Genomic DNA, 56,098 nt, shown 5'->3' on the forward strand with positions numbered 1-56,098 from the left:
ACCGCGACGCTTTGGCTTGTGCTGGCAAAGCCTTTCTAGCCCATGGCCCGAACCGCTCGATCACCTCGAAGATGCCCATGACCGAACGATCCCAAGCCCCGTCTTCTTCTGGATCAGACCTTGTCCAGATCGACCCCGACAGCATGCTCGTAGACCAGCCGGCCGCCGAGATAAGCCGCGAGGGAAATCAGCACGGCAGTGATCGCCGAGAGGTAGAGCGCCCACAGCTGCATGCTCTGGGCGTCATTCTGGTAGCGCAGCAGCCAGTTCAGCGAAGCCAGCGACAGCATCATCACGGCGAGGATCGCATGGCACCAGGCCGTAATCTTCTGCCTGATCTCGCGCACGGTCACCAGGTCGATCAGTCCGAAGATGCTGGCGACCCAGCCTCCCAGCGCGCCCACACCGGACAACCACAAGCCGGCACGCCACCAGAAGTCATCCAGCGTCCAGAGGTGCGCAAGATCGACCGGCAGCAAGCCAGTCAGCGCGGCGACTGGAAAGTGGATAAGCATCGGGTGCAACGGGTGGCCGGCTATCGCAGCGCGACTGTGGATGGAATCTCTGTATCGGGCCATTTGGCGCTCCGGCAGCTTTTTTCTGGAGTTAGCCGCCCCGCAAGACGAGCCGGCGACCTTTTGAAATGGACCACGCTGGCGCTGGCAGTTCCTTTATTGAGTGGCTGCGGCGGTCCGCTGTCCTCGCTCAACCCAGCCAGTCCCATGGCGCGCCAGATATCTCACGTCTGGTGGGGGATGTTTGCGTTCGCCACGCTGGTGCTGGTGGCTGTCAGCGCGATATGGATCTACGCGCTGGCACGCAAGCCGCGGGAAACCAGCGAGGAAAAGGCTCTCAAGATCAACCGCCGCTGGGTCATTGGCGGCGGCATCGTGCTACCGAGCGTGAGCATCGTTGTTCTGCTGATCTTCGGCATCCCCACCGGGCGCAGCATGATGCCCTTGCCAGTCCAGGGTCAGCCGCCGTTGAAGATTGAGGTCACCGGTCACCAATGGTGGTGGGAGGTGCACTACCCCGATAGCGGTGTCACCACGGCGAACCAGCTGATCATACCGGCGGGACGGCTGATAGACGTAAACGTTACCAGCGCCGATGTTATCCATTCGTTCTGGATTCCGAGACTCGGCGGAAAAATGGACATGATCCCTGGACGCACCAACGTCATCCGCTTGCAAGCAGGCCATACCGGCATCTTTCACGGTCAGTGCTCGGAGTTCTGCGGCTTGCAGCATGCCCATATGAAACTGCATGTCGAAGCGTTGGACGAAGCCGGTTTCGATGAGTGGATCGCCGCCCGGGAGAGCTTCAGCATCGAGCAACGGGCGCCGGGCGACGCTGGCCGGGTGTTCGATGAACGCTGCGGTCAGTGCCACCGTGTCGCCGGTATCAGTAATGGCAATCGGGCGCCTGACCTCACGGACCTTGCGACACGGCCAAGCCTCGGCGCCGGCGTGATCGACAACGACCATGACGGGCTACGGCGGTGGCTAGGCGAACACAAGACGCTCAAATTCGGCAACGGGATGCCCGCGCACGACGACGTTCCGCCGCAAACACTTGATCAGATTGCCGACTGGCTGGAGACGCTCGCTCCATGACTCAACTCGACCACAGCAGCAAGCCCAGCACGGACCCGGATCAGCTGCACGACCAGTTCAACGATGTCTGGGGCAATCCGCGCGGCTGGCGCGCGCTGACCATTGTCAACCACACCACCATTGGCCTGCGCTTTCTGGTCACAGGGGCCGTGTTCTTTTTGATCGGCGGGCTGATGGCGATGCTCATCCGCACCCAGCTGGCTCTGCCCGGTTATGTTCTGATGGAGCCGGAAGTCTACAACCAGGTCTTCACCATGCACGGCTCGGTGATGATGTTCCTGTTCGCCGTGCCGATGATGGAAGGCCTGGCGGTCTACCTGATCCCGAAGATGATCGGCGCGCGAGATTTGATCTTTCCGCGCCTCTCGTCACTTGGCTATTTCTGCTACCTGTTCGGCGGCATCATCCTGTTGTCCAGCGTGTTCCTCGGCGTTGCGCCCAAGGCCGGCTGGTTTATGTACACGCCGCTATCGAGTTCGGCGCATATGCCGGGCGTGAACTCGGACTTTTGGCTCCTTGGCATCACCTTCGTGGAGATCTCCGCGGTCAGTGCCGGCGTCGAACTGGTGGTCTCGATCCTGCGCACACGTACCAGTGGCATGGCGCTGCACAAGATGCCGCTGTACGCCTGGTACATCCTGGTCATGGCGCTGATGATCGTGTTCGGCTTCCCGCCGCTGATCCTGGGCAGCATTCTGCTGGAGCTGGAGCGCGCTGCCAGCATGCCCTTTTTCGATCCAGCCAAGGGCGGCGATCCGGTGCTCTGGCAGCACCTGTTCTGGCTGTTCGGCCATCCGGAGGTGTACATCATCTTCCTGCCCGGGGCAGGTATCGTCTCGACCTTGTTACCGGTGTTTTGCCAGCGGCCGCTAGTGGGGTATCGCTGGGTGGTGCTCGGCGTACTGACCACCGGATTCCTCAGTTTCGGGCTGTGGGTACACCACATGTTCACCGTCGGCATTCCGGCATTGGCGCTGGGGTTCTTCTCCGCGGCGAGCATGCTCGTGGCAATACCCACTGGCGTGCAGATCTTTGCCTGGATCGCGACGTTATGGCTGGGTAAACCGGTCTATCACGTGCCGATGCTCTGGCTGGTGGGCTTCCTGATCGTATTCGTCTGTGGCGGCCTGACCGGGGTGATGGTGGCGCTAGTGCCCTTCGACTGGCAGGTGCATGACACCCACTTCATCGTCGCGCACATGCATTACGTACTGGTCGGCGGGATGTTCTTTCCGCTGATGGCCGGACTTTACTACTGGCTGCCGCACTTTTCCGGCCGTATGCCCTCGGTGCGCCTGGGTCGCTGGGGCTTCTGGCTGGTGTTCATCGGTTTCAACACGACGTTCCTGATCATGCACTGGACCGGCCTGATCGGCATGCCGCGACGGGTCTACACCTACGACACCGGTCTGGGTTGGGACCTGCCCAACCTGATCTCCTCAATTGGCAGCTTCATCATGGCCATCGGCATCGGCACCATTTTGCTGGATATCGTGCTGCACTTCCGCTTCGGCCAACCGGCAAAAACCAACCCCTGGAATGCCGACACGCTGGAATGGGCCACGAGCCTGCCGCCGAGCCCGTACAACTTTGTCAGCTTGCCGGACGTCACCGACCGTCATCCGCTGTGGACGGACCCGGACCTGCCCAACAGCATTGCCCGCGCCGAGCACTCGCTGAAGGCCATCGACCATGGCCGGCGTGAAACCTGGGGCTCGGACCCACTGAGCGGCAAGGTCCGTGAAATCATTCATCTGCCTGGCAACAGCTGGTGGCCGTTCGTGGCTTCGGTGTTTCTGGCGGTGCTCTGCCTGAGCCTGCTGAACAAGTTCTACTGGGTCGCGTTGATTGCGACCGTTGCCACTTTGATCACGCTTTTTCGCTGGTCTTGGGAAAACGGTGCGCACCCCGCGGCCGCGCCGGATGCACAGACGCAACCCGGAGAACCCCCTCTGCACTCGCGGACGTTCGACGGTCCCGGACTCTGGGGGATGGGTGTCACCCTGCTGGCCAACGGCACACTTTACTTATCTCTGCTGTTCGGCTGGTTCTACCTGTGGACAGTCTCACCCGAATGGATGGTGCCGGAGCATTCCGACCTGAACGGCTGGCTGATGCTCACAAGTGCCGTGCTGCTGACGATCGGGACGATGTGGATGCGACTCGTGCCTGGCCGGTTGCGTCGGGGAAGCGGCGGACAGTTGATGCTCAACCTCGGCGCCATCACGGCGATCGGTGCCGTACAGTGGGCACTGTTGTTGTGGCTGCTGATGACGGCAAACCTGAAAGTGACCGAGACAGCGCACGATGCGGTGGTCTTCGTGATTCTTGCCTATAGCCTGATTCATTGCGGGCTGGCGACGATCCTCACCCTGTTGCAGACCTTACGCGTGAAGTATGGCTACGTCGGCGACAAGGCGCCCTATGAGGTGGTGGTCGTCGAGCAGCTCTGGTACTACAACCTCGGCGTGATATGGAGCGCGTACGCCGCGATTGTCCTGTTCCCGAATGCGTGGGGAGGTGCCTGATGAAGTACAACCGCACGTCCGTCTTTCATCCCATTCAGATTCCGTTTGGGCTGACCATCTGGAGCCTCTGGTTTGCGGCCATGTACGGATCGCACGCGGTGGTCTGCGGCATCGCACCACCGGACCCCAGCCAGGGGGTATTCAACTGGCTGAATGCAAGCTTCGGCCTGTTCACGGTGCTGGTGATAGTTTTGCTGCTTTGGCTAGGGCGCCGGACCTGGAAGCTGGCACACGAACCCAACGATCTCAATGATCGGCAGGTTTTCGTGCTCAAGGTGTCGTCCGGGATTCACTTCATCGCCGCCTTGTCGACGGTATTCGTCGGCATGCAACTGGTGTTTTTGCCTCCGTGCATCTGAACGAAGCACCTAGTTTGCGCAGCGTTCAGTCGAGCTTCTTGCGTATCCAGTACAAATAGGTGCCTTCTTCGGCCTGCTGATCGACCAGCTCGTGGCCCAAAAAAACGCAGAACTTGGGAATGTCGCGCTGAGTCGATGGGTCGGTCGCGATGACTTTCAGGACTTCGCCAGCGGGCAGGTCGCGCACCTTGTTGTGCAGCATCATCACCGGTTCAGGGCAGTTGAGGCCGCTGGCATCGAGCAGCGCATTGGCAGGCAGTTCGGTAGTTCGAAACATCAGGGGCTCCACAAAAACAGGACGACATTGTCGCGCAAAAAGCAGGCGGCGAGGGTTCACAACCGACGCAGATGGCAAGTCACTTCCTCGCGGTCGTGGTAAAGCTGCTTGCAGCCGATGCTCGCCTTCACTCCTCGTTCGGCAAGCCCGTCGGCGATGCGTTCCAGCAGTCGTTTCACCTCGGCATAGCGTTGCTTCATTGGCAGTTTCAGGTTGACCACCGCTTCGCGGCACAAACCTTCGCCGATCCATGTTTCGAGCAGCGCAGCATTCTTGGCGGGTTTCTCGACGATGTCGCAGACCATCCAGTTCACCGGGCGCTTGGGGCGGAAGGCAAAACCGTCGGCACGATAATGACCGACCAGACCGGAGTCGAGCAGCTCCTCATTCATCGGTCCGTTGTCGACCGCCATCACTTCAATTTCACGATTGACCAGCTGCCACGTCCAGCCGCCAGGCGACGCGCCGAGGTCGACGGCCGTCATGCCTGGAGCCAGGCGCTCGTCCCACTGTTCGCGTGGGATGAAGTGGTGCCACGCCTCTTCGAGCTTCAAGGTCGAGCGACTCGGCGCTTGCCGAGGGAATTTCAGCCGGGGAATGCCCATAGGCCACATCGCGCTGTTCTTTGCCTCAGCAATTCCGGCGAACACCTCGCGACCACTCTTGAAGGTAAGCAACAGACGGGGCCCCTGCCCGCCCTCCTTCAGTTTTCCAGCCTTTTCCAACGCCTTGCGAAGAGGCGCCTCGAACTTGCGGCAGAAGTTTGAAAGCTCTTTGCCATCGTTGGTATCCAGCACTTCCAGCCATAGGCTGCTGAATACCGGCATGGATTTCAGGTGATCGAGCAGTACACCGATCCGATCAGTTTCCGGAAGTGTCAGCCATTCGCCACGCGCCCACTGCCGTGGAAATATAAGCCGCGCGAAACGGGCGCCGCTCATCAAGCGCTCCGGCCCTACTGCGTCGTTGCAGATGAACTCGGCACAGGCACTGTCGGTTTTCGCCTTGGCGTAGCCGGCCACATCGAGACGAGCGGCCTGGTCGCTGATCTCGGCGCACACTTCGTTTTCAAAACCGGGGCGGCAATGCAGCAGCAATGTATTCATCTACGAACCCTATAAGCGGCGCAAAGCGCATCGGCGCAAGCGCCCCCTACGACAAAAGCCGAACATGATAGCCGAGTGGGGAACCACGGGCTTGCAGGTTCGGTCCAGTGAACAGTCGCGGGAGTTGATCTACCGCGACACCCAGCGCATCTGAGCGGCTGCGGACAAGCTGTCCGCGGCGAGCCTCCGCACTTTCGCCATGTCTCTTGGCGGCCAGTTTGTGGCGAACTATTACGCCAGAGGCTAGGTTCTAAAGGATACTCCCGACTCAATCAGCCCGGCCGTGCGGGCAAAAAGGAGAGACGAATGCCATCCCTGGACAGCCTGAATTGCCGTCGCAGTCTCGACGTGAACGGCAAGACCTACCACTACTACAGCCTCCCGGAAGCTGCAAAACAGCTGGGCGACATCAGCCGCCTGCCCACCTCGCTGAAGGTACTGCTGGAAAACCTGTTGCGCTGGGAAGATGGCACAACTGTTCGCGCCGATGACTTCAACTCGTTGGCCGTTTGGCTCAAGACCCATACCTCCGAACGCGAGATCCAGTATCGCCCCGCGCGGGTATTGATGCAGGACTTCACTGGCGTACCTGCGGTTGTCGATCTGACAGCCATGCGTGACGCAGTCTCCCGTGCCGGCGCCGACCCACAGCGGATCAACCCGTTGTCACCGGTGGATCTGGTGATCGACCACTCGGTGATGGTGGACCGTTTCGGCACGGACAAGGCCTTCGAGCAGAACGTTGACATTGAAATGCAGCGCAACGGCGAGCGCTACGAGTTCCTGCGCTGGGGGCAGCAAGCATTCGATAACTTCCGCGTGGTGCCGCCGGGCACCGGCATCTGTCATCAGGTCAACCTGGAATATCTGGGACAGGTCGTCTGGACCAAGGAAGAGAACGGCGAAACCATTGCTTACCCTGACACGCTGGTGGGCACCGACTCGCATACCACGATGATCAACGGCCTCGGCGTGCTGGGCTGGGGTGTCGGCGGCATCGAAGCGGAGGCCGCAATGCTCGGCCAACCGGTCTCGATGCTGATTCCGGAAGTGATCGGCATGCGCCTGACCGGCAAGCTCAACGAAGGTGTGACGGCCACCGACCTGGTGCTGACCGTAACGCAGATTCTGCGTAAGCACGGTGTAGTGGGTAAGTTCGTCGAGTTCTTCGGGCCGGGGCTGGATCAGCTACCACTCGCCGATCGCGCCACAATCGGCAACATGGCGCCGGAATATGGCGCGACCTGCGGCTTCTTCCCGGTCGACCAGGTCACCATCGATTACCTGCGACTGACCGGTCGTGACGAAGACCGCATCGCGCTGGTCGAGGCCTATTGCAAGGCGCAAGGCATGTGGCGCGACACTAATTCTCCGGACCCGATCTTCACCGCCACGCTGGAGCTGGACCTGGCCGAGGTCAAACCCTCACTGGCCGGCCCCAAGCGCCCTCAGGACAGGGTTTCGCTCGAAGATATCGGCGCCAACTTCGATCTACTGCTTGAAACCAGCGGCAAGACCCAGCAAGCCGCAAGCTCGGTCCCGGTCGCCGGCGAAAACTTCAACCTCAAGCACGGCGCGGTGGTGATCGCAGCGATCACGTCCTGCACCAACACCTCCAACCCGAACGTGCTGATGGCAGCGGGCCTTGTAGCGAAAAAGGCGCTTGAGCGCGGTCTCAAGCGTGCGCCCTGGGTGAAGTCGTCCTTAGCGCCGGGTTCCAAGGTCGTCACCGATTATCTGGAACGCGCCGGTCTGAATACCTACCTCGATCAGCTCGGCTTCAATCTCGTCGGCTATGGTTGCACCACCTGCATTGGTAACTCCGGACCGCTGCCAGAGGCGATCGGCCAGGCGATTACCGATAACGATCTTGTGGTGTCGTCAGTGCTGTCCGGAAACCGGAACTTTGAAGGCCGTGTGCATCCGCTGGTCAAGGCCAACTGGCTGGCATCACCGCCGCTGGTGGTGGCATTCGCGCTGGCCGGCACCACCCGAATCAACATGGAAAAAGATCCGCTGGGCTATGACGAGCAAAACCAGCCCGTTTACCTCAGGGACATCTGGCCGACCAGTGCAGAAGTGAACGAGGCGGTCAGCAAGATCGACGGACAAATGTTCCGCACCCGCTACGCCGATGTATTCAGCGGCGATGAGCATTGGCAGTCCATTGCGGTTACCGCCGGCGACACCTACAAATGGAACAACAATTCCAGCTATGTGCAGAATCCGCCATTCTTCGAGGACATCGGGCAGCCCCTGACGCCACAGAAAGATGTCGAGAACGCTCGAATCCTCGCGCTGTTTGGCGACTCCATCACCACCGATCACATCTCCCCGGCCGGGAACATCAAGGCCAGCTCCCCCGCGGGCGTGTACTTGCAGGAACTGGGCGTAAAACCGGAGGACTTCAATTCCTACGGCTCACGCCGGGGTAACCACGAGGTCATGATGCGCGGCACCTTTGCCAACATCCGCATCAAGAACGAGATGCTCGGCGGCGAGGAAGGCGGCGACACCTTGTATCAGCCAAGCGGCGAGCGGATGTCAATTTATGACGCGGCGATGCGCTACCAGGCTGAGGGCGTGCCACTTGTCGTCATCGCAGGCAAGGAATACGGCACTGGCTCCAGCCGTGATTGGGCCGCCAAGGGTACCAACCTACTGGGCGTGAAGGCGGTGATCGCCGAAAGCTTCGAGCGTATCCACCGCTCAAACCTGATCGGCATGGGCGTTCTGGCGCTGCAGTTCGTGGGTGATCAGAACCGGCAGTCGCTGGGGCTGACCGGTAGCGAGAAGCTGTCGATCCGCGGCCTGAGCGCCGACATCAAGCCACGCCAGCTGCTGACAGTCGACGTAGAACGAGCCGGCGGTGGGTGCGACAGCTTTCAGGTGCTCTGCCGCATCGACACCCTCAACGAGGTTGAGTACTTCAAAGCCGGCGGCATCCTGCATTACGTGCTTCGCCAGTTGATCGAGGGCTGATAAAAAGAAACAGACGTCTGCTTCTAAGAGGCCCGCTGCAGCACATCTGCAGCGGGCTTTTTTGTGCTGCCACTTATCTGTTGACGCTTAAGTCTTTGGAAAATGAGCCGTTACGATGCCAAGAACAACGGTCGCGAATTTGGCGTCAAACTGCCATCACTCCGAGCCGCAGGAATTGCGGCCTGACCGAACACAACAAAGTGGCTGTGACCACCCCGATTGCCAGGCGTACTCAATGCGAAACAACCAGCCCGTTACTCAACGTGAATATGCGTTTCCCGATCAGCAAAGGTTGATTTCGACCACTGACCTGACCGGCAAGATTACTTATTGCAACGATATCTTTGCGGAGGTCAGCGGCTTTGAACGCAGTGAGTTGATCGGCGCGCCACATAACCTGATTCGCCATCCTGACGTCCCGTCGGCGGTGTTCGGCCATATGTGGGCCACACTCAAGGATGGCAAGCCCTGGATGGGCATCGTCAAGAACCGCCGCAACAACGGCGACCATTATTGGGTCAACGCTTACGTCACGCCGGTGCTGGATATTCAGCGCAAGGTCATCGGGTATGAATCGGTCCGCACCAAGCCAACCCGTGAACAAGTCCGGCGTGCCGAAGCGCTCTATGCTCGGCTCAACGCCGGGAAAAGTGGCGTCCCCCAACGCGAAAAATGGTTGCCGATCGCAATCGATTGGCTGCCCTTTATCATCATCAGTCAGATTGGTTTCATGATCGGCTCGCGGTTTGACCACGGCTGGGGCTTCGTGCTTGCCGCTTTGCTATCAGTACCCCTGGGCCTGATCGGGCGCCACTGGCAGATGCGCGGAATCCACCGATTGCTGCGCCTGGCCGAGCAGTCCACCAGTGATCCGCTAATCGCCAAGATGTATACCGACAGTCAGGGCGCCGAGGCGCAGTTGGAAATGGCGATGCTCAGCGAGCATGCACGCCTTAAGACCTGCCTGACCCGCCTGCAAGACAGCGCTGTGCAACTGCAGCAGCAGGCCAAGCGAGCGGACGAGTTGGCGCATAGTTGCTCCGATGGACTGTCTCGCCAGCATCACGAAACCGAGCAGGTCGCCGCCGCGATTACGCAGATGGCCGCGACGACGCAAGAGGTTGCCAGCAACGTAGCCCTGACGGCAGAAGCTACCGAACAAGCCAATCAGCTTACGGCGCAGGGCCAGAAGATCGGCTCCGATACCCGCAAAGCCATCGAACTGCTAGCCGAAGCCGTCACTGAAACCGGTGAGGCCGTATCTGCGCTGGCGCAGAACAGCAACGAAATCGGCTCCGTGGTCGATGTCATCAAGAGCATCGCCGATCAGACCAACCTGCTTGCACTGAATGCCGCCATCGAAGCGGCGCGGGCTGGTGAAAGCGGCCGTGGCTTTGCTGTGGTTGCGGATGAAGTACGTCAGCTGGCCCAACGTACCTCAGCGTCGACCGGGCAGATCCATCAGCTGATCGAAAAACTGCAACATCAGGCGCGCCAAGCCGTTGCGACGACGGAACAAGGACGTAGCCAGGCCAATCAGGGTGTCGAGCGGGTAATCGATGCCGATAAGGCGCTGGTGGGAATCAGCGAGGCGGTGAGTCGCATCATCGATATGACGACGCAGATCGCATCCGCTACCGAACAGCAAAGCGCTGTCGCTGACGAGATCAGCCAGAACGTCGGCAACATCGCCCGGCTGGCCGACCAGACCTCCGGAGACGCCCAGAGCTCGGCATTGCTCTCAGAAGACCTGGCAGCCACTGCGCAGTCACAATACACGCTGGTGGAGCGTTTCAACCGATAACTGCAACGAGCACCCGCCACTGCGCCATCGGACATCGCATGCCTACAGGCTTGCTGTGGTGGGCGTTAGGCTGCCACCGAAGCAAGGACAACCGAGGAATGCCGCGATGGCATCAGCGGCACTGTCCAGATGCTGTTCGTGTGTCAGGCCGGACCGCTTCAGCGGTTTGAGATCGTGGTCCGCCGCGGCCAGCCAATCAAGGCGAATCGCTGGCGACAATGCGTAGCCAGCGACTGTAGCGCGGTTACCCAGCGCATCGCGTTCGCCCTGAATGACCAAGGTCGGCGTTCGCAGCTCAGCCAGGTGCGCCACCCGCGGCTTTTCCGGCTTGCCCATGGCATGAAACGGATAGCCCAGGCATACCAGCGCATCAGCTGCGAGCTCGTCAGCCAGCAAGCTCGCCATCCGGCCGCCCATCGACTTGCCGCCGATCGCCAATTGCCCTGCGGTTTGCTGTCGCACTGCTCGATAAACCGCACGCCATTGCTGTAGCAGCTGCGCCTGAGGATTGGGCGGCCGTTTGCGCTCGTCGATGCGCCTGCTGGCCATATAGGCAAACTCGAAACGAAAAACCGCCACGCCCCGTGCGACCAGCCGTTCAGTCATTTGCTGCATGAACCAACTGTCCATCGGTGCACCTGCTCCATGCGCCAGGATGAGGCTTGCGCAAACCGCTCCCTGTGGCTGATCTCGCCGAGTGAGTGGAATTTCGTCGCTCAGCGAGTATTGACCGGCGTCAATACCGGCCATTTGCCCAGTGCTCATTCTTCCCTCCGCTTTCTGTTGAAAGCCATCTCTCTTACCGCGACAAAAAAACACGCTCATTACCGTGGATGGAAGCCCATACATGAACACAGCAACCAGTACCGCCTATGACTACAAGGTGGTCCGCCAATTTGCCATCATGACGGTGGTGTGGGGAATCGTCGGGATGGGGCTCGGCGTTTTCATCGCAGCCCAATTGGCCTGGCCTTTCCTTAACTTTGACCTCCCGTGGACCAGCTTCGGTCGTCTGCGCCCATTGCACACCAACGCAGTGGTCTTCGCTTTCGGCGGCTGCGCATTGTTTGCGACCTCCTACTACTCGGTCCAGCGCACCTGCCAAACCACCCTGTTCGCGCCGAAGCTGGCCGCGTTCACGTTCTGGGGCTGGCAGCTGGTCATCCTGCTGGCGGCGACCTCCCTGCCGCTGGGCTTCACCAGCTCAAAGGAATATGCCGAGCTGGAATGGCCGATCGATATCCTGATCACCATCGTCTGGGTGGCTTATGCGGTCGTTTTCTTCGGCACGCTGGCCACGCGCAAGGTCAAGCACATCTACGTCGGTAACTGGTTCTTCGGCGGCTTCATTCTGACCGTAGCGATCCTGCATATCGTCAACAACCTGGAAATTCCGGTCACGGCGACGAAGTCGTACTCGTTGTACGCCGGTGCGACCGACGCCATGGTGCAGTGGTGGTATGGCCACAACGCCGTGGGCTTCTTCCTCACCGCCGGCTTCCTCGGGATCATGTACTACTTCGTGCCGAAACAGGCCGAGCGTCCGGTGTATTCCTATCGCCTGTCGATCGTTCATTTCTGGGCGCTGATCACCGTCTACATCTGGGCCGGCCCGCACCACCTGCACTACACCGCGCTGCCGGATTGGGCGCAGAGCCTGGGCATGGTGATGTCGCTGATTCTGTTGGCTCCAAGCTGGGGCGGCATGATCAACGGCATGATGACACTGTCCGGGGCGTGGCATAAGTTGCGCAGCGATCCGATCCTGCGCTTCCTGGTGGTTTCGCTCGCGTTCTACGGCATGTCGACCTTTGAAGGTCCGATGATGGCGATCAAGACCGTCAACGCGCTCTCGCACTACACCGATTGGACCATCGGACACGTCCATGCGGGTGCTCTCGGCTGGGTAGCCATGGTCTCCATCGGCGCGCTCTATCACCTGATCCCGAAAGTCTTCGGCCGCGCGCAGATGCACAGCATCGGCCTGATCAACGCGCACTTCTGGCTCGCCACTATTGGCACCGTGCTCTACATCGCCTCGATGTGGGTCAACGGTATCGCTCAGGGCCTCATGTGGCGTGCGATCAACGAAGACGGCACCCTCACCTACTCCTTCGTCGAAGCGCTTGAAGCCAGCCATCCGGGCTTTGTGGTTCGCATGATCGGTGGTGCGATCTTCTTCGCCGGCATGTTGCTGATGGCCTACAACACCTGGCGCACCGTGCAGGCCTCCAAGCCGGCCGAATACGCAGCCGCCGCGCAGATCGCCTGAGGAGCTGACTGATGAAGAAGCACGAAATACTCGAAAAGAACGTCGGCCTGCTGACTCTGTTCATGATTCTCGCAGTGAGCATCGGCGGTCTGACCCAAATCGTTCCGCTGTTCTTTCAGGACGTGGTCAACGAGCCGGTTGAAGGCATGAAGCCTTACACCGCGCTGCAGCTAGAAGGCCGTGACATCTACATTCGTGAAGGCTGCGTCGGCTGCCACTCGCAGATGATCCGTCCGTTCCGTGCCGAAACCGAGCGCTATGGACACTACTCAGTAGCGGGTGAAAGCGTGTACGACCATCCGTTCCTGTGGGGCTCCAAGCGTACCGGTCCGGACCTGGCGCGCGTTGGCGGCCGTTACTCGGACGACTGGCACCGTGCGCACCTCTACAACCCGCGCAACGTTGTGCCTGAGTCGAAGATGCCGTCCTACCCATGGCTGGTCGAGGACACGCTTAAGGGCCAGGACACCGCCACGAAGATGAAAGCGCTGCGCACCGTCGGCGTGCCCTACAGCGACGAGGACATCGCCGCGGCGCAAGACGCAGTCAAAGGCAAGACCGAGATGGACGCTCTGGTGGCCTATCTGCAGGTGCTCGGCACGGCGCTTCAGAGCAAGCGCTGATCGACAGCACGCTATCGAGAACGACGCGCTGCAGGGCAGCCGTCAGGGAACCAACATCGCGGGCAGCTCGAGCGTTCGGGCGGCCCAGGAGTAACAGATGAACGCTTTCTGGAGTGGATACATCGCCCTGCTCACGCTGGGCACCATTGTCGCTCTGTTCTGGCTGATCTTCGCCACCCGCAAGGGCGAATCTGCAGGCACGACCGACAAGACCATGGGACATTCCTTCGACGGTATCGAGGAATACGACAATCCGCTGCCTCGGTGGTGGTTCATGCTGTTCATCGGCACGCTGGTGTTCGGCATTTTCTATCTGGTGCTGTATCCAGGCCTGGGTAACTGGAAAGGCGTGATGCCGGGCTATGACGATGGCTGGACGCAGGACAAGCAGTGGCAGCGTGAAGTTGATCAGGCTGACGCGAAATTCGGTCCTATCTTCGCCAAATATTCGGCGATGAGCGTGGCGCAAGTCGCGCAGGACGAGCGGGCGCTGAAGATCGGCGGTCGCCTGTTCGCCAACTACTGCTCCGTTTGCCACGGATCGGACGCCAAGGGCGCGGTCGGTTTCCCGAATCTGGCGGACAGTGAATGGCGCTGGGGCGGAGATGCCGAAACCATCAAGACGTCCATCCTTCATGGCCGCGTTGCAGCGATGCCAGCCTGGGGCCAGGTCATCGGCGAAGCAGGCGTGAAGAACGTTGCTGCCTATGTCCGTAACGATCTGGCTGGCCTACCGCTACCCGAAGGGACTGAGGCGGACACGGCGGCCGGTGGTCAGGTGTATGCGCAAACCTGCTCGGTCTGTCATGGGGCGAGCGGTGAAGGCATGCCGGCGATGGGTGCACCGAAGCTGACCAGTTCAGCTGGCTGGATCTACGGCTCCTCTCTACCTCAGCTGCAGCAGACCATCCGTCACGGCCGCAACGGGCAGATGCCTGCACAGGAGCAGTACCTGGGCAATGACAAAGTGCACCTCCTGGCGGCCTACGTTTATAGCCTTTCGCAGCAGCCAGAACGCGTGGCCAAGCAGTAAGGCCCTACAGGGCGATACACCGTATCACCCTGTCTCCGATCAATTTTATGGTGGCTGCGACGCTCTGTCGCAGACCGCCCGACCGACCTCCATTTGCTCCCCCCTCCAGCTGCTCTAATATTGCTTGCTACTCGCCGAAGTCGCGCGGAACTAGCAGGCGAAGCCCTCGATTCAACACATCGGCATGGTGTGTTAAACGACCCTGCAAAAAGCATGGAAAACGCTTGAAATCAGGGTCTGAACGACATGAGACGGCCTGGGCCTTGATTGCATTGCCCCCCTCCTTTCTCCATACTTGCCGCCGTTTTTGCCCCCTTGAAATGCCATTAGCGTGGAAGCCTTGCATGAGCACAGCAATAAGTGAGACTGCATATAACTATAAGGTGGTTCGCCAATTCGCCATCATGACGGTGGTGTGGGGAATTATCGGAATGGGTCTGGGAGTATTCATCGCCGCACAGCTCGTGTGGCCTGAACTTAACTTCGACCTGCCCTGGACCAGCTTTGGTCGTTTGCGCCCACTGCACACCAACGCGGTGATTTTCGCGTTCGGCGGCTGTGCGCTGATGGCTACGTCCTTCTACGTTGTTCAGCGGACCTCGCAGGCACGCCTGTTTTCCGATGGCCTCGCCGCGTTCACCTTCTGGGGTTGGCAGGCAGTCCTGGTTCTGGCTGTGATCACACTGCCGCAGGGCTTCACCAGCTCCAAGGAATACGCCGAGCTGGAATGGCCGATCGATATCCTGATTACGCTCGTATGGGTCAGCTACGCAGTGGTGTTCTTCGGCACCATCATGAAGCGTAAGGCTGCGCATATTTATGTCGGCAACTGGTTCTTTGGCGGCTTCATTCTGGTGACGGCGATGCTGCACATCGTCAACAACCTTGAAGTGCCGGTAACCTGGTTCAAGTCGTACTCGATCTACTCGGGTGCGACCGACGCGATGGTGCAGTGGTGGTATGGCCACAACGCCGTGGGCTTCTTCCTGACCACCGGCTTCCTCGGGATGATGTATTACTTCGTACCCAAGCAGGCTGGCCGGCCGGTTTACTCTTACCGTCTCTCCATTGTGCATTTCTGGGCATTGATCACCCTCTATATCTGGGCCGGCCCGCACCATTTGCACTACACGGCACTGCCGGAGTGGGCACAAAGCCTGGGCATGGTCATGTCCATTATCCTGCTGGCGCCAAGCTGGGGCGGCATGATCAACGGCATGATGACCCTTTCGGGGGCCTGGCATAAGCTGCGCACCGACCCGATCCTGCGCTTCCTGGTGGTATCCCTGGCGTTCTATGGCATGTCGACCTTCGAAGGTCCGATGATGGCGATCAAGACCGTTAACGCGCTCTCCCACTACACCGACTGGACCATCGGCCACGTGCATGCCGGCGCCCTCGGCTGGGTAGCGATGATCACCATCGGCTCCATGTACCACCTGATCCCGAAGGTTTTTGCTCGCGAGCAGATGCACAGCATCGGTCTGATCAACGCTCACTTCTGGCTCGCGACTATCGGCACCGTGCTCTACATCGCCTCGATGTGGGTCAACGGCATCACCCAGGGTCTGATGTGGCGTGCAATCAACGAAGACGGCACGCTCACCTACTCCTTCGTCGAGGCGCTGGAGGCCAGCCACCCGGGCTTCATCGTCCGTTGGCTCGGTGGTGTGTTCTTCCTGACCGGCATGTTGCTGATGGCTTACAACACCTGGCGCACTGTGCGTGCCGCCAAGGCGGCTGAGTTCGAAGCCGCCGCGCAGATCGCCTGAGGGAACGTATAAATGAAGAATCACGAAATACTCGAAAAGAACGTCGGCCTGCTGACGCTGTTCATGATCCTGGCGGTGAGCATCGGTGGTCTGACCCAGATCGTTCCGCTGTTCTTCCAGGACGTGGTCAATGAGCCTGTGGAAGGCATGAAGCCTTACACCGCGCTGCAGCTGGAAGGCCGCGACATCTACATCCGCGAAGGGTGCGTCGGTTGTCATTCGCAGATGATCCGTCCGTTCCGCGCTGAAACCGAGCGCTACGGCCACTACTCCGTTGCGGGTGAAAGCGTCTACGACCACCCCTTCCTGTGGGGCTCAAAGCGTACCGGTCCGGATCTGGCCCGCGTCGGCGGCCGTTACTCCGATGACTGGCACCGTGCGCACCTCTACAACCCGCGCAACGTAGTCCCGGAATCGAAAATGCCGTCCTACCCTTGGCTGGTCGAGCATAGCCTCGACGGCAAGGACACCGCCGACAAGATGGTTGCACTGCGCAGCGTTGGCGTGCCTTACACCGAAGAAGACATCGCCGGTGCCAAGGATGCGGTCAAGGGCAAATCCGAAATGGATGCCCTCGTCGCCTATTTGCAAGTACTTGGCACCGCACTCACCAACAAACGGTAACGCACCATGGATATCGGGACTCTTCGCGGCCTGGGCACCATTCTTGTTTTCGTCGCATTTATTGGCGTCGTGCTCTGGGCTTATAGCAGCAAGCGCAAGAAAAGCTTCGACGAAGCAGCGAATCTGCCTTTCGCAGACGAGCCCGACGCCAAGAAGCGTGATGAAGAAGCTTCCAGGAGTAAGAAATAAATGACCTCGTTTTGGAGTTGGTACATCACCCTGCTGAGCCTGGGGACCATTGCCGCCCTGGTCTGGCTGCTGCTCGCAACTCGCAAGGGACAACGCCACGACAGCACCGAAGAAACCGTCGGCCATTCGTATGACGGTATCGAGGAATACGACAACCCGCTTCCGCGCTGGTGGTTCATGCTGTTCGTTGCCACTGTGATCTTTGCCCTTGGCTATCTCGTGCTGTACCCCGGCCTGGGCAACTGGAAAGGCGTGATGCCAGGTTACGAAGGCGGCTGGACGCAGGTGAAGGAATGGCAGCGCGAAATGGACAAGGCTAGTGAGCAGTATGGTCCGCTCTATGCCAAGTTCGCGGCGTTGCCCGTTGAGCAGGTTGCTCAGGATCCGCAAGCGCTGAAAATGGGTGGCCGCCTGTTCGCCTCCAACTGCTCGGTTTGCCATGGTTCGGATGCCAAGGGTGCTTACGGCTTCCCTAACCTGACCGACGACGACTGGCTATGGGGCGGCGCGCCTGAAACCATCAAAACCACCATCATGGGAGGCCGGCAGGCAGCCATGCCCGCATGGCGTGACGTGATTGGCGAAGACGGCATTCGCAATGTAGCCGGCTACGTTCGCAGCCTGTCCGGCCGCGATACCCCAGAGGGTATCAACGTCGACATTGAGCAGGGTCAAAAAATCTTCGCAGCCAACTGTGTAGCTTGTCATGGGCCTGCAGGCAAAGGCACTCAGGCGATGGGCGCCCCTGATCTGACCGACAACGTCTGGCTGTACGGCTCGAGTTTTGGACAGATTCAGCAGACCCTGCGCTACGGTCGGAATGGCCGGATGCCTGCCCAGGAACACATTCTTGGCAACGATAAGGTGCACCTGCTGGCAGCGTATGTGTATAGCCTCTCGCAAAAGTCGGAGGACTGATTCATCAGGCCTGGCGCGACTCAAGGTCGCACCTTTGTCCGACTGACGGGGCGTACCATTCGCAGCAGGTAAGCAAAAGATCCCGGCCGACATGTATCGGCCGGGACACTCACCCTCCGCCGTGGTACGCATTTGATGACTGAGCAGATCCCCGTCCGCAACGTAACACCTCCCGCCAAGCCCGACGCATCGGGCGACCTCTACGCCGCGCGCGAAAAGATCTACACCCGAGCCTTCAGCGGCTTGTTTCGCAACTTGCGACTCGTAGGTGGCGCACTGCTTTTCGTGCTTTACTTCGGCACCGTGTGGCTGACCTGGAACGGGCGGCAAGCGGTCTGGTGGGACTTGCCAGAGCGCAAGTTCTACATCTTCGGCGCCACCTTCTGGCCGCAAGACTTCATCCTGCTTTCTGCACTGTTGATCATTTGCGCATTCGGCCTGTTCTTCATCACCGTTTTCGCCGGTCGCGTCTGGTGTGGCTATACCTGTCCCCAGAGCGTGTTTACCTGGGTCTTCATGTGGGCTGAGAAGGTCACAGAGGGTGACCGGAACCAGCGCATGAAGCTCGACAAGGCGCCCATGAGTGCCAACAAGTTCTTGCGCAAGGCAGCCAAGCACTCAATCTGGCTGGCAGTTTCTCTAGCGATCGGTATTACTTTTGTCGGCTACTTCACACCGATCAGGGACCTGGTACCTGATCTCGTGACCCTTCAGGTAGGCGGCTGGGCGTTGTTCTGGGTGGGATTCTTCACCCTTGCGACTTACGGCAACGCGGGCTACTTGCGCGAGCAGGTATGCATCTACATGTGCCCGTACGCTCGTTTTCAGAGCGTGATGTTCGACAAGGACACCCTAATCGTCTCCTACGATCCACGCCGCGGCGAACGTCGTGGTCCGCGGAAAAAGGATGCCGACTACAAAGCGATGGGCCTGGGAGACTGCATCGACTGCACCATGTGCGTGCAGGTATGCCCCACCGGCATCGACATCCGCGACGGACTGCAGATTGAATGTATCGGGTGCGCCGCCTGCATTGACGCCTGCGACACCATCATGGACAAGATGAACTATCCCCGCGGGCTGATCAGCTACACCACCGAGCACAACCTGTCCGGACAAAAAACCCATCTGGTGCGGCCGCGCCTGATTGGCTATGCCGTTGCGCTGACGGCGATGATGGGCGTGTTCGCCTATGCCGTCTCGGACCGCGCGCTAGTTAAGCTCGACGTACTCAAGGACCGCGTGCTCTACCGAGAGAATGAGCAAGGGCGGATTGAAAACGTTTATACCCTCAAGGTAATGAACAAGGCCCAAACTGAGCAGACCTTCATCATTGAGGCCGTTGGCCTTGAAGGCTTGCAATACGAAGGACGCAACCAGATTCGTGCCGAAGCAGGTGAGCTGGTCACCGTTCCAGTGGAACTCTCAGTTGCGCCAGAGCAGCTACCTTCGAGCACCAACGAAATCATCTTCCACGTCAGGTCGGCGGATGATTCCTCAATCAAAGATGAAGCTGATAGCCGTTTCATCGGCCCAAGCATTCGCTAAACAGGTAGTACATGAGCAATTCCGACCACGAAAGCACACGTTGGTACACGCAGTTCTGGGCCTGGTTCGTGATCGGCATCCTGCTGATGTCGGTCATCCTCGGTACCTCGATGCTGACGATCGCGATTCGCAATGCCGACACCCTCGTCTCCGACAACTATTACGACGCCGGTAAGGGCATAAACCAGTCACTGGAACGCGAAAACCTCGCCGAGCGCCTGCAAATGCAGGCGCAACTCAACCTCAACGACGAACGTGGACTCGCCGAGGTCCAGCTGAGCGGTGCGAGCCAACCACAACAAGTAATACTCAACCTGCTCTCCCCTACGCAGCCAGAACGCGATCGTCGTATCGTTCTTCAGCCTCAGGGCGATGGTTTCTATCAGGGACAGATGCAGGAGCCCGTCACGGGAAGGCGTTTCGTCGAGCTGCTTGGCCGTGAGGGCGATCAGGAGTGGCGATTGTTCGAAGAAAAGGACATCGCTAGCGGTCAGCCTATCAACCTGAGCTATTGATCGGACGATGGCAAGCCCCGTTCCTTGCTACCACTGCGGGCTGCCGGTTCCTGCTGGCAGTGCTTACCACGCCCGCGTGCTGAACGAGCAGCGGGCGCTGTGCTGTCCGGGTTGTCAGGCGGTCGCGGAGGCAATCGTCCTGGGCGGCCTGGAAAGCTACTATTCGCATCGCAGCGATGCTTCAATCAATCCTGACACGCTTCCGCAAGCGCTCACCGAAGAGCTGGAACTCTACGATCGCAGAGATGTGCAAGCGCCATTTGTACGTCATGAAGGTGAGTTAGCCGACACTTCTCTGATGATCGAAGGCATCAGTTGTGCTGCTTGCGGCTGGCTGATCGAGAAACACCTGCGCCGGCTGGACGCGGTTTCCGAGGCCAGCCTGAACTTATCGAACCACCGCCTGCGGGTCCGCTGGAATGATGCCTCGCTGCCGCTGAGCGAACTGCTCGCAGAGCTTCGTCGCGTCGGTTACGCGGCCCACCCGTACCAAGCGGACCAGGCTGCGGAACGGCTTGCTCAAGAGAACCGCCGCAGTATGCGCCAGCTGGGCGTAGCCGGCTTGCTCTGGATGCAGGTGATGATGGCAACGATGGCGACGTGGCCCGAGTTCAACATCGACCTCTCACCCGGTATGGCCAGCATCCTTCGCTGGACTGCTCTGCTGCTGACCACGCCGATCGTTTTCTATTGCTGCACTGACTTCTTCAAAGGTGCGCTGCGTGACCTACGCACTCGTCATCTGACCATGGACGTTTCTGTTTCGCTGGCGATCGGTGGCGCCTATGTTGCCGGCATATGGTCGACAGTCACCGGCCAGGGCGAGCTGTATTTCGATGCCGTCGGCATGTTCGCCTTGTTTCTTCTGGCTGGGCGTTTTCTCGAGCGCCGTGCGCGGGAGCGAACCGCCGCGGCGACCGCACAGTTGGTCAATCTGCTACCGGCTTCCTGCCTGAAATTGGCCGAGGACGGCCGGACTTCACGAATTCTGCTTCGAGAGTTGCAGCTCGGCGATCAGGTGCTGATTCAACCCGGCGCGCTGATTCCAGCCGATGGTCGCATCCTCAGTGGACAGTCAAGCGTTGACGAATCGGTTCTCACCGGAGAATACCTGCCGCAGGCTCGGATCGTTGGCGACACCGTCACTGCCGGTACTCTCAACGTAGAAGGCGCCTTGGTCATCGAGGTTCAAGCGCTGGGCGACAACACTCGGCTTTCCGCGATTGTCGGCCTGCTCGAGCGTGCCCAGTCCGACAAGCCGCGCCTGGCCGAGCTGGCCGACCGTGTTTCGCAGTGGTTCCTGGTGATCGTACTGCTGACTTCCGCTGTGGTTGGCATCGTCTGGTGGCAGATCGACCCGCAGCGCGCATTCTGGATCGTTCTTGCCCTGCTGGTAGCCACCTGTCCCTGCGCGTTGTCCTTGGCTACACCGACGGCTTTGACCACAGCCACAGGCACGCTGCACAAACTGGGCCTGCTGCTTACGCGGGGGCATGTACTGGAGGGCCTCAATCACATCGACACGGTGATTTTCGACAAGACCGGAACCCTGACCGAAGGTCGTCTGACGCTGAGCGAGGTTCGACCACTGGCGGAGCTGGATGCCGATGCCTGCCTGGAGCTGGCCGCCGCCCTGGAAAGCCGCTCCGAGCACCCGATAGCCAGAGCATTCGGTCGCGCGCCTCAAGCAGCCGATGCCGTCAGCAGCTTTCCCGGCCTTGGCCTCCAAGGATCGGTTGGGGAGCGTATTCTGCGTATCGGTCAACCCGATTTCGTCGCGACTGGCTATGCCGGCGCGGCGCCGGAGATACCCGGTAATGAGGGCCAATGGTTGCTGTTAGGCGACACTCAAGGGCCTCTGGCGTGGCTGGTGCTTAACGACCGCCTGCGCGATGACGCGCCGGCTTTGCTTCAGGCGTGCAAATCCCGTGGCTGGAATACGGTCCTGTTGTCGGGCGACAGCTCGCCAATGTTAGGCGAGATCGCTCTACAGCTTGGCATCAAGGATGCGCACGCTGGCATGACCCCAATCGACAAGCTCACTCACCTGCAGCATCTGCAAGCCAAAGGCCATCGCGTGCTGATGCTTGGCGACGGCGTCAACGATGCGCCGGTCCTCGCGGCCGCCGACATCAGCGTGGCCATGGGTTCAGCGACCGATCTTGCCAAGACCAGCGCTGACGCCGTTCTGCTCAGCAATCGTCTCGACAGTTTGGTGCAGGCATTCAGCGTGGCGCGCCGCAGCCGCTATATCATCATTGAGAACCTGACCTGGGCGAGCCTGTACAACGGCTTGATCCTGCCGTTTGCTGCGATCGGCTGGGTAACACCGCTATGGGCCGCACTGGGCATGTCTGCCAGCTCGCTGCTGGTGGTGCTCAATGCATTGCGGCTGAGCCGAGTGCCTGATCAGCAGCAACCCGCCAGTCTGCCCTGACTGGCGGTCTTCTCCGACTGGCGTAGCATAGACAGCGCGCCTACCCAGGCTTGCCGTTACCCACCACTTCTGGAGGCTCTTTTGGCCGCACTTTACATCCTGATTCCGGTCGCCGTGGTTCTGGTCGCGTTGGCCATCTGGGTCTTTTTCTGGGCTGTCGACAGTGGCCAGTACGATGACCTGGACGGCCCGGCCCACAGCATTCTTTTCGACGAAGAAGACCCCAAGCACAGGGCAGGCATTGCGCAGGCAGACAAAAGTCGCCACCCAGGAAAATCCGAAGGTGAATGAGCTGTTGCCTCTGCTGGTATCGGCGTTGGTGCTCGGCCTGCTTGGCGGAGGTCACTGCCTGGGTATGTGTGGTGGTTTGATGGGCGCGCTGACCATGGCTATTCCGGCTGAACAACGTGGCAAACGCCTGCGCCTGCTCGTGGCTTATAACCTGGGACGGGTCCTCAGCTATGCCAGTGCTGGATTGCTCATCGGCCTGGCCGGCTGGGCCGTTGCTAACAGCCCTGCCGCCATCGCGTTGCGGATTGCCGCCGCGCTTCTGCTGATCAGCATGGGTTTGTATCTGGCGGGCTGGTGGGCGGGTCTGACGCGTGTCGAAGCGATCGGAAGAGGGCTGTGGCGGCACATCCAACCGTTCGCAAGCAGGCTGATGCCCGTCAAGAGCGTGCCACGAGCGCTGCTGCTTGGCGCTTTATGGGGTTGGCTGCCGTGTGGCTTGGTCTACAGCACGTTGCTGTGGGCGGCCAGTCAGGGCGATGCACTGGACAGCGCCCTGCTGATGTTCGCGTTCGGTATCGGTACCTGGCCGGTGCTTCTGGCGACCGGCCTGGCCGCCGAACGAATTACCGCAGTGCTTCGTAAACGCGGCGTGCGAATGGTCGGCGGTGTCACGGTAATCCTCTTCGGCCTTTGGACTCTTCCAGGTCCTCATCAGCAATGGCTGATGGGTCATGACCATGCAGGCACTGCATCCGCGCAGCAAGCGCCCGCTCACATTCATCATTGAAACGTCACTGACCGGGAGCCAGCCGAAGTGCTGGCATGCCGCACCGCGCCTAGCATCGCCGAGATTTGGCTCAGGGCTCTTTCGGCAGCTGACGCTTGTGCGCCGACTTGTCGTACGTGTCGATAATGATGCGAGCCGCCTCGTCTGGAACCGTGCGACCTTGCAGAAAGGCGTCGATATTCTGATAGCTCACACCATGAGCATCTTCGTCCGGCTTGCCAGGTGACAGCTCTTCAAGATCGGCAGTAGGGATTTTCTTCACCAGCTGCTCAGGTGCCCCTAACGCAGCAGCTAACTCACGGACCTGATGCTTGACCAAGCCGGCCAGCGGCGTCAGGTCGCAAGCCCCGTCGCCAAACTTGGTAAAGAACCCCATAACCGCTTCGGCGGCATGGTCGGTTCCGATCACCAGCCCCTGCCGCGCGTTTGCAATGGTGTATTGCACGACCATGCGCATCCGCGCCTTGGTGTTGCCGATCACGAAATCACGCTTCTCCGGCGTCAAGTCTTCAAGCGCCTCGGTCGCTCGCGTCAAGCCCTGCACCGCGGCGCCGATGTTGACCGTGTGGCACTCGTCCGGATTGATCGAATCGACCGCAAGCTGCGCTTCGTCTTCGTCATGCTGAACTTGATAGGGCAACCGGACCGCAATGAATCGGTAGTCGTCGCCCTCCCCGGCTTGGCGCATACCTTCGACTGCGCGCTGCGCGAGCAACCCGGCGGCGGTCGAATCGACTCCTCCGCTAATTCCCAGCACCAGTGTCTTGAGTCCGGACTCGCGCAGGCAGTTTTGAATGAAAGCGATTCGCCGGTCGATCTCGGCCTGTATCGCTGCCGGCCCATCAAAAGGGGCGCAAACGTTAAGTGCAGCAGCGATTTCTTGCTGACGATGATGCATGGGTTTTTCCTTGCAATGGATAGGTTAGAAAATGGCAGTAGCTAATCCGACCATAATTCAGCCAATAAATCTCCTCTGCGTACCGTCGGCCCCGGACTCGGTGGCAGGGTCTGGACTCGCTTGATACAGGTCAAGTCTATGCAATGTCACCCGCCCTAGAATCCTGGCACCGCAGTCAACCCGAGACCGTAAGATGCTCGACGCCATTCGTTGGGATGCCGACCTGATTCATCGTTACGATCAGGATGGGCCGCGCTATACCCTCTATCCGACGCCCTATCAGTTCAACAGCAACGTGGGTTCGTTCGATCTGCTGCATGCGCTACGGGGCAGCCGTCAAGCGGCCAGACCACTGTCTCTGTACGTTCACCTGCCATTCTGTACAGACGTCTGCTATCACTGCCAGCGCAATAAGGTCATCTGCAAAGACCGCGGGCGTGCGCTGCCATACCTGGCACTCTTGGAAAAGGAAATCGAGCTGATCGGCTGCCACCTCAGCCAGAATCAGGTGGTAGAGCAACTACATTTCGGTGGCGGCACGCCGACCTTTCTCGGGCATACCGAGCTACGTGGCTTAATGAGTCATTTGCGTAAGCGCTTCAACCTGCAGAACGACGATCAAGGCGATTTCAGCATCGATATCGACCCGCGCGAAGCGGACTGGCCGACAATGGGCCTGTTGCGTGAGCTTGGCTTCAACCGCATCAGCATAGGCATGCCGGACCTGGACCCGGATGTGCAGCACGCAATCAACCGCAGGCAGACGCTACAACAGACCCAGACGGTTATCGAGGCTGCACGAACCCTGCAGTTCCGTTCGATACAGATCGATCTGACCTACGGATTACCACGGCAAACCCCCGAACGCTTTGCAAACACGATCGCCACTGTGATTGCGCTGCAGCCGGAGCGTGTGTCGGTTTCCGGCTATACACATCAACCCGAACGGTACATGGCGCAGCGCAAGATCAACGCGGCAGAGCTACCAACCCGAGCGGGCAAGCTTGCGATGCTGCAGCACAGCGTGGAGCAGCTGACGCGCGCCGGCTATCGCTATATCGGTATGGATCTTTTCGCCCTGCCTGACGATGAGCTCGCTATTGCCCAGGAAGACGGGGCTCTTCAACGCAGCTTTCATGGCTATACGACTCATGGGCATTGCGACCTGGTTGGCCTCGGCGTTTCAGCGATCAGCCAGATCGGCGATATGTACTGCCAGAACAACAACGACATCACCCTCTACCAACAGTCACTGGGACAAGGCCAGCTCGCCACTATCCGTGGTCTGCGATGCAACCAGGACGATCAGATCCGACGCTACACCATCCAAGCGCTGCTCTGCGATTCGGAACTACGTTTCGACGAGATCGAAAGCATTTTCGGGGTCAGCTTCAAGACCTATTTCCAGCAAACCTGGCCCGCTCTCGAGCAGATGGCTGCCGATGGGTTGATTCAGCTGAACGCGGACGCGATGACTATTTTGCCGGTCGGACGGCTGCTCGCTTATGCGGTGTGTATGCAGTTCGACCACTGCTTGCCGCCCCGCCCCGCCTCGCGATTTCCTCAAGCTATGTGAGTGACCGCTCGAGCCGAAGCCCCCAACTGCGACCCTTGGACCAATTGGCCTAAGGTGCCTGCCTGAGTTAATCTTGCGCATCGTACGGTTTTTCAGGATCTCGCAATGTCCGAGCTCATCAAGGTTCGCAAGCAGCCGCAGGCTAATTGCAAAGATTGCAGCCTCTCCGGCCTCTGCCTGCCGCTTTCGTTGAACATGCAGGACATGCAATCGCTGGACGATATCGTCAAGCGCGGACGCCCCTTGAAGAAAGGCGAGACCCTGTTCCGCCAGGGTGATGCGTTCAGTTCCGTATTCGCCATCCGCTCCGGTGCTCTGCGCACCTTTAGCGTCACGGATGCCGGCGAGGAGCAGATCACCGGCTTCCACCTGCCGAGCGAGCTGGTGGGCCTGTCAGGTATGGACACCGAAACCTACCCGGTATCAGCCCAGGCGCTTGAGACCACCTCAGTATGTGAAATTCCCTTCGACCGCCTCGATGAGCTCAGCGTGCTGCTGCCACAGCTGCGCCGTCAGCTGATGCGCATCATGAGCCGCGAGATCCGCGATGATCAGCAGATGATGATGTTGCTGTCGAAAAAGACCGCCGACGAGCGGATAGCAACCTTCCTCATCAACCTGTCGGCCCGATTCAGTGCGCGCGGCTTCTCGGCTAATCAGTTCCGGCTGCCCATGTCACGTAACGAGATCGGCAACTATCTGGGTCTTGCGGTCGAAACCGTCTCGCGGGTATTCACGCGCTGCCAGGCGAGTGGCCTGCTGGAAGCCGAGGGTAAGGAGGTGCGGATCCTCGATTCCATTCGCTTGTGCGCCCTGGCGGGCGGAAACATGGACGCCTAACGGAGCTCGCATGATTTTCGACGAATTCTCGATCAAGACCTTAATCCGACCGGTTCCGGATTTTCCGAAAGCTGGCGTGATCTTCCGCGACATCACTCCGCTACTACAGTCGCCGAAAGCACTTCGCATGGTGGCTGACAGCCTGATACAGCGTTATGTCGAAAGCGGTTTCAGCCATGTCGGTGCGCTGGACGCCCGCGGTTTCATCATCGGCTCGATCATCGCCTATGAACTGAATCGACCGCTAATTCTGTTCCGCAAGAAAGGCAAGCTTCCAGCCGATGTGTTGGCCGCGTCTTATAGCACCGAGTACGGTGAGGCCTACCTCGAAGTGCACGCGGACAGCCTCTGCGAAGGCGATTCGGTATTGTTGCTGGATGATCTGATTGCCACCGGCGGTACGCTGGTCGCAGCGGCTCAACTGGTTCGCCGCATGGGCGCGCAGATTCATGAGGCCGCTGCGATTATCGACCTTCCTGAACTCGGAGGTTCACGCAAGTTGCAGGACATGGGCATTCCTACCTTCACACTGACTGCATTCGAACTGAACGAGCGCTAGAGTTGAGCGCCAGACGGGGCTCGGCCGTGCGCTGCGGAGCGCTGCTCTGCCTCCTCGCGTTCTGTTCAGCGTCTTTTGCATTCGACCGCAAAGCGCTGCTTGATGAGGCGAACCTGTTGGTGTTTCCGCGGGAGCGGCAACTGCCTGCCGTCGAACTCGTTGATGAACAAGGCCAGACTTTTACCACTGATGCATTACGTGATCGCTGGCATCTGTTGTTTTTCGGGTTCATTGCGTGCCCGGATGTCTGTCCAACAACGCTGAGCGACATGCGCCGTCTACTTAGTCAGCTACCACCCGCGGTGCGTGACCAGCTGCAAGTCGTCTTGATCACCGCGGACCCTGCACGCGACACGCCTGAGGCGCTGCGCACCTACCTGAGTTATTACCGGTCAGGCTTCAAAGGGTTGACTGGCGAACTCCCAGCGTTGCAGGAAATGTCTAAAGCCCTTGGCCTGCCTTTCGTAGCGACTGCGAACACGAAGGGCGACTACGAGGTTAGCCACAGTGGTAATCTCGCTATCGTCGCTCCCGATGGGACATTGCGCGGGCATATCCGGGCCCCTTTGAAACTGGAGGGGCTACGCAACGCCTTGCCTCAGCTAATCGAAGCTAGATGATGCGGTTTGCTGCACAAATGTCCTAGTGACAATCAAGCGTATCGGCGAGCACATATGCCTGGAACGCGACTTCGTCGATCCAGTGTTGCGTAACCTCAGCCAGCGCATCCTGCCCTTCCGGGCTGGCGACGATTTGCTCGATTCGCTGTTGCAACGCCGCATCGGCTGTCGTGACCCGCAATGTCAGTCGCGGATATTCCAGTGCTGGCAGCAATCGATCATAGCGACGCCATTCAGGCAGTTCGGCGATTTGCTGCAGTAAGACCCGCTCGCCCACAACCGCTTGGCACTCACCGAGTTTCAGCCCGATCAGCGCCTGTGCCGCGCTGGAATAGATTCGAGCGACACCACCGAAGCGGGCCGCTATCAGTTCTGCATGCGGGCTTCCTGTTGTGACGCAGAATGGCTTGCCGGCAAGGCCAGCCCAGTCGGCCGGCCCTGCTTTGCTTGCTGCCAGGGCCCCGATTTCGCTGGAATAATAAGCCGCGCCGGAACCAAGCTTACCGAAGCGAAGCTGCCCCTTTTCCGGCGCATCAAGGAGCGAAATATCGCTACCCAAGGCTTCGCCCAAACGGGCCAGCCAAGCGGCCTCGAAACCCTCTCCGAGTGACTCGGCCTCCGCTGCCTTGAGTGGACGATAAGTGTCAACCGGAACAGCCTCGAGTGTCGCAGCCTGGATGCCAACCGGCAGCATCAGCGTAAGCGCGAACCGCAACAGGCCTTTTTTCACGGGGCCCTCTCAAACGTACTGATAACGCAGCATCCGCTGCTTGAATTTCTCGAGAACAACCTGATCGATTAACGTCGCGAGGATAGCGATGACCAGAATATTCATCATTACACCGGCCATGTCGGCGATTTCGCCGGAGTAGGCAAGCGAGCGCCCCAGCCCCTGACCGAAGCCGATCAGCATTTCTGCGGAGATCAGCGCTCGCCACGCATTGCCGAAGGCAAGTTGCGCACCGGTAATCAGTTCGGGCATCACGGCAGGTAGATAGACGCGCCGCACCAGTTGCCAGCGCGATGCGCCCATTACCCGAGCAGCCGCAACCTGGACCGGCTGCACGCTTTCGGTGGCGTTCATGACCGACAACGCCATCGGGAAGAATGCTGCCAGCGCGACCACTACGATGATTGGCAGGTTACCGAAACCCATCACGATCAGAAACAGCGGCACCCAGGCAATCGACGGGATTGACTGAAGAATCACGATGGCCGAACGCAGGATCTCGCGAAAGAAGAACAGCACCCCGCCCAGCAATCCGAAGCCGATCCCAAACAGCATTGCGAAGCTGTAACCACTCCCCAGCCGGCTCATGCTGCCGTAAAGCCCTTCGCGAAACTCAGGCTCATAAACAGTGGTCAACAACCGCTCAAAAACCACGGGAATACCCGGCATCAAAAACGCAGGAAGACTCCACGCAGCGATCTGCCAGATCAGCAGAATGAACAAAATTGCCAACACCACGGCAAGGTATTTCTTCGGACCGGTCAGACGACGTCCCTGGCTCATCAGTGCCCTACCTCCGTCTTGATACCCAACAAGCGAAGGATTTCACGCCGCTCCGCAGCGAACTCGGAAAGATCGTGGCTTTTCTCGCAATGGATGAAATTGAATGTCTTCAGCACCCTGGCTGGACGTCCGCTGAACACCAGCACGTGATCGGCCAGATACAACGCTTCATCAACATCATGGGTGACCAGCAGCACGGTCGGCTGATGCTCGTCGATCAACTCACGCAGGACGTCCTGCAATGCCATACGGGTAAGCGCATCAAGCGCCCCGAAAGGCTCATCGAGCAGCAACACTTCCGGCTTGGCAATAAACGCACGCGCCAAGGCCGTGCGCTGCCGCATACCGCCCGACACCTGATGCGGATAGTAATGTTCGAAACCGTCCAGGCTGACCCGAGCGAGCCAGACCCTTGCCTGTTCGAAGGCATCGGTCTTGGCGACTCCTTGCAGTTCAAGGGCCATGGCCACATTGGCCTGTAACGAAAGCCAGGGGTACAGCGCGTGCTCCTGAAAAACCAGAGTGCGCCGGGGGCTCGGCCCTGGAATCTTCTCGCCATCGGCGAGGACTCGCCCTGCGGTAGGTTTTTCAAGTCCGGCAACCAGATGCAGTAACGTCGATTTCCCGCAACCGGACGGCCCTACCAGAGCGACCAGCTCGCCCTGGGCGAACTCGCCGCTGAAGCCCTTGATGACCTCCAGCTGGCCAAAATGCTTGTCTACTTCTTCAAACCTGAGTTGCATATCGCTTTGAAGACCTCAAAAAACTGCCCGGTCGGCGGGCTAAATGACACTGCCCGGCGCCGTGGCCGGGCAGTGTGGAACGATCTGCCGCCGCCTAGAGCTCGCGTGCTTGCTGCCAGGACAGGTCGAGAAGACTGCTGGTATCGAATGGTTTGCCATCGCGCGTCTTGAGCGAGCCGAGCTCCTGGAGGATATCGGCCAGTTCCTGGATACGCGCCAGATCATCACTGCCAAGCTTGGCGCCGAAGGTTTGAGTGGCGATGGCCTCTTCAATCACGACTTCACGGGGCAGCTCGCCACGATTGAGCGTCTTCAACGTCGGTTCGGCAATAAAATAATCGGCGATCAGCTTGGCTGCTTCTGCTGGTTGATTCTCCAGCAACTCGATTGCATCACGCTGGGCATCAAGTGATTTCCAAACCGCCTCCTTGCGCTTTTCCAGGGTTTCCCCGGCAGTAATCACCACCATGCAAGGGAATGGCCAGACCTCGCCAATCTCATAGATCTGCTTAACCGGTGCCACGAGCTGGGCGATCCGATCATAGGGTTCGAAAAGAAACGCCGCATCGGTGCGCCCTGAGACGAGGGACTGGACGGCGACGGCCGGGCTGGTGCCCATGATATTGACGTCGCTGGGTGCCAAACCGGCAGCTTTCAAGGTGACGCCACGCAATACCGCATCGGCAGTACTACCTTCCTTCTGCGACGCGAGAATCTTGCCTTTCAGGTCAGCGACCTTCTCGATGCCGGTCCCTTCGCGGGCCACGATAGAGTGATAGCCTTGCTGAGCACCGCCGACAACCTTCAGATCAGCGCCCTTGGATGCCCAGGCAACCGCGTTGGTGAAGCCCAAAACTCCGGTGTCCAACTGGCCGCCAATGATTGCCTTGATCAGATCCGTACCGGAACTGAACTCAACCAGCTCGACGTCGAGGCCGTGTTTCTTATAGAAGCCGCCCTCGTGGGCAACCATCGCCTGAGCATCATCCATCACACGGATATAGCCGACTTTGAATTTTTCCTGCGCCTGCGCAAAAGCGCTCAGCAGCAGCAGTGCGGGAACCAACCAGTGTTTTGCCTTCATTGTCGACCTCATGTAGATAGGCAGCGCCATACATATAACCAAGCGAAAGCCATTAAGTTCTTCTGGTTATTAGCGGGGTATGGCTTAGAACTTTACATGAAGTCTTGGCTGCGCGGCACTACCTAAGCGCCATAAGCATTAAACCAGAAGTTATAAGCTTACGGCCCTCGCACAACGTCTTCGACGAGTCAGAGCGTGATCGTCTTCCGACCGGCCAGTGCGTGGGCAAGCGTGCCCCCATCGACAAGATCTAGCTCTCCGCCAAGCGGCACACCGTGCGCGATGCGGCTGAGCGTTAGCCCTTTCGGAATCAACAGTTGGGCAATGTAATGCGCAGTAGCCTCGCCTTCGACAGTGGGGTTTGTGGCCAGTATCGCCTCGCTGAAACTACCCTCAGCCACTCGCCCGAGCAATTCGGGAATGCCTATGGCCTCCGGCCCCAGGCCATCAAGGGGAGAAAGGTGCCCCTTGAGCACGAAGTAGCGACCCCGGAATCCAGTCTGCTCTACGGCGAACACATCCACCGGGCTCTGCACAATACAGAGCAAGGTATCGTCCCGCCTCGGATCAGCGCACTGCGGGCAGAGTTCTTCTTCGCACAACGTGCGGCACTGACGGCAATAGCCCACCTCGTCCATTGCACGCGCAAGTGCCTGAGCCAATCTCTGCCCACCGCTGCGATCACGCTCAAGCATCTGCAAAGCCATGCGCTGGGCGGTTTTTTGCCCTACGCCTGGGAGAATGCGCAATGCATCGATGAGTTGGCGAATAAGCGGGCTGAAAGACATGGGCTCACCAGATTGAGAAGCAATGGGGGCTGTTTTTACAGAAAGCGGCGTCAAGGACCGAGCCGTGATTTCGCTTCGCTAGAGCGTCTCTCACGGCGCCGGTAGACCGCGCTGGCTAGATGCCTGGAACGGCACCCGAGCTCCATCAGAAAGGCATTTTGAAACCCGGTGGCAACTGCATACCGTCGGTCATGCCGGACATTTTTTCCTTGCTGTTCTGTTCGATCTTTCGCACTGCGTCATTTACCGCAGCGGCTATCAGGTCCTCAAGAATTTCCTTGTCTTCCTGCATCAGGCTGTCATCAAGGCTGACACGTTTGACGTCGTGCCGACCATTCATCACAACGCTCACCAAGCCAGCACCGGACTGGCCGGTCACCTCTGCGTTGGCAAGTTCCTCCTGCATTTTCTGCATCTTTTCCTGCATCTGCTGCGCCTGCTTCATCAGGCCGGCCATGCCACCTTTCATCATGGGGATTACCTCGGATCAGGGTTCGGAGTGTTCTACGGGTTCGATAGTACCGTCGCGAATGACGGCAGCGAACTGTTGCATCAACTGTTGGACCACAGGATCTGCCTGGATCGATTGCTCGGCTGCCCGCTGACGCTCGCCACGGCGCCGCGCAGCAGCCTGTGCCGGCGTTTCCTGCTGCGGTGCCTGCAACTCGATGTCCAGCTGCAAGGTACGCCCGTGGTATTGGTTCAGCGCATCGTTCAGACGCCGATGCTGAGTGGCGTTGAACAGCGCACTTTGCGTTGGGTCCAGGTGCATGAGCCAGCGGTCATCTTCCACAGCGATCAACGTGCAATTTGCTGCGATGCTACCGGTCAGGCCGCCCAGCCCCAGCTTCAGATAAATATCCAGCCACTCCGCGGCCAACCCGGTTGCCGGCTCGACTGCAAGAGTCGGCTCGGACGGTTGCGGATCGATCGCAAAATCGTCAAGCCCGCCAAGGTAGGCCTCGGCCTGGGTTTCGACTTCGAAGTAGTCTTCGTCAGTGAGCGGCGGCTCATCATCGTCCGGCTCGTTGACCTCAACCACCGCAGCGTGATGCGCTGGCTCGTCCAGAGGCTCGGTCTTTTGCTTTAGCGCCCCGCTCTCCACTGCTACTGGCGGCGTGTCAGGTGGCTCATTCCAAGGCAGGTCAACCACCGGGGGCGTGGGTTCAGCTTTTGCAGGCTCGGGCACAGCAGAATCATGCACAGCACTTAGGACTGCCACCGTTTCCAGCGATGAAACGCTCGCAGCGGGCGCAGGCGCTGCCGTCTGTTCGGCAATCACATCCGCCGGAGCGGACGCAGAGTTCGACCGGTGCGCATTTGCGGAGACTGCCGGAGTCGGCTGCGCCGAAGCCACCGGCGCCGCAACCGGATCGCGAACCGGAGCAGCCGGGACTGCTGAACCGGCCACGTTCGTTGTGCTGGAATCAGTCGTGGCCGGACTGACTCCTAATGTCTTTAGTGGCGTTCGCGGCGCACCTTCATCGTCGGCAGGCCGAAACGCGAGCATACGCAACAGAACCATCTCGAAACCGCTTCGCGGATCGGGGGCCAACGGCAGATCACGCCGGCCGATCAGGCCCATCTGGTAATAAAACTGTACATCCTCGGCAGGTAACGCCTGGGCCAGTGCCAGCACGCGATCACGATCGCCCTGACCGTTGTCCACTGCATCCGGCAACGCCTGAGCGACAGCGACGCGGTGCAGAACATTAAGCATTTCGGCAAGCACGCCTCCCCAATCGGGGCCCTGTTCTGCCAGATGACGCACCCCTTCGAGCAGCGCGCGGGCGTCGCCTTCCAGCAGCGCCTGCAGCACGCCATAGACCTGACCGTGATCCAGAGTGCCCAGCATGCTGCGAACATCGGCCACGAGCACTTTACCTTCACCAAAGGAGATCGCCTGATCGGTGAGGCTCATGGCATCACGCATCGAGCCATCTGCGGCGCGGCCGAGCAACCAGAGCGCATCTTCCTCGAACGGGACCTGCTCGACGCCGAGCACATGGGTCAGGTGCTCGACTACGCGCTCGGGCGGCATGTTCTTAAGCGAGAACTGCAGGCAGCGGGACAGGATGGTCACCGGCAGCTTCTGCGGATCGGTGGTAGCCAGCAAAAACTTGACGTGAGGCGGTGGCTCTTCAAGCGTCTTGAGCAATGCGTTGAACGAGTGCGACGAGAGCATGTGCACTTCGTCGATCAGGTAGACCTTGTAGCGCCCACGGCTGGGGGCGTACTGCACGTTATCCAGCAGCTCGCGGGTGTCTTCGACCTTGGTGCGGCTCGCGGCGTCCACTTCGATCAGGTCGACGAACCGGCCCTCATCGATTTCGCGGCAAACCGAGCATTCTCCGCAAGGCGTGGAACTGATACCCGTCTCGCAATTGAGACACTTGGCGATGATCCGCGCGATGGTGGTCTTGCCGACTCCACGGGTACCTGTGAACAGATAGGCATGGTGCAGGCGCTGGCTGTCCAGTGCGTTGATCAGAGCCTTGAGCACGTGCGTCTGGCCGACCATTTCGCGGAACGAGCGCGGACGCCATTTGCGGGCTAGAACCTGATAACTCATAACACCATCGCGGGATAAAGCAGAGGACGGGTAATGCTAGCGGAGCAGGCTGCAAATTGCATCCAGCCTGACACCGGCCTGATCGACGCTCTCGGTGATCGCCATCACTCGGTCAGCATTTCAAGGTTGCGCCCAAGGCTTGCACGATTTGCTCAAGCTGCGGTTGAGCGCCGGTGATCTCGATCTGCAAGCCGTCTATTTCACGACGCGGCGGGTACTGCTTGCGCAGCTGATCGAAGCCGACTCGGCGCTGGGCCTCGTCGCCGCTCAGATGACGGCGAAACGCGGCGTCATCACGCCGCGGGTCGTAAACCGCCCGACAGATTGTTGCCAACAGCTCAGCGGGCCCCGCGGATACGTCGAAGACCAGGCCTCGCAGCGACGTGGGTGGCATCAGCTCCGCCAGGTCGACCTTTGGCTCCAGCCCCCTGCTCGCACAAAACGCCTGATAGATTTGCGCCGTTCCGCGTAATTTCCCGTCCAGGCTATAGCCGGCGATATGCGGGGTCGCGATCCAGCACAACTCGGCCAGCTCGACATCGACCTGCGGCTCTCCCTCCCAGACATCGAGCACAGCCTGGATATCTGTCCGCCTGGCCAGCTGCGCGCGCAAGGCGGCATTGTCGACTACGGCACCACGCGCGGCATTGATCAGCCAGGCACCTGGCCGCAGCTGCTCCAGACGGGACCGGTCCAACAGGTGAAACGTCGAGTGCTCGCCTTCCAGCGTTAACGGGGTATGCAGGCTGATGACACCGCACTCGGTCAATATTTCGTCCAGCGTGACGAACTCACCCACTTCACGTGCCTGGCGCGGCGGATCACAGACACGTACATCCCAGCCCAGACCACGCAGGACCTCTACCAGCCTGCCGCCAACCTCACCGGCGCCGACTACGCCATAACGGCGATCGGCCAGCTCGACACCCTCACCTTCGGCCAGAGCCAGAAGACTGCCGAGCACATAATCAACGACGCCCCGAGCGTTGCAACCGGGTGCGCTGGCCCACCTGATTCCAGCCTCTTCGAAATAATCGAGGTCGAGGTGGTCGGTGCCGATTGTGCAGGTCCCCACGAAACGGACTGCACTCCCTTTGAGCAGCTCGCGGTCAACCCGTGTGACTGACCGAACCAGAAGCACGTCGGCCTGCTCGAGTGCGGCCCTGTTAATGCTTCTTCCTGGCATGCGGCGTATCTCGCCAAACTCAGCGAAAAAGGCGTCGACCAAGGGAATGTTTTCATCGGCAAGGATACGCATCGTCAGGCTCCGTCAGTGGTTTCCCATTCTAGACCGCGCCGAGCCGCTCTGCTGGCTTCCCGCGCGTGCCGTTGGCGGCGTAGACTAGTCGGCCTTCCTGTATACAATCCGGATAATCTGCAATGCCCACTGAGCTGAGACTCAGACGGGTTCGCGTTGAACTGCGCACCCTCTTCGCCCTCGCCCTGCCGATGATGATTGCTCAACTGGCAAACACCGCCATGGGCTTTGTCGACACCCTGATGGCCGGCCGCGTCAGCCCAGAAGACCTCGCGGCAGTAGCCTTGGGCAACTCGATCTGGGTGCCGGTATTTCTCCTTGTAACAGGTGTCATCCTGGCGACCACCCCGAATGTCGCACAGCACTTCGGCCGAGATCAGCACGAACGAATCGGACCACTGGTTCGCCAGGCGTTATGGATGGGGCTCGGCGTAGGGTCGTTTTTCGCACTGTTGATGTGGAACGCAGAACCGGTACTGCATCTGATGGAGGTCGAACCGGCCCTCATCGACCCAACCATGGCCTATTTGCGTGCAGTCGCCTGCGGCTTTCCCGCAGTGGCTCTGTATCAGGTGCTGCGTTGTTACAGCGATGGGCTTGGTCACACCCGGCCCAGCATGGTGGTCGGTATTCTCGCGCTGATGCTGAACATTCCGCTCAATTACATCTTTATCTATGGCAAGTTGGGTCTGCCCGCCATGGGCGGCGTCGGCTGTGGCTGGGCTACCGCGGTGGTCATGGTTTTCATGCTGCTGGCGATGCTGTTCTGGGTGCGTCGCGCCGAGTATTACCAGCCAAGCCAGTTGTTTAGCCATTTCGACTGGCCAAAGTGGTCGGTACTGAGCCGCTTGCTATCGGTCGGTGTACCGATTGGTGTTGCGGTGTTCGCAGAGGCCAGCATTTTTTCGGTCATCGCGCTTCTGATCGGCGGCCTCGGCGCGACCGTGGTGGCTGGGCATCAGATCGCGCTGAACTTCACCTCGCTGATCTTCATGATTCCACTGTCATTGGGCATGGCCATCACCATCCGCGTCGGCCAGGCGCTGGGACGAGGCGCACCGCGTGATGCGCGCTTCGTTGCCGGCTTGGGAGTTCTATCGAGTCTGGTCTACGCCTGTTTCTCGGCGGGTAGCATGCTGTTGTTCAGTGAGCAGATCGCACGGATTTATACGACAGACCCGGCCGTGATCGCCGTAGCTGCCAGCCTGTTTTTCTACGCCGCACTATTTCAGTTTTCGGACGTGGTTCAAGTCACCGCAGCAGGCGCATTGCGCGGCTACCAGGACACGCGCATGACGATGATATTCACGCTTTTCGCCTATTGGGGCATCGGCCTGCCGGTGGGTTACCTGCTCGGCCTTACCGATAGTTTCGGCGAACCCAGCGGGCCGGCAGGGCTCTGGCAGGGCCTGATCGCAGGCCTGAGCTGCGCCGCGTTACTGCTGACCATTCGCCTGGTGCGCAGCGCCCGTCGCGAAATTCGTCGAGGGCCAAACCAGGCGACAGCCTGACGATTACTCGGTACAGGTTGTTCAGACCTCCATGGCCAGCATGGCAGCACTCAGCAGCAGGAAGCCGCTGAATAGCAGACGCAACATCCGCTCCGGGAGCGCATGCGCCAACTTCACGCCGAGACTGATACTGATCAATCCGCCTATCGCAAGCGGCAATCCCAGCATCCAATCCACCTGGCCATGAGTAGCGTAAGTGACCAGCGTAACGGCGGTGCTTGGCGCAGCCAATGACAGTGAAAGGCCCTGCGCCACAACCTGTGATGTTCCGAATACCGCTGTGAGTATCGGCGTAGCAAGCACCGCACCTCCCACGCCAAACAAGCCGCCCAGCCCGCCGGCGCCAGCGCCCAGCACGCCTAACCACGGCCAGGGATGGCGCAATTCGGTCCCACCGGATGGCGGCCGGAAGAACACCCGTGACAATGTGTGGACAGCCAAAGCGACGAGAAAACCGACAAAGGCAATGCGCATGCGCTCAGCATCCAGCGATACGGCGAATGCGGCGCCGGCAATGGCGAAGCAGAAACTGGTAATGCCCAACGCTGCCGCATGGCGAACGTCGATGCGATTGCGTTGGTGGTAGCGCCAGATGGCGAGCAGCACGTTTGGCACAACCATGATCAAGGCGGTGCCCTGAGCGACCTGTTGATCCAGATCGAACAGCACACCCAATACCGGAATCGCTATCAGCCCTCCACCTATGCCAAACAGGCCACCCAATGCTCCCAGCGTCAAACCCAACAGCACATTCAAAACGAAGTCGACCAGGTCCATGACGCCTCCTATGAAAGCCGCAATGCTACCCAGCGTGCTCTGGTAGGCATATGCACGAGAATGCACAATGGCTTTGCGTAATCTGCAAAGCGAAGCAAATACCATGGATGCCACCGCGCTCACCGATCAATTCAAGCTTTTCCTCGATGTAATCGATACGGGCAGCTTCTCTGCGGCGGGTCGTTTGCATGCACTCGCGCCCTCGTCTGTTTCGCGACGCGTGGACGCGTTGGAGCGTTCGCTTGGTTGCCAACTTGTCAGTCGCAGCAGTCATGCGATCAAGCCAACAGCCGCCGGACAGGCGTTTGCCGAGCGCGCCAGACGCATCGTTCAGGAATTGCAGCTGGCACGGGCCGAGATGACGTCGCTACAAAGCGCACCGGAAGGCCGTATCCGTATTGATGCCCCAGCACCTTTCGGACGCAGACATCTGGCCCCGGCTCTTGCTGATTTTTTACAGGCTTACCCTGGAGTGGATATCCAGCTGCGTCTGATCGACAGTTTTGTCGATATGCAGGGAGACCATCTGGGAGAGGTCGATCTGGTGCTACGTATCGGCCCGCTTGCCGACACGCGCCTCGTTGCCACGCCACTGGCGCCGATGATGCGCATCGTTTGTGCAAGCCCTAGCTACCTGCAGCGGCGAGGCGTACCGCAAACCGTAGCGGAATTGCCGACACATGACGGGCTGGACTGGGACGCGCTGGCGCCCCCCCACGCATGGCGATTCGAGCATGAGGGCAAACGACAACTGCTAAGGCCGAAGCGTCTGCGTATGGTGACGAACAACGCAGAGGCGTTGCTTACCGCTACGCTGGCGGGACTGGGTATCGCCCATCTGCCAACCTGGTTGATCAGCGACCAGTTACTGCGTGGCGATCTGCTGCCGCTGTTCTGTGAGCATGGTCTGCCAGACCCTGAACCTAGCGGGATTTATGCCTTGCGCCTCACCCGGGAAGCCGATTCACGCAGTCGATTATTGCTGGAGTTCTTGAAGGGTCGCTTCGGCCCGGTCCCGCCATGGGACCAGGCACTGCAAAGCGGACTTGCCTTTGCTTGACGCATCTACGTCAGACAGCGCACCCAGAAAGCTCCTGGGTCACGCCCCATCCATCCAGTACACCACCTAGCGGCTCGACCAGGTTCTCCAGGTCCTGCTCGAAGTCGCCGATGCCATCGAACGTGGCGTACATGACTTTGCTGACCTGGAGATCCCAGGCGCCATCGTCGCGGGGTGCTATTTGTGTGTTGACGCACTCGCCACGGAAATTACTGGCCGCGGCACTGGCACGTTCACGGTCGGGAAATACAGCGTAGAACTCGATTGGATGAACGCGGGCAAAGTCGAAACCGCCCTCCTTCATCCTCAGAAGTACATTGCTGCTTACATCCTCATGGAAGGTGGCACTCATAAAACAACCTCCTCTCACTCATGGATGACGATTCAGGAATGGAAAGCCCTTGTCTACCTCGTTGCGCAACGACCGGACAGCGCCGGTCGGGAGTTGCCTGATTGATCGGGAAGAGAAATCGTGCAGAGTTTCCAATAGGCCTCGGCAACGGCTGGGAGTTCGATCAAGCGATTGACGGCCCAGCGGCCTATGCCACCAAGCGACCACCGTGACATAGACTGCCACTGGAACATACGACGTATAAACCGCCTCCGCAACGGGAGACTGAAACCGCACGATCGCGGCTGGCCTGAACGGAGCCAATCAGGGCGCTGAAAAAACCTGTTGCAGCGCCCTGATTGATTCAGCCGTTGCTGGGCTTGCTGATAGCCTGCAACACGTACTGTGGCAGCGCAAACGCGCCAATATGAATGTGCGGGTTGTAATAACGGGTCACGATTCCACTGCCAGCGAAACGCTGACACAGGGTTTCCAGCGACAGCTTGCGGCTATCGGCATCGCAGGCACCCCAGGCGAACGTCATGGCGCCACCGATATAGGCCGGTACCGCAGCCTGGTAGAAATGCCAGTCAGGAAACAGACCCGCCATCCGCTTGGCGGTGGTCTGCACCTCAGCCAACTGCATGAATGGAGTGCCGTTCTGCGTGACAAGAATGCCACCCTCGTTGAGGCAGCGACGGCACGCCTGATAGAAGCTTTCCGAGAACAGGGCCTCGCCTTGCCCAACGGGATCGGTCGAGTCGGAGATGATCACGTCGAACTTCTCGTCGGTGGTCGCCACGAAGCGCATGCCGTCATCGATGACCAGATTCAACCGGGAATCATCGAACGCTCCCTTGGAATGCTCCGGCAAAAACTCCTTGCACACGTCCACCAGAGCGCCGTCGAATTCGACCATGGTGATACTCTCGACATCCCGGTGCTTGGCCACCTCACGCAGCATGCCGCCGTCCCCACCGCCGATAATCAGCACCCGCCGCGCCAGGCCATGACCCAGGATCGGTACGTGCGCGAGCATCTCGTGATAGATGAATTCGTCTGCCTCGGTGGTCTGGATGACTCCATCGAGTGCCATCACACGGCCCATACGGGCGTTCTCGAAGATAACCAGATGCTGATGCTCGGTGCGCACGTCGTGCAGCATCTTGTCGATACTGAAGCGCTGGCCGTATCCCTCGTAGAGAGTTTCCTGAAAGTCGCTCATGGGTGTCTCCCGGATGGATGGCTTAACAGACAGGCCTCGCAGACGGCCCAGTGACAAAGAGGCGCATTCTACTTTGGTCTTATGGCAGGTGGAACATATCGCTTTCAAAGCGCGTTTGGTGAAGACAGCCCCATCAGTGTTGGCTATTGTCTAACAATGATCTCAATCCATCTTCGCTACATCGCTCCATGGAGCTGGTCCCAGTTTCATCAACACTTTGAATTGCGCCTGCTCCCCGGCGTCGAGGCGTTGGAACCCGAGCGTTACAGCCGCACCGTGCGCATCGGTGCTGATGTCGGATGGATCAGCATACGACCGCTGTCGGCACAACCTGCTCTTGAGCTCAGCATCAGCGATTCGATGGCGAAACACGCCGCGGCATTGGCGGTGCGTGTTCGAAAGATGTTTGATCTTGATAGCGACCCAGTAGCCATAACGCGGCATTTTGCAGCCGACCCACAGCTCGGACCACAGGTCGCTGCCAACCCAGGATTGCGCTTGCCCAGCGCCTTCGATCCGTTCGAGCAAGCCGTGCGAGCGATCGTCGGCCAACAGGTTTCCGTAAAGGCAGCTGTGACCATTACCCGACGCCTGGTCGAGCGGCTTGGCGAAGAATGGCCTTGCCTGACTGCCGATCGAAATGACGCGTTGACCAAGCTGTTTCCCAGCCCACAAACGCTAGCCAACGCGGCCCTGGAAAACATCGGCATGCCCGGCAAGCGGGTGGCGGCACTGCAACAATTGTCCGCTGCGGTGGCTAACGGTGCGCTTGAGTTACGTGTCGACGACGGAGCAAACGCACTGGTCAGCCGACTATGCCTTCTTCCTGGTATTGGCCCATGGACGGCTGAATACATTGCACTGCGCGGATTCGGGGAGAAAGACGCCTTTCCAGCCGCAGACCTTGGCCTATTGAAATCGCCCGTATGGGGAAGCGCTGGAATCACCGCCAAAGAGTTGCTCGCCCGGTCACAAGCCTGGCGACCCTTACGGGCCTACGCCGCTGTGCATATTTGGGAGGGTTATACGGCTGTCTATGGACAGGCTAAGCCAATGAAGCCTCGCCAGTAACTGACACAGGGCGCTGATCGGTGATCGTGGGCCAAAGCCTTAGGAACTCCACGTACCATCGACCGCAAGCGGTAAATTCGACCGCAACGCGCATTTACAACCTGACTTTGGCGAAATGTCCGGCGGCAACGAACCACATGATCAGCCCGACGACTGGCAACAGTACGACGACAAGACTCCAGATGATCTTGCGTCCGGCTTCGATACGACTTCGCCAGATCTGCACAATGGCTACCACGTCGGCTACCAACACGGTCAATGCCAGCAGCGTACTCCAGGCTTCCACGCGTCAGGGCCTCAGATTGCGCTCATCCGGCCGGTTACCACGCGGCCCCATGATGCCCCAGATAATCAGGCCCAATACTGGCAGGATGACGATCAACAGCACCCACATTGCCTTTTTGCCAGTACTGCTGTCGCTACGCACCACACTGACGATGGCCCAGATATCCAGTGCCAGGATAAGCAGGCCGAAAATACCGCCGAAGGCATCGGTCATGGGTGATTCCTCATTACGATGGGTTCGCAATTTGGATGCCGGGCAGGCTTGAAGGTTCAGGCTTGCCGGCGGCAGCGGACTGCACGGACAACCGTCGTAAAGAACCGCACACTGCCCCGGAGACGCCTACGACCCGTGCGGGAGAAAAAGCGGGAGGCCTATTTCCAGTAGCTGTTCGCTGCCGCAACGGTCTGGAAGTGGATGGCAACCACTTCAGAAGCGTGCATCAATGCCTCACCGTTCTGTGCGTATTTCGCACGCTCGCGAAACAGCACCTCCTTGTCTGGCTGGGTACTTTTGACACCCATTCTGGAAAGCTTGACAGCCAGCTCGAAGCCTTCCTGCGGTGTTTCAGTAATCAGGTTCGGCAACCAGCGCTCAGGCGCCTTGTCCTGAGCCTGAAGTGAAAGGGGCAAGCCCAGAACAAGAACAGCAATACCGATTGCAGTTGTGCATTTAATAGTCATTGTTTCTCCAATTTCCCAGTCGGGCGTAAGCAGCTTTAGTGATTACGGACTGCCAGCATCTGCTGCAGTCGAAGCATTAATGACCCATAGCGAAAGCGTGCGCAATACACCTTTGGAACGATAACGCTGGTTCAATCGTCCAGGCGCGGAAAGCGGCTCGCAATATCGTCGCCGGTATACTGCGGGACACGGGCTTGTGGGTTATTGAACAAGCAAATGGCGATCAGGTGCGGACATTCACCCTTGTCGAACCAATGACGAACGCCCGCAGGTATCAGGATCAGGTCACCCTTCTCGCACAGTACGGCATAGACCTTGTCCTCAACATGCAGGTTGAACAGCCCGTATCCGGCAACGAAAAGATGTACCTGATCGCCAGGCAGGGCGCACTCTTCCAGCTCTTGCACGTGCGGCTTGGTCAGCCTGGATTGGTCGCGGGTCAAACTGAGCACATCCATGCTGGCATAACCGCGCTCGTTCATCAGTCGGTCGATCTGCGGCATATAAGCAGCGATCAACGCTTCATCACTGGCATTCGGAGCGATGACGCTACTGGCCTGCCAGCGCTCCAGATGCATCCCCGCCTCGGCCAGCGTGACGGCGATATCCTCGTGATGCGTGAGCACCTTCAAGGGTTGTTCGGGCGTGCTTTGGTGATAGACGCTGAGGATGCTCATAGTGCTGTCTCCCGGCCGGGCGATAAGTGACCCGGCGTCTGATCGATGATTCGGCAGCAGAGTGGCAGCCGCTGGCAGTCATTCCCGACTCCCCTGCACAGGAATGGCGATGATAACGGCTGCAACCAGCGCGGCCAGGCTAGCGATAGCAAAGGTCCAAAGGGGGCCGAGACTGGCCCAGCTGTAACCGGAATACAGCGCACCCAGCGCACCGCCGACCCCTGCAAGGGTCGCGTAAAGTGCTTGCCCCTGCCCCTGCTGGCGATGACCGAAGCTGCGCTGGACGAAATGAATGGCCGCCGCGTGGAAACTGCCGAAGGTTGCCGCGTGCATCAGCTGCGCAATCAGCAGCACCTCCAGATGATCGGCCAGCGTACCCAGCAGCAACCAGCGTAGCGCAGCCAGCATGAAGCTCGCGGCGAGAACCTGGCGCAACGAAAAGCGCGCCAACAGCCGCGCCATCACCAGAAAGATCAGGATTTCTGCCACAACGCCTAGCGCCCAAAGCAGGCCGATAGTGCCTCGGCCATAGCCGAGCGCTTCGAGATGAATGGAGAAAAAAGTGTAGTAAGGGCCATGGCTCACCTGCATTAGGCCGACGCATACGAAAAACGCTAATACACCCGGACGGCAAAGCTGGCGAAAAAAGCCACCCTGCCCGTCCAGCTCAGGGTGCTCCGCCGGCACTGCATTGGGCACCCAGGCGCTGCTAATCACGATCCCGATCATGATTGTCAGAACCGCTATGGGGAAAATGACGAGACTCAGATGTTCGAACAGCGCGCCAAGCCCCACCACAGCGGCGATAAAACCGATGCTACCCCACAGGCGGATCTGGCTGTAGCGAGCAGTTTGCGCCCCCAAGTGGGCCAGAGTGATCACCTCGAACTGCGGTAACACCGCATGCCAGAAGAACGCATGCAGCGCCATCACCAGGGCGAGCCACGCGTAACTCTTGCTGTAGAAGATCAAGCCGAACGAAATCAACGTACAGACCGCACCAACACGGACAATCGTCAGGCGCCTGCCCGTAACATCGCCCAGCCAGCCCCATAGATTCGGTGCCAGACAACGCATCAGCATGGGAATGGCGACCAGCTCGCCTATGCGCTCGGCAGTAAAGCCAAGGTAGTCGAAATAGAGGCCGAGAAACGGCGCCGCCGAACCGAGCAGCGCAAAGTAGAAGAAATAGAAACCGGACAGACGCCAATAGGGAATGGTAGCCGCCATAAGTTAGAAGCCAGGTGCTGGAAGCGACTTGATGCAGGAACGGGCGCTTCGCTCGGCTTCCAGATCCTGGCGTCCAGCAGCAGACTTAGAGCTGCCCCAACACCGGCGTACGCGCCAGCACATCGGCATTCTGCCCGCGATGGCGCAGCAGATGATCCAGCAAAACGATGGCCATCATCGCTTCGGCGATCGGCGTGGCTCGGATACCTACGCATGGATCGTGGCGACCCTTGGTGATGACCTCAACCGGATTGCCGTCAACATCAATGGAGCGGCCGGGAGTAGTAATGCTCGACGTAGGTTTGAGCGCCAGATGCGCGATGACCGGCTGGCCGGAAGAAACGCCGCCCAGGACGCCGCCTGCATTGTTCGACAGGAAGCCGTCTGGCGTCATCTCGTCACGGTGCTCGGTACCGCGCTGGGCGATGCTGGCGAAGCCGGCACCGATTTCTACGCCCTTCACTGCGTTGATGCTCATCAGCGCATGTGCCAGTTCAGCATCGAGACGGTCGAAAATCGGCTCCCCAAGTCCCGGCGGAACACCTTCGGCGACCACACTGACCTTCGCGCCAACCGAATCCTGATCACGACGCAACTGGTCCATGTACGCTTCGAGCTCGGGGACCTTATCCGGGTCTGGACTGAAAAAAGCGTTCTGCTCGACGCTGTCCCAGGTTTTGAACGGGATTTCGATCGGGCCCAGCTGACTCATGTAGCCGCGCACCTGAATGCCCAGTGTCGCCAGGTATTTCTTGGCGATGGCACCGGCTGCGACGCGCATGGCCGTTTCGCGGGCTGAGCTGCGACCACCTCCACGATAATCACGCAGGCCATATTTATGGTGATAGCTGTAGTCGGCATGAGCGGGACGGAACTGGTCTTTAATTGCCGAATAATCCTTGGATTTCTGATCGGTGTTGCGGATCAGCAAACCAATCGGGCAACCGGTGGTGCGTCCTTCGAACACGCCAGAAAGAATCTCGACCTCGTCGGCTTCCTGGCGCTGGGTGGTATGCCGGCTGGTGCCGGGCTTGCGTCGATCAAGGTCGCGCTGCAGATCGGCGACGCTCAGCTCCAGGCCCGGCGGGCAGCCGTCGACGATCGCGACCAGTGCCGGCCCATGGCTTTCGCCAGCCGTGGTGACGGTGAACAGCTTGCCGTATGTATTGCCGGACATGCAGGGCGCTCCGCGATCAACCTAAAGAGGGGGCGGAAGTATACCCGAGCCGCTGCAGGTTTCGCTGCCTGAGGAGGCGGCGCATACTGCCACCCTCGCTCGCTCGTCGGCCCGCTCCGTATCCGACCCGTTTCGTCGATGTTTCTACCTATGCGCTTCGTTCTACTACTCGCGTTTTTTGTCATGATCCCATCCTTTGTCCACGCCCAGACGCTGCTGAATCAGCGGATGACCGTGCAGGTTTCCGACGGCCGTCTTTATGGCAGCCTGCTACTGCCAAAGACCGACGCACCCTTGCCGGTCGCGTTGTTGATAGCCGGATCGGGGCCGACCGACCGCAACGGTAACAACCCTCTGGGTCACAACGACAGCCTCAAGCGGCTGGCACAAGCATTGGCCAAACGCGGCATTGCCAGCCTGCGTTACGACAAGCGCGGAGTCGGCCAGAGCCAGGCGGTGGCGCCAGACGAAAGCCAGTTGACGGTGGATGACTACGTCGACGATGCAGTGGCCTGGTCAAGGCTATTGCAAGCCGATCCGCGGTTTTCGGCGGTCGTGCTGATTGGCCACAGCGAGGGTGCACTGATCGCCAGCCTGGCCGAGCCGGCCGTGAAACCTGCCGCATTGATCAGCGTTGCCGGCAGCGGTCGCCCCATCGGTACGCTGCTGCAAGCACAGCTCCAGGGCCGCTTGCCACCCTCGCTCCTGGCGACCGCGAGCTACCTGATCAATGAACTTAATGCGGGAAGAACTCATCAGCAGGTGCCTGATTCACTGCAGGTGCTGTTTCGCTCGAGCGTTCAGCCTTACTTGATCTCCCTGTTCCAGCAGGATCCGGCCGATGCATTTGCCAATACCAGAGCACCTGCCTTGATTGTTCAGGGCACCCATGACATCCAAGTCAGCCGCGAAGATGCGCAAGCCTTGAAACGGGCCAGAGCAGATGCCGAGCTGGCGATGATCAATGGCATGGGACACGTGTTGCGCATCACGCCGCAAGAGCGCAAGCGGCAAACCAGCACTTACAACCAGCCTGAATTGCCTATCGCTAATGAACTGCCGGAACGGATCACTCAGCTCCTGCAAATGCATAGCATATTGCCACCCTCCAGTTAACTGTTCTTCGGCCGATACGCTCCTTGCCTGCTGCAACGTCTACCGCTCAGGCTCATGGACACCGAGATGATCGACAGCCAAACCGAAACTAATGACAACGACGCCCAGACGCGCGCTGCGCCACAGCCGCATCCCTGGGTCGAGCTTGCCCCGGATCGTTTCCGACTGCTTCGTCTGTCACCCTTGCCAACTGATCGCGACACAGGGGCGCGCCCGCTAAGGTTCGTGGAGTTGGCTCAAGTCGAGAGGCACACCCCACAACAAAGCCTGTTAAAGCTATTCGTACGGCAACCGGGCCAATTGACCGCGAAGCAGCACAATGTGCTGGAGATATGGGCGGACCATCGCGCCAAGGAGCTGCGCTTCGGACCTGATTCAGGCCTTCGGGTGGAACTGGCAAACCGCGGCCTCGGGCGTTTTCTACTGGCACAGGGCGTGCTGTGGGCGCAGAAGCGATGGTCGCATTACCTAATAGAGGGCGGTGCCCTGCCCGTAAAGGATGTAACCGGCGAAGACGCACGTTTGCGGCGCGACCATTGCCTGCTGAGTCAGGGGTTCGACGTCCTTTATGCCGAGCCTCAGCAACTCAAGGCAACCTACAGCGCACCTAGGGTTAGTGCATTACGGCCTGATTGGAATATCGAAAAGGTGCAAGTCATCGAGTTGCGAGACGCCGCGGCGATGCTCGAGCAGGCTGACCGCAATCTGCTCGAACAGGAAAATCGGATCCGCGATACCCATGAGCGCCTGAACAAGCTGCGCCGTGAGGACGGTACTCTCCGCTTCACCATCGCCTGCCTTATCGTGTTCTCACTGTTTCAGGCCGGGCTGCTGATCTGGATCGCAACCCGCTGACGCTTCTGGCCTGTTCGACTAGCGTCTACCGTACAAGCCGCTCGCGGAACAGCGCCTGGTGGTCCCGGCACTGGCTCGCGGAAAGCAGAAATACGCCATGCCCGCCGGCAGTGAATTCAAGCCAGGTAAAATCGACTTCCGGATAAAGCGCTTCAACATGCACCTGGCTGTTGCCGACCTCGACGACGAGGGTACCGGTCTCCGTCAGGTGGTCTGCCGCTTCCGCCAACATTCTCCGTACAAGATCGAGTCCATCGTCGCCACAGGCCAACCCCAGTGCCGGCTCATGATGGAACTCGGCGGGCATATCGGCGAAGTCTTCGGCGTCAACATAAGGCGGATTGGAAACGATCAGGTCGAAGCGCTGCTTGGGTAACCCATCGAACCCGTCGCTGTGTACGGTATAGACCCGATCCTCCAGACCATGCTGTTCGATGTTGCAACTGGCGACTTCGAGCGCTTCGAAAGACAGGTCAGCCAACAGCACTTCGGCATCGAGGAATTCATAGGCACAGGCAATGCCGATGCAACCGGAGCCGGTACACAGGTCTAGAATCCGTGCCGGCTCGTTCGCCAACCAAGGTTCGAAGCGCCGCTCGATCAACTGCCCGATCGGCGAGCGCGGAATCAGCACGTTATCGTTGACGATGAATGGCAGCCCGCAGAACCAAGCCTGCCCTAGCAGATAGGCGGTCGGCACGCGTTGCTCGATCCGTCTGCGCAACAAAACCTGCAAATGCTCGCGTTCATCGTCTTCCAGCCGGCAATCGAGATAGCTGTCGGCCATTTCCCACGGCAAGTGCAAGGCGCCGAGTACCAATTGGCGCGCCTCGTCCCAAGCGTTGTCCGTGCCGTGGCCGAAAAACAAGTGCTCGGCATGGAAGCGGCTGACAGCCCAGCGAATATGATCACGCAAGGTACGCAGACGGGAAGGCGAAGCAGTCACGGGGGCATCTCCTCTTAAAAGGGGGAGAAAGTCTAGCTTATGGGGACGCTCATTTGGCGGGCTTTGAAGGCGAAGCGTGGTGGCATAACGCCCAGAACACCGAGCTATCTGACCAATTCATCATCTATTGGCTGTTCACATCTTGCGCGACTGGCGCCACAATCATGCCCCTCTCAGAACAAGGAGTCAGTCATGTCCAAGCCACAGACCATGCTTCAGCTCAGTGGCCGCAGTTATGCACCGGCAACTCTGGCCAATGCGACCCTTGTCGTCATCGACGTTCAGGAAGAGTACCGGACGGGGACACTGGCATTGCCGAATCTGGGTTCGGCGCTTGAGCAGATCAGCAAACTGTTGAGCGCAGCCCGTACGGCCGGCGCGCCCATCGTGCATGTTCACCACTTGGGCATTCCAGGCGGACTGTTCGATCCTCAGGGATTGCGCGGTCAGATCATGCCGGAAGCAGCGCCGCTTCCAGGCGAAACCGTGATTGGCAAGACGCTGCCCAACGCATTTGCCGGCACCGAGCTACATGAACTGCTGCAGCAGCATGGTCGCCTCGACCTTATTGTTTGCGGATTCATGACCCACTCAAGCGTGAGTACGACTGTGCGTGCCGCGAAGGATTACGGGTATCGCTGCACACTCGTTGACAACGCCTGCGCCACCCGCGATCTGCCGATGGGTGACGGGACCATCGCAGCCGCAGAGGTGCACCGGATGGAGATGACCATTCTCGCGGACAACTTCGCGGTTTGCGTAGATGATGCCCGGGCATTGATATAACCCACTGCCCAACCGAAAAGCCTTCGCTGGAACTGAATAGACTGGCCGGACGATACCAGGCTGCACAGGCAACTGTAATACGGCCTGCCTTGGCAAGCGGGTCGCTTGAGTAATTGCAGGATGATCATGTAGTACGGCTGGACTCCGCTGCTTCGGCTGCTTTCGCCCTGCCAGCCACGCCTATGTTTTTAACGGCCTGACAGCCGTTTTTGAGGAGCTAACCGGAATGAAACGAACCGATGGATTCGATGCTCGCCGCCTCCGCCCTCGCCAACATCGAAGCTGGGGATCGCGCCTTGGCGCAGCACTCGGCCTGCTACTGATCATCTCTGGCGTGATCATCACCGCTACTGGCGTTGCGTCACTGTTTAGCGGTATTGAGCTCTTTGCCAGCATGTCCTTGAATAAAGAAGCCGCAGTGACATTATTGACCTTAGGCCTGGGTCTGCTGCTGCTTGGAGTATTCATCCGACACCGAGCTCGTCGCCGCATGCAGGGCCCGAGCGGGTTGAGTTTGTCGCCGCGCCTGAAAAAAAGACGTTGAGGTGCCGAGACCGCCTTCCCCTACCGCCGGCGAGAAGGGAAGCGGCTCAGGACAGACGCTTTGCGATAAAATGGCCGGCTAATGCGGAGGCCTCATGCAAGAAGATGATTTTTCCCTGTTCAGATCAGCTGTGCGTGGTGTCAAGCCGATTGAGCATGATCGGGCTGAGACTGGCAAACCACGCAGCAACAGAGCGCAGATAGCCACGCTGCGTGCCAACGCCTCGACCAGCGACGGCGAAACCCGGATCGACGGGCTTTCAGACCAGTTTGTAATTGATGTAGCCGCTGAAGATGAACTGTACTGGGTGCGAGATGGCGTCCAGGAGAGTCAGATGCGCAAGCTGAAAGCCGGCCAAATTCCGTTCGAGGGCAGCCTGGACCTGCATGGGCTGAGCGTCGAGAAAGCCCGCGAGCTACTCTGGGATTTTCTCGCCGAAGCGTGCAGGCTTGAGGTTCGCTGCGCGCGCGTGACCCATGGAAAGGCCGCACGAAAAGACGGCAAGCGTCCGCTGATCAAAAGCCACGTCAATACCTGGTTACGCCAGCACCCCCAGGTGTTGGGCTTCGCCTCTTGCGTACCGAGACATGGCGGGACCGGCGCGGTGTATGTGATCCTCAAACGAACCATGCTCGAAGGTCGCGACGAGTAACCCGGCGCCGCTGTCTCCCTCGATCAGACCTACTGCGACCCGTGCTGCTTGCAGCCCAGCCGTCGAGCCCCTAACCTTCGCACTCGCGCTTATTTGCAAGCCTGACAGGTAGTCAAATGTCTCTGGAAACACATTACACCGAAATCCTCAGCCAGCTGGGTGAGGACGTCAACCGTGAGGGCCTGCTCGATACGCCCAAGCGCGCTGCCAAAGCCATGCAGTACCTGTGCAAGGGCTATCAGCAAACGCTGGAAGAAGTCACCAACGGTGCGCTTTTTAGCTCCGACAACAGCGAAATGGTGCTAGTGAAGAACATCGAGCTCTACTCGTTGTGCGAACACCATATGCTGCCCTTCATCGGCAAGGCCCATGTCGCCTATTTACCAAACGGCAAAGTGCTCGGCCTGTCGAAAGTCGCCCGGATCGTCGACATGTACGCTCGCCGCCTGCAAATTCAGGAAAACCTCACGCGAGAGATCGCCGAGGCGATTCAGACGGTTACCGGCGCCTGGGGCGTGGCGGTCGTCATTGAAGCGCAGCACATGTGCATGATGATGCGCGGCGTCGAGAAGCAGAATTCTTCGATGGTCACTTCGGTCATGCTTGGGCAATTCCGCGAAAATGCCGCTACCCGTGGCGAATTTCTCGGTCTAGTCAGATAACGATGGCGTGAGGCATCAGGCGACCTGTATGCATTCCAGATGCCTGCGATGCTATTGCTGCTGCTTTTCGTCCAGCCTCCCGCCACTCAGCCGCTTTTCGTCTTTGCTTTATTCAAACATCCCGACATGGCGTGGATGACCGGCCACACGCTGCAGCCAGGCATTGATGGCCGGATACCGTTCCAGGCTGAAACCACCCTCCTCGGCTACATGGGTATAAGCATAGAGCGCGACATCAGCAATCGAGTAATGCTCGCCGACCAGATATGGTGTGCGTAGCAGTTGTTGTTCCATTACATCGAGCGCGTGATAGCCGTCCAGCTGCTTGGCCGCATATTCATCAAGACGATCATCAGGCAATCCTAGATAGACCTTGATGAAGCGCGCGACAGCAATGAAGGGTTCATGGCTGTACTGCTCGAAGAATTGCCACTGCAGGACTTGGGTCCGCAACCGAGCGTCGGTTGGCAGAAACTCACTCCCATCCGCAAGGAAGTTGAGAATCGCATTCGATTCCCATAGGCAGGTTCCATCTTGCAGTTCGAGTACCGGTATCTTGCCGTTGGGATTCTTTTTCAGAAACGCAGGCTCGCGGCTTTCACCGCGCAGGATATCCACGGGAATCCACTCATACGCTCGTCCCAGCAAGTGCAGCATCAGCTTCACCTTGTAGCAATTGCCGGACCGTAGGTCGCCGTACACCTTGTATGTCATCTTTGCCTCCAGCGGTGCAGCCACCGCACCTGAACTATGCCGCTTCGACCACCAGCGCCTCGCGGATCACACACGCGAGGCGGCGGACACCTTCATCAAGACGCTCTGGCGCAACATGACTGAAGTTGAGCCGCAGATATCCGAGATTTTGCACGGGGTCGACGAAGAATGGCTCGCCAGGCATGAACACTACGTCCCGCGCCAGTGCGGAATCGAGCAGCGTTCGGGTGTCGATCGGTTGTTTCAGCTGCAGCCAGAAAAATAGTCCACCCTGCGGAACCAGCCAATCGGCAAGATCGGCGAAATGCTCCATCAGCGCAGCCTGCATCGCATCACGGCGCAACCGGTAGAAACTACGCAGCTCAGCCAGATGCAACCGATATTGATCGCTGCCGAGCCATTGCAGCGCCTGCCACTGACCGACGCGATTGGTATGTAGGTCGGCTGACTGCTTCAGACGTAACAGATAAGGGAACAGGTCTGGCGTTGCAATCAGATAGCCAACACGCAGCCCCGGTAGCAATGTCTTGGAAACCGTCCCGGTGTAAATCCAACTTGCCTTACGCATCCGACTGACAATGGGCCGGGCGCTGCCGCCATCGAAGACCAGCTCACGATAGGGCTCATCCTCGATCAGAGTCACATTAAATTCATCAAGGAGCGCCGCCACCGCGTCGCGTTTTTCTTCGCTATAGCGAACCGCTGAAGGATTCTGAAACGTCGGAATCAGGTAGGCAAAAACAGGCTTGTGCTGTTCCAGCCGTTGGCGCAGCGCCGCCAGCGATGGCCCATCGGCTTCCTGCGGTACCGCCAGGCAATTGGCACCGAATAACTGAAATACCTGTAGCGCAGCCAGATAAGTCGGCGCCTCAAGCAATACTTCGGTGCCGCAGTCAATGAACAGCTTCGATGCCAAATCCAGGGTTTGCTGTGATCCGCTGACAATCAGCACCTGGCTGGCCGAACAGCCGACACCGAGCGCGCGCGCTTCCGCGGCGATGGCTTCGCGCAATGCAGGCTCGCCTTCGCTCATGCCGTACTGACCCATGCTCGCTGGCATCTGAACCCACTCGAGCTTGGGCAACATCGATTCAGCGGGCAATCCTCCGGCAAACGACATCACTTCAGGGCGCTGCGCAGCGGCAAGAATTTCACGGATCAGCGAGCTTTTCAGGCGGTCGACGCGTTCGGAGAAAACCATGAAGCACCAGATGCAGGGATAAGATATATGAGTCAAACTGCTTGACTGAAATTACGCCTCCAATTGTGAATACGTCAATATGCCTGACCTAAAAAAAAGTAGCGTCCAGCGCCAGATCATGGAGAGTTTCTTTCTGGGCTATCAGGCCTTTACGGTCAGGCCGGACGAGATGCTTGCTCGACGCGGACTGTCCCGGGTGCATCACCGGATCCTGTTTTTTATCGCAGGCTATCCAGACCTCAGCGTGAAGGAGCTACTCGGCTACCTAGGGGTCAGCAAGCAAGCATTGAATATACCGTTACGACAGCTGATCGAAATGCATCTGGTAGAAAGCAGGACGGCCGATGACGACAAGCGCAAGCGCATGCTGCGCTTCACAGCCGAAGGTGCCAAGCTGGAGCAGGCACTTAGACGGGAACAGGTACGCCTACTCGAACGGGCATTCAAGCAAGCGGGAGAGGAAGCAGTAGCCGGTTGGCTAGCGGTGAACCAGGCGTTGGCGGGCGGTGCTGTTCGAGACTAATCAACCTCTGGCGGCGTCGCGCACCTTCCGTCATGAGCGTTCTCTCTATGAATAAGACGAAGGTGTAAATCTTATTCAGGACGGGACACAGACACAAAAAAGGGCGACCGAAGTCGCCCTTTTTCAATGGATTACAGAACTTAGTTCTGGTTTTCCATTTGTGCGCGAATCAGATCACCGATGGTGGTCGGACCGGCAGTCGGTTCTACGTCCTGCTTGGTACGCAGTTCCTTCATCGCGTCCTTCTCGTCTTCAACGTCTTTCGACTTGATGGACAAGCTGATAACGCGGCTCTTACGGTCGATGCTGATGATCTTGGCTTCGACTTCTTCGCCTTCTTTCAGAACGTTGCGCGCGTCTTCAACGCGGTCACGGCTGATTTCGGACGCTTTCAGGGTCGCTTCGATGTCGTTGCCCAGATCGATGATGGCGCCCTTGGCGTCAACTTCTTTCACGGTGCCGCGAACGATGCTGCCCTTGTCATTGACGGCGGCGTAGTTGGAGAACGGATCGTCTTCCAGCTGCTTGATGCCCAGGGAGATGCGCTCACGCTCCGGATCGACCGACAGGATGACGGTATCCAGCTCGTCGCCCTTCTTGAAGCGACGTACGGCTTCTTCGCCAGCTTCATTCCAAGAGATGTCGGACAGGTGAACCAGACCGTCGATGCCGCCGTCCAGACCAATGAAGATACCGAAATCGGTGATCGACTTGATGGTGCCGGAGATGCGGTCGCCCTTGTTGAACTGGCCAGAGAAGTCTTCCCATGGGTTGGACTTGCACTGCTTGATACCCAAGGAGATACGACGACGCTCTTCGTCGATGTCCAGAACCATGACTTCCACTTCGTCGCCGACCTGAACGACCTTCGACGGGTGAATGTTCTTGTTGGTCCAGTCCATTTCGGAAACGTGTACCAGGCCTTCGACACCCTCTTCCAGCTCGGCAAAGCAGCCGTAGTCGGTGAGGTTGGTGACGCGAGCCACGACGCGGGTGTTTTCCGGATAGCGAGCCTTGATAGCAACCCATGGGTCTTCACCCAGCTGCTTCAGACCCAGCGATACGCGGTTACGCTCGCGGTCGAATTTCAGTACCTTGACATCGATCTCGTCACCAACGTTGACGATCTCCGACGGATGCTTGATGCGCTTCCAGGCCATGTCGGTGATGTGCAGCAGGCCGTCTACGCCGCCCAGATCCACGAACGCGCCGTAATCTGTGAGGTTCTTGACGATACCTTTGACCTGCTGGCCTTCCTGGAGCGATTCCAGCAGAGCTTCACGCTCGGCGCTGTTTTCAGCTTCCAGGACGCTACGACGGGAAACGACAATGTTGTTGCGCTTCTGGTCAAGCTTGATGACCTTGAACTCGAGTTCCTTGCCTTCCAGGTGAGTGGTATCACGCACTGGACGGACATCAACCAGGGAACCTGGCAGGAACGCACGGATGCCGTTAACGTCGACAGTGAAGCCGCCCTTAACCTTACCGTTGATAACGCCCTTGACCACTTCCTCAGCTGCGAAAGCCGCTTCCAGAACAATCCAGCACTCGGCACGCTTGGCTTTTTCGCGGGACAGCTTGGTTTCACCGAAGCCATCTTCAACCGCGTCCAGCGCAACGTGAACTTCGTCACCCACGCTGATGGTCAGCTCGCCCTGCTCGTTGTAGAACTGCTCGACCGGGATGACGCCCTCGGACTTCAGACCGGCATGAACAGTGACCCAGTCACCGTCGATGTCGACCACGATGCCGGTGATGATCGCACCCGGCTGCATGTCGAGGGTTTTTAGGCTTTCTTCAAAAAGTTCTGCAAAGCTTTCGCTCATGTTTATTCCTGCTGTTTTCGGGCGAGGATCCGCCCAATCTCCACATCCCAGATAGAAGTGGGTTCATTCATATAAAAAAAGGCCTGCGGGACTAGATCTGGTCTCCCACATGCCTCCTTGTTAACAGCCCTCGAAATCAAGAGACCGTCAGGCCGCCTCTCGGCGGTCGCTCTTCA

At 59.1% G+C, this 56,098-nt stretch carries 59 protein-coding genes (2 of these 59 running past the window's edge); 32 read left to right on the forward strand and 27 right to left on the reverse strand.

What is annotated here, in order from left to right; genetic code table 11:
- On the forward strand, positions 1–39 hold the end of the coding sequence (locus BUE09_RS07410; RefSeq protein ID WP_073300087.1) for a CopD family protein. It extends 375 nt beyond the left edge of the window; only the last 39 of its 414 coding nucleotides appear in the window; its start codon lies off the left edge, out of view; the stop codon is at positions 37–39.
- Positions 40–113: 74 nt separating this feature from the next.
- Here the strand turns inward: BUE09_RS07410 and BUE09_RS07415 are convergent, their stop codons facing one another.
- Positions 114–578 carry a DUF2231 domain-containing protein gene (locus BUE09_RS07415; RefSeq protein ID WP_019339276.1) on the reverse strand — a complete coding sequence of 155 codons (465 nt, stop codon included), beginning with the start codon at positions 576–578 and terminating at the stop codon, positions 114–116.
- 144 nt (positions 579–722) lie between these two features.
- Here BUE09_RS07415 and coxB point away from each other — a divergent pair, with 144 nt between their 5' ends.
- From coxB to BUE09_RS07430, 3 genes are read left to right on the forward strand one after another with little or no spacing between them, the layout of a single operon-like run.
- A complete protein-coding gene (gene coxB, locus BUE09_RS07420) occupies positions 723–1,616 on the forward strand; it encodes a cytochrome c oxidase subunit II (RefSeq protein WP_073300334.1) in 894 nt (297 codons plus the stop codon).
- Positions 1,613–4,144 (forward strand): cytochrome c oxidase subunit I, encoded by a 2,532-nt coding sequence (gene ctaD, locus BUE09_RS07425; protein WP_073300089.1) that lies wholly within the window; start codon positions 1,613–1,615, stop codon positions 4,142–4,144. Before coxB ends, ctaD begins: the two co-directional genes overlap by 4 nt.
- Positions 4,144–4,503 carry a hypothetical protein gene (locus BUE09_RS07430; RefSeq protein ID WP_073300091.1) on the forward strand — a complete coding sequence of 120 codons (360 nt, stop codon included), beginning with the start codon at positions 4,144–4,146 and terminating at the stop codon, positions 4,501–4,503. The genes ctaD and BUE09_RS07430 overlap by 1 nt, the downstream gene beginning before the upstream one ends.
- A 25-nt stretch (positions 4,504–4,528) precedes the next feature.
- On the opposite strand, the gene tusA is transcribed toward BUE09_RS07430, so the two are convergent.
- Together tusA and rlmM are read right to left on the reverse strand one after the other, a co-directional pair.
- Positions 4,529–4,780 (reverse strand): sulfurtransferase TusA, encoded by a 252-nt coding sequence (gene tusA / locus BUE09_RS07435; RefSeq protein WP_073300093.1) that lies wholly within the window; start codon positions 4,778–4,780, stop codon positions 4,529–4,531.
- Between the two features lie 56 nt (positions 4,781–4,836).
- Positions 4,837–5,886 (reverse strand): 23S rRNA (cytidine(2498)-2'-O)-methyltransferase RlmM, encoded by a 1,050-nt coding sequence (gene rlmM / locus BUE09_RS07440; protein WP_073300095.1) that lies wholly within the window; start codon positions 5,884–5,886, stop codon positions 4,837–4,839.
- 306 nt (positions 5,887–6,192) lie between these two features.
- On the opposite strand from rlmM, the gene acnA reads away from it, so the two are divergent.
- Both acnA and BUE09_RS07450 read left to right on the forward strand, forming a co-directional pair.
- Positions 6,193–8,868, forward strand: a complete 2,676-nt coding sequence (gene acnA / locus BUE09_RS07445) for an aconitate hydratase AcnA (protein WP_073300097.1) — start codon at positions 6,193–6,195, stop codon at positions 8,866–8,868.
- Between the two features lie 235 nt (positions 8,869–9,103).
- Positions 9,104–10,672, forward strand: coding sequence for a methyl-accepting chemotaxis protein (locus BUE09_RS07450; RefSeq protein WP_073300099.1), 1,569 nt, complete (start codon positions 9,104–9,106; stop codon positions 10,670–10,672).
- Between the two features lie 42 nt (positions 10,673–10,714).
- Here the strand turns inward: BUE09_RS07450 and BUE09_RS07455 are convergent, their stop codons facing one another.
- Positions 10,715–11,437, reverse strand: a complete 723-nt coding sequence (locus BUE09_RS07455; protein WP_073300101.1) for an alpha/beta fold hydrolase — start codon at positions 11,435–11,437, stop codon at positions 10,715–10,717.
- A gap of 82 nt (positions 11,438–11,519) precedes the next feature.
- On the opposite strand from BUE09_RS07455, the gene ccoN (BUE09_RS07460) reads away from it, so the two are divergent.
- From ccoN (BUE09_RS07460) to BUE09_RS07515, 12 genes are all read left to right on the forward strand, one after another.
- A complete protein-coding gene (ccoN, locus tag BUE09_RS07460) occupies positions 11,520–12,944 on the forward strand; it encodes a cytochrome-c oxidase, cbb3-type subunit I (protein ID WP_073300103.1) in 1,425 nt (474 codons plus the stop codon).
- Between the two features lie 11 nt (positions 12,945–12,955).
- Positions 12,956–13,567: a cytochrome-c oxidase, cbb3-type subunit II gene (gene ccoO / locus BUE09_RS07465; protein WP_073300105.1), complete on the forward strand. Its 612-nt coding sequence runs from the start codon at positions 12,956–12,958 to the stop codon at positions 13,565–13,567.
- A 97-nt stretch (positions 13,568–13,664) separates the two neighbouring features.
- A complete protein-coding gene (gene ccoP, locus BUE09_RS07470; protein ID WP_073300107.1) occupies positions 13,665–14,600 on the forward strand; it encodes a cytochrome-c oxidase, cbb3-type subunit III in 936 nt (311 codons plus the stop codon).
- A 344-nt stretch (positions 14,601–14,944) separates the two neighbouring features.
- Complete coding sequence (ccoN, locus tag BUE09_RS07475) at positions 14,945–16,372, forward strand: cytochrome-c oxidase, cbb3-type subunit I (protein ID WP_073300109.1); 1,428 nt, start codon at positions 14,945–14,947, stop codon at positions 16,370–16,372.
- A 12-nt stretch (positions 16,373–16,384) separates the two neighbouring features.
- Complete coding sequence (gene ccoO, locus BUE09_RS07480) at positions 16,385–16,996, forward strand: cytochrome-c oxidase, cbb3-type subunit II (protein WP_019339289.1); 612 nt, start codon at positions 16,385–16,387, stop codon at positions 16,994–16,996.
- A gap of 6 nt (positions 16,997–17,002) precedes the next feature.
- On the forward strand, positions 17,003–17,185 hold the full coding sequence (locus tag BUE09_RS07485; RefSeq protein WP_019339290.1) for a CcoQ/FixQ family Cbb3-type cytochrome c oxidase assembly chaperone: 183 nt from the start codon (positions 17,003–17,005) through the stop codon (positions 17,183–17,185).
- A complete protein-coding gene (gene ccoP, locus BUE09_RS07490; RefSeq protein ID WP_073300111.1) occupies positions 17,186–18,103 on the forward strand; it encodes a cytochrome-c oxidase, cbb3-type subunit III in 918 nt (305 codons plus the stop codon).
- Positions 18,104–18,238: 135 nt separating this feature from the next.
- A complete protein-coding gene (ccoG, locus tag BUE09_RS07495; protein ID WP_073300128.1) occupies positions 18,239–19,651 on the forward strand; it encodes a cytochrome c oxidase accessory protein CcoG in 1,413 nt (470 codons plus the stop codon).
- A gap of 11 nt (positions 19,652–19,662) precedes the next feature.
- The gene (locus tag BUE09_RS07500) at positions 19,663–20,166 is read left to right on the forward strand and encodes a FixH family protein (RefSeq protein WP_073300130.1); all 504 of its coding nucleotides are present in this window, start codon (positions 19,663–19,665) and stop codon (positions 20,164–20,166) included.
- Positions 20,167–20,173: 7 nt separating this feature from the next.
- Positions 20,174–22,603 carry a heavy metal translocating P-type ATPase gene (locus tag BUE09_RS07505; RefSeq protein WP_073300132.1) on the forward strand — a complete coding sequence of 810 codons (2,430 nt, stop codon included), beginning with the start codon at positions 20,174–20,176 and terminating at the stop codon, positions 22,601–22,603.
- An 81-nt stretch (positions 22,604–22,684) separates the two neighbouring features.
- Entirely contained in the window at positions 22,685–22,894 is a 210-nt protein-coding gene (gene ccoS / locus BUE09_RS07510) for a cbb3-type cytochrome oxidase assembly protein CcoS (protein ID WP_073300134.1), read from the forward strand.
- Entirely contained in the window at positions 22,887–23,621 is a 735-nt protein-coding gene (locus BUE09_RS07515; RefSeq protein WP_073300136.1) for a sulfite exporter TauE/SafE family protein, read from the forward strand. Before ccoS ends, BUE09_RS07515 begins: the two co-directional genes overlap by 8 nt.
- A gap of 70 nt (positions 23,622–23,691) precedes the next feature.
- On the opposite strand, the gene nadE is transcribed toward BUE09_RS07515, so the two are convergent.
- Positions 23,692–24,519: an ammonia-dependent NAD(+) synthetase gene (gene nadE / locus BUE09_RS07520; protein ID WP_073300138.1), complete on the reverse strand. Its 828-nt coding sequence runs from the start codon at positions 24,517–24,519 to the stop codon at positions 23,692–23,694.
- 193 nt (positions 24,520–24,712) lie between these two features.
- Here nadE and hemN point away from each other — a divergent pair, with 193 nt between their 5' ends.
- From hemN to BUE09_RS07540, 4 genes are all read left to right on the forward strand, one after another.
- Positions 24,713–26,095, forward strand: a complete 1,383-nt coding sequence (gene hemN / locus BUE09_RS07525) for an oxygen-independent coproporphyrinogen III oxidase (protein WP_073300140.1) — start codon at positions 24,713–24,715, stop codon at positions 26,093–26,095.
- Positions 26,096–26,200: 105 nt separating this feature from the next.
- The gene (gene fnr / locus BUE09_RS07530; RefSeq protein WP_019339300.1) at positions 26,201–26,935 is read left to right on the forward strand and encodes a fumarate/nitrate reduction transcriptional regulator Fnr; all 735 of its coding nucleotides are present in this window, start codon (positions 26,201–26,203) and stop codon (positions 26,933–26,935) included.
- Between the two features lie 10 nt (positions 26,936–26,945).
- Positions 26,946–27,494 (forward strand): adenine phosphoribosyltransferase, encoded by a 549-nt coding sequence (locus tag BUE09_RS07535; RefSeq protein ID WP_019339301.1) that lies wholly within the window; start codon positions 26,946–26,948, stop codon positions 27,492–27,494.
- 2 nt (positions 27,495–27,496) lie between these two features.
- A complete protein-coding gene (locus BUE09_RS07540) occupies positions 27,497–28,114 on the forward strand; it encodes an SCO family protein (protein ID WP_073300141.1) in 618 nt (205 codons plus the stop codon).
- Positions 28,115–28,136: 22 nt separating this feature from the next.
- Here the strand turns inward: BUE09_RS07540 and BUE09_RS07545 are convergent, their stop codons facing one another.
- The 8 genes from BUE09_RS07545 to pdxB form a co-directional block, all read right to left on the reverse strand.
- The gene (locus tag BUE09_RS07545; RefSeq protein WP_083380726.1) at positions 28,137–28,844 is read right to left on the reverse strand and encodes a type 2 periplasmic-binding domain-containing protein; all 708 of its coding nucleotides are present in this window, start codon (positions 28,842–28,844) and stop codon (positions 28,137–28,139) included.
- A gap of 9 nt (positions 28,845–28,853) precedes the next feature.
- Positions 28,854–29,627: an ABC transporter permease gene (locus BUE09_RS07550; RefSeq protein WP_073300143.1), complete on the reverse strand. Its 774-nt coding sequence runs from the start codon at positions 29,625–29,627 to the stop codon at positions 28,854–28,856.
- Positions 29,627–30,370, reverse strand: coding sequence for an ABC transporter ATP-binding protein (locus BUE09_RS07555; RefSeq protein ID WP_073300145.1), 744 nt, complete (start codon positions 30,368–30,370; stop codon positions 29,627–29,629). Before BUE09_RS07555 ends, BUE09_RS07550 begins: the two co-directional genes overlap by 1 nt.
- Positions 30,371–30,464: 94 nt before the next feature.
- A complete protein-coding gene (locus BUE09_RS07560) occupies positions 30,465–31,454 on the reverse strand; it encodes an ABC transporter substrate-binding protein (protein ID WP_073300147.1) in 990 nt (329 codons plus the stop codon).
- 188 nt (positions 31,455–31,642) lie between these two features.
- Entirely contained in the window at positions 31,643–32,242 is a 600-nt protein-coding gene (gene recR, locus BUE09_RS07565; protein WP_073300149.1) for a recombination mediator RecR, read from the reverse strand.
- Between the two features lie 145 nt (positions 32,243–32,387).
- A complete protein-coding gene (locus BUE09_RS07570; RefSeq protein ID WP_019339308.1) occupies positions 32,388–32,714 on the reverse strand; it encodes a YbaB/EbfC family nucleoid-associated protein in 327 nt (108 codons plus the stop codon).
- A gap of 15 nt (positions 32,715–32,729) precedes the next feature.
- Positions 32,730–34,814: a DNA polymerase III subunit gamma/tau gene (dnaX, locus tag BUE09_RS07575; protein ID WP_073300151.1), complete on the reverse strand. Its 2,085-nt coding sequence runs from the start codon at positions 34,812–34,814 to the stop codon at positions 32,730–32,732.
- A 112-nt stretch (positions 34,815–34,926) separates the two neighbouring features.
- Positions 34,927–36,072, reverse strand: coding sequence for a 4-phosphoerythronate dehydrogenase PdxB (gene pdxB / locus BUE09_RS07580; protein WP_073300153.1), 1,146 nt, complete (start codon positions 36,070–36,072; stop codon positions 34,927–34,929).
- Positions 36,073–36,194: 122 nt separating this feature from the next.
- On the opposite strand from pdxB, the gene BUE09_RS07585 reads away from it, so the two are divergent.
- On the forward strand, positions 36,195–37,583 hold the full coding sequence (locus tag BUE09_RS07585) for an MATE family efflux transporter (RefSeq protein ID WP_073300154.1): 1,389 nt from the start codon (positions 36,195–36,197) through the stop codon (positions 37,581–37,583).
- A gap of 21 nt (positions 37,584–37,604) precedes the next feature.
- On the opposite strand, the gene BUE09_RS07590 is transcribed toward BUE09_RS07585, so the two are convergent.
- The gene (locus tag BUE09_RS07590) at positions 37,605–38,360 is read right to left on the reverse strand and encodes a sulfite exporter TauE/SafE family protein (RefSeq protein WP_073300155.1); all 756 of its coding nucleotides are present in this window, start codon (positions 38,358–38,360) and stop codon (positions 37,605–37,607) included.
- A 103-nt stretch (positions 38,361–38,463) separates the two neighbouring features.
- Between BUE09_RS07590 and BUE09_RS07595 the strand changes: the two genes are divergently transcribed.
- Entirely contained in the window at positions 38,464–39,420 is a 957-nt protein-coding gene (locus BUE09_RS07595; protein ID WP_073300338.1) for a LysR family transcriptional regulator, read from the forward strand.
- A 10-nt stretch (positions 39,421–39,430) separates the two neighbouring features.
- Here BUE09_RS07595 and BUE09_RS07600 read toward each other — a convergent pair whose 3' ends face one another.
- Entirely contained in the window at positions 39,431–39,772 is a 342-nt protein-coding gene (locus tag BUE09_RS07600; protein WP_019339314.1) for a ribonuclease E inhibitor RraB, read from the reverse strand.
- A 343-nt stretch (positions 39,773–40,115) separates the two neighbouring features.
- The gene (gene speE / locus BUE09_RS07605) at positions 40,116–40,976 is read right to left on the reverse strand and encodes a polyamine aminopropyltransferase (protein ID WP_073300156.1); all 861 of its coding nucleotides are present in this window, start codon (positions 40,974–40,976) and stop codon (positions 40,116–40,118) included.
- Between the two features lie 156 nt (positions 40,977–41,132).
- Between speE and BUE09_RS07610 the strand changes: the two genes are divergently transcribed.
- Positions 41,133–42,047, forward strand: coding sequence for a DNA-3-methyladenine glycosylase family protein (locus BUE09_RS07610; RefSeq protein WP_073300340.1), 915 nt, complete (start codon positions 41,133–41,135; stop codon positions 42,045–42,047).
- A 94-nt stretch (positions 42,048–42,141) separates the two neighbouring features.
- On the opposite strand, the gene BUE09_RS07615 is transcribed toward BUE09_RS07610, so the two are convergent.
- From BUE09_RS07615 to aroC, 6 genes are all read right to left on the reverse strand, one after another.
- A complete protein-coding gene (locus tag BUE09_RS07615) occupies positions 42,142–42,333 on the reverse strand; it encodes a PLDc N-terminal domain-containing protein (RefSeq protein WP_073300158.1) in 192 nt (63 codons plus the stop codon).
- A gap of 3 nt (positions 42,334–42,336) precedes the next feature.
- Positions 42,337–42,546: a PLD nuclease N-terminal domain-containing protein gene (locus BUE09_RS07620; protein WP_019339318.1), complete on the reverse strand. Its 210-nt coding sequence runs from the start codon at positions 42,544–42,546 to the stop codon at positions 42,337–42,339.
- 158 nt (positions 42,547–42,704) lie between these two features.
- Positions 42,705–43,013, reverse strand: a complete 309-nt coding sequence (locus BUE09_RS07625) for a hexameric tyrosine-coordinated heme protein (RefSeq protein ID WP_083380724.1) — start codon at positions 43,011–43,013, stop codon at positions 42,705–42,707.
- A gap of 131 nt (positions 43,014–43,144) precedes the next feature.
- A complete protein-coding gene (locus BUE09_RS07630; protein WP_073300160.1) occupies positions 43,145–43,690 on the reverse strand; it encodes an acireductone dioxygenase in 546 nt (181 codons plus the stop codon).
- 78 nt (positions 43,691–43,768) lie between these two features.
- The gene (locus BUE09_RS07635) at positions 43,769–44,920 is read right to left on the reverse strand and encodes an MFS transporter (RefSeq protein WP_073300162.1); all 1,152 of its coding nucleotides are present in this window, start codon (positions 44,918–44,920) and stop codon (positions 43,769–43,771) included.
- Between the two features lie 85 nt (positions 44,921–45,005).
- Entirely contained in the window at positions 45,006–46,097 is a 1,092-nt protein-coding gene (aroC, locus tag BUE09_RS07640) for a chorismate synthase (protein ID WP_073300164.1), read from the reverse strand.
- A gap of 150 nt (positions 46,098–46,247) precedes the next feature.
- Between aroC and BUE09_RS07645 the strand changes: the two genes are divergently transcribed.
- A complete protein-coding gene (locus tag BUE09_RS07645; protein ID WP_073300166.1) occupies positions 46,248–47,213 on the forward strand; it encodes an alpha/beta hydrolase in 966 nt (321 codons plus the stop codon).
- Positions 47,214–47,279: 66 nt separating this feature from the next.
- A complete protein-coding gene (locus tag BUE09_RS07650; RefSeq protein WP_073300168.1) occupies positions 47,280–48,068 on the forward strand; it encodes a hypothetical protein in 789 nt (262 codons plus the stop codon).
- Between the two features lie 25 nt (positions 48,069–48,093).
- Here the strand turns inward: BUE09_RS07650 and prmB are convergent, their stop codons facing one another.
- The gene (gene prmB / locus BUE09_RS07655) at positions 48,094–49,014 is read right to left on the reverse strand and encodes a 50S ribosomal protein L3 N(5)-glutamine methyltransferase (RefSeq protein WP_073300170.1); all 921 of its coding nucleotides are present in this window, start codon (positions 49,012–49,014) and stop codon (positions 48,094–48,096) included.
- A 192-nt stretch (positions 49,015–49,206) separates the two neighbouring features.
- Here prmB and BUE09_RS07660 point away from each other — a divergent pair, with 192 nt between their 5' ends.
- The 4 genes from BUE09_RS07660 to folE all read left to right on the forward strand — a co-directional run bounded on the left by BUE09_RS07660 (position 49,207) and on the right by folE (position 51,658).
- Positions 49,207–49,800, forward strand: coding sequence for a cysteine hydrolase family protein (locus BUE09_RS07660; RefSeq protein ID WP_073300172.1), 594 nt, complete (start codon positions 49,207–49,209; stop codon positions 49,798–49,800).
- A 226-nt stretch (positions 49,801–50,026) separates the two neighbouring features.
- Positions 50,027–50,344: a hypothetical protein gene (locus BUE09_RS20095; protein WP_073300175.1), complete on the forward strand. Its 318-nt coding sequence runs from the start codon at positions 50,027–50,029 to the stop codon at positions 50,342–50,344.
- Positions 50,345–50,438: 94 nt separating this feature from the next.
- Entirely contained in the window at positions 50,439–50,996 is a 558-nt protein-coding gene (locus BUE09_RS07670) for a Smr/MutS family protein (protein ID WP_073300177.1), read from the forward strand.
- A 116-nt stretch (positions 50,997–51,112) separates the two neighbouring features.
- Positions 51,113–51,658, forward strand: coding sequence for a GTP cyclohydrolase I FolE (gene folE, locus BUE09_RS07675; RefSeq protein WP_019339327.1), 546 nt, complete (start codon positions 51,113–51,115; stop codon positions 51,656–51,658).
- A 108-nt stretch (positions 51,659–51,766) separates the two neighbouring features.
- On the opposite strand, the gene BUE09_RS07680 is transcribed toward folE, so the two are convergent.
- Positions 51,767–52,372 carry a glutathione S-transferase family protein gene (locus tag BUE09_RS07680; RefSeq protein ID WP_073300179.1) on the reverse strand — a complete coding sequence of 202 codons (606 nt, stop codon included), beginning with the start codon at positions 52,370–52,372 and terminating at the stop codon, positions 51,767–51,769.
- A 34-nt stretch (positions 52,373–52,406) separates the two neighbouring features.
- A complete protein-coding gene (locus tag BUE09_RS07685; protein WP_073300181.1) occupies positions 52,407–53,573 on the reverse strand; it encodes an aminotransferase-like domain-containing protein in 1,167 nt (388 codons plus the stop codon).
- A 79-nt stretch (positions 53,574–53,652) separates the two neighbouring features.
- Here BUE09_RS07685 and BUE09_RS07690 point away from each other — a divergent pair, with 79 nt between their 5' ends.
- Positions 53,653–54,096 carry a MarR family winged helix-turn-helix transcriptional regulator gene (locus tag BUE09_RS07690; RefSeq protein ID WP_073300183.1) on the forward strand — a complete coding sequence of 148 codons (444 nt, stop codon included), beginning with the start codon at positions 53,653–53,655 and terminating at the stop codon, positions 54,094–54,096.
- Positions 54,097–54,236: 140 nt separating this feature from the next.
- Here the strand turns inward: BUE09_RS07690 and rpsA are convergent, their stop codons facing one another.
- Positions 54,237–55,922, reverse strand: a complete 1,686-nt coding sequence (gene rpsA / locus BUE09_RS07695) for a 30S ribosomal protein S1 (protein ID WP_073300185.1) — start codon at positions 55,920–55,922, stop codon at positions 54,237–54,239.
- 173 nt (positions 55,923–56,095) lie between these two features.
- Positions 56,096–56,098: the final stretch of a (d)CMP kinase gene (gene cmk, locus BUE09_RS07700; RefSeq protein ID WP_073300187.1), read on the reverse strand. It continues 684 nt past the right edge of the window; 3 of the gene's 687 nt are visible here — the last part of the coding sequence; the start codon falls outside the window, past its right edge — the gene reads right to left on this strand; the stop codon is at positions 56,096–56,098.

The sequence above is a fragment of the Stutzerimonas xanthomarina DSM 18231 genome (assembly GCF_900129835.1).
Classification (GTDB): Bacteria; Pseudomonadota; Gammaproteobacteria; order Pseudomonadales; family Pseudomonadaceae; genus Stutzerimonas; species Stutzerimonas xanthomarina.

Coding starts and splice junctions, on each gene's coding strand:
- BUE09_RS07415 (WP_019339276.1), bottom strand. CDS start 578: ATGGCCCGATACAGAGATTCCATCCACAGTCGCGCTGCGATAGCCGGC.
- BUE09_RS07650 (WP_073300168.1), top strand. CDS start 47,280: ATGATCGACAGCCAAACCGAAACTAATGACAACGACGCCCAGACGCGC.
- BUE09_RS07570 (WP_019339308.1), bottom strand. CDS start 32,714: ATGATGAAAGGTGGCATGGCCGGCCTGATGAAGCAGGCGCAGCAGATG.
- BUE09_RS07600 (WP_019339314.1), bottom strand. CDS start 39,772: ATGAGTGCCACCTTCCATGAGGATGTAAGCAGCAATGTACTTCTGAGG.
- ccoG (WP_073300128.1), top strand. CDS start 18,239: ATGACTGAGCAGATCCCCGTCCGCAACGTAACACCTCCCGCCAAGCCC.
- BUE09_RS07485 (WP_019339290.1), top strand. CDS start 17,003: ATGGATATCGGGACTCTTCGCGGCCTGGGCACCATTCTTGTTTTCGTC.
- BUE09_RS07430 (WP_073300091.1), top strand. CDS start 4,144: ATGAAGTACAACCGCACGTCCGTCTTTCATCCCATTCAGATTCCGTTT.
- BUE09_RS07535 (WP_019339301.1), top strand. CDS start 26,946: ATGATTTTCGACGAATTCTCGATCAAGACCTTAATCCGACCGGTTCCG.
- speE (WP_073300156.1), bottom strand. CDS start 40,976: ATGAGCGACTTTCAGGAAACTCTCTACGAGGGATACGGCCAGCGCTTC.
- coxB (WP_073300334.1), top strand. CDS start 723: ATGGCGCGCCAGATATCTCACGTCTGGTGGGGGATGTTTGCGTTCGCC.
- BUE09_RS07660 (WP_073300172.1), top strand. CDS start 49,207: ATGTCCAAGCCACAGACCATGCTTCAGCTCAGTGGCCGCAGTTATGCA.
- BUE09_RS07670 (WP_073300177.1), top strand. CDS start 50,439: ATGCAAGAAGATGATTTTTCCCTGTTCAGATCAGCTGTGCGTGGTGTC.
- ccoN (WP_073300103.1), top strand. CDS start 11,520: ATGAACACAGCAACCAGTACCGCCTATGACTACAAGGTGGTCCGCCAA.
- BUE09_RS07635 (WP_073300162.1), bottom strand. CDS start 44,920: ATGGCGGCTACCATTCCCTATTGGCGTCTGTCCGGTTTCTATTTCTTC.
- BUE09_RS07610 (WP_073300340.1), top strand. CDS start 41,133: ATGATCTCAATCCATCTTCGCTACATCGCTCCATGGAGCTGGTCCCAG.
- aroC (WP_073300164.1), bottom strand. CDS start 46,097: ATGTCCGGCAATACATACGGCAAGCTGTTCACCGTCACCACGGCTGGC.
- BUE09_RS07585 (WP_073300154.1), top strand. CDS start 36,195: ATGCCCACTGAGCTGAGACTCAGACGGGTTCGCGTTGAACTGCGCACC.
- ccoN (WP_073300109.1), top strand. CDS start 14,945: ATGAGCACAGCAATAAGTGAGACTGCATATAACTATAAGGTGGTTCGC.
- ccoP (WP_073300107.1), top strand. CDS start 13,665: ATGAACGCTTTCTGGAGTGGATACATCGCCCTGCTCACGCTGGGCACC.
- BUE09_RS07595 (WP_073300338.1), top strand. CDS start 38,464: ATGGATGCCACCGCGCTCACCGATCAATTCAAGCTTTTCCTCGATGTA.
- pdxB (WP_073300153.1), bottom strand. CDS start 36,072: ATGCGTATCCTTGCCGATGAAAACATTCCCTTGGTCGACGCCTTTTTC.
- ctaD (WP_073300089.1), top strand. CDS start 1,613: ATGACTCAACTCGACCACAGCAGCAAGCCCAGCACGGACCCGGATCAG.
- BUE09_RS07505 (WP_073300132.1), top strand. CDS start 20,174: ATGGCAAGCCCCGTTCCTTGCTACCACTGCGGGCTGCCGGTTCCTGCT.
- BUE09_RS07690 (WP_073300183.1), top strand. CDS start 53,653: ATGCCTGACCTAAAAAAAAGTAGCGTCCAGCGCCAGATCATGGAGAGT.
- ccoO (WP_073300105.1), top strand. CDS start 12,956: ATGAAGAAGCACGAAATACTCGAAAAGAACGTCGGCCTGCTGACTCTG.
- tusA (WP_073300093.1), bottom strand. CDS start 4,780: ATGTTTCGAACTACCGAACTGCCTGCCAATGCGCTGCTCGATGCCAGC.
- BUE09_RS20095 (WP_073300175.1), top strand. CDS start 50,027: ATGAAACGAACCGATGGATTCGATGCTCGCCGCCTCCGCCCTCGCCAA.
- folE (WP_019339327.1), top strand. CDS start 51,113: ATGTCTCTGGAAACACATTACACCGAAATCCTCAGCCAGCTGGGTGAG.
- rlmM (WP_073300095.1), bottom strand. CDS start 5,886: ATGAATACATTGCTGCTGCATTGCCGCCCCGGTTTTGAAAACGAAGTG.
- BUE09_RS07455 (WP_073300101.1), bottom strand. CDS start 11,437: ATGAGCACTGGGCAAATGGCCGGTATTGACGCCGGTCAATACTCGCTG.
- BUE09_RS07680 (WP_073300179.1), bottom strand. CDS start 52,372: ATGACATACAAGGTGTACGGCGACCTACGGTCCGGCAATTGCTACAAG.
- BUE09_RS07500 (WP_073300130.1), top strand. CDS start 19,663: ATGAGCAATTCCGACCACGAAAGCACACGTTGGTACACGCAGTTCTGG.
- BUE09_RS07590 (WP_073300155.1), bottom strand. CDS start 38,360: ATGGACCTGGTCGACTTCGTTTTGAATGTGCTGTTGGGTTTGACGCTG.
- BUE09_RS07555 (WP_073300145.1), bottom strand. CDS start 30,370: ATGCAACTCAGGTTTGAAGAAGTAGACAAGCATTTTGGCCAGCTGGAG.
- dnaX (WP_073300151.1), bottom strand. CDS start 34,814: ATGAGTTATCAGGTTCTAGCCCGCAAATGGCGTCCGCGCTCGTTCCGC.
- BUE09_RS07685 (WP_073300181.1), bottom strand. CDS start 53,573: ATGGTTTTCTCCGAACGCGTCGACCGCCTGAAAAGCTCGCTGATCCGT.
- BUE09_RS07625 (WP_083380724.1), bottom strand. CDS start 43,013: ATGACTATTAAATGCACAACTGCAATCGGTATTGCTGTTCTTGTTCTG.
- BUE09_RS07550 (WP_073300143.1), bottom strand. CDS start 29,627: ATGAGCCAGGGACGTCGTCTGACCGGTCCGAAGAAATACCTTGCCGTG.
- fnr (WP_019339300.1), top strand. CDS start 26,201: ATGTCCGAGCTCATCAAGGTTCGCAAGCAGCCGCAGGCTAATTGCAAA.
- BUE09_RS07630 (WP_073300160.1), bottom strand. CDS start 43,690: ATGAGCATCCTCAGCGTCTATCACCAAAGCACGCCCGAACAACCCTTG.
- BUE09_RS07620 (WP_019339318.1), bottom strand. CDS start 42,546: ATGACCGATGCCTTCGGCGGTATTTTCGGCCTGCTTATCCTGGCACTG.
- acnA (WP_073300097.1), top strand. CDS start 6,193: ATGCCATCCCTGGACAGCCTGAATTGCCGTCGCAGTCTCGACGTGAAC.
- BUE09_RS07560 (WP_073300147.1), bottom strand. CDS start 31,454: ATGAAGGCAAAACACTGGTTGGTTCCCGCACTGCTGCTGCTGAGCGCT.
- recR (WP_073300149.1), bottom strand. CDS start 32,242: ATGTCTTTCAGCCCGCTTATTCGCCAACTCATCGATGCATTGCGCATT.
- nadE (WP_073300138.1), bottom strand. CDS start 24,519: ATGCATCATCGTCAGCAAGAAATCGCTGCTGCACTTAACGTTTGCGCC.
- hemN (WP_073300140.1), top strand. CDS start 24,713: ATGCTCGACGCCATTCGTTGGGATGCCGACCTGATTCATCGTTACGAT.
- BUE09_RS07645 (WP_073300166.1), top strand. CDS start 46,248: ATGCGCTTCGTTCTACTACTCGCGTTTTTTGTCATGATCCCATCCTTT.
- ccoO (WP_019339289.1), top strand. CDS start 16,385: ATGAAGAATCACGAAATACTCGAAAAGAACGTCGGCCTGCTGACGCTG.
- rpsA (WP_073300185.1), bottom strand. CDS start 55,922: ATGAGCGAAAGCTTTGCAGAACTTTTTGAAGAAAGCCTAAAAACCCTC.
- ccoP (WP_073300111.1), top strand. CDS start 17,186: ATGACCTCGTTTTGGAGTTGGTACATCACCCTGCTGAGCCTGGGGACC.
- BUE09_RS07450 (WP_073300099.1), top strand. CDS start 9,104: ATGCGAAACAACCAGCCCGTTACTCAACGTGAATATGCGTTTCCCGAT.